Raw genomic sequence first — 57,671 nt, forward strand, 5'->3', positions numbered from 1 at the left:
ATTTTTTATAAGAATATATTATAGAAGGAGTAGTCGGAAATGAATATGATATTTTTTAGATTAATAAATAATTTGGCAAGTAAGAGTATGACATTAGATTGGATTATGATTTTTTTTGCAAAATATGTACCGTATATATTTATGGCAGTTATCGCAATAGTATTTGTTATAGGAATTATAAAGAATAATTCTGATTATAGAAAAGTTGCTATTAATACTTTTATTATTACAGTAATTAATTTAATACTAGCTTTTATCTTTGGAGGTATATACTACGTAGACAGACCATTTGTGCATAATAAGGTGAATTTATTATTACCTCATACGAAAAATGCATCATTTCCAAGTAATCATGTTATAGGAACAATGAGCGTAGCATTAGGAATTGAAAAATATAACAAGTTGGTTAGTATAATATTGATAATATTATCAATTATTATGGGTTTTTCAAGGGTATATGTTGGGCATCACTATCCTATGGATATTATAGGAGCGTATGTAATTGTTTTTGTAACAAGTTATATTTATAATTTAAAATTAAAGAGCAAAGTTGAAAAGTTATATGAAATGGTTGAAAAGAAAATAGCAACAATATTAGGGACTAAGTCATCATATAATGAAATTTGATATTTTTAAAATAGTATCAATTAGATAAATATAAAACACCCCATCAAATGGATCCTACAACTTTTTTTTAATTGTGTCCGTTAAATGGGGTGTGATTTTTATAAAAATAATGAATATGAGTTTAAAACTATTTGACATGTATTAAGTAGAAATTAATATTTTTATCGCCCCAACCTAAATCCCAAGGTACATGATATCTATCAATAGTGTGAGTATTAACAAGAGGATAACCATGAGAATCAAAACCGGTAACCATAGCAAAATGATCTATATCGCTACCTTTGGCATAACATATAAGATCGCCTATATCCAATTTTTGTACTGCACCACATGGATAACCAGGAATGGGAGAAATTAATTCCTTAAATGTCCCTTTTCCTAGTAGTTTTCCTCTGCCACTATAAAGTAAATAATTTTTAAAGGCATCAGCATTAACCCATGCCGAGCTTCCGTCAGCTCCGTCATATTTTTTGTAAGTACAGTTCCAAGTGCCATCAAATTTTAGGCCACCACCCTCTTTATCTCCCATTGATTGAGATACGTAATTTGTACAATTTCCACCGATACCGGTATAGTTTGTGTACCTTTTATTATATTTTGTTGAATTTCCACTTGCCCATGGTATTCCACAATATTTATCTGCGTATTTAACAGCATTTATTTTGTCATAATGACCTTTGGTAATAACTTTTAATTCAGATGATATTTTAGGGCAATTTTCCAGCTTATAAATAGGCTGTTTATTAGCATTAAGTTTGACGTCTTTTATTTCACCTAAATAAGATTTTAATGCATCTTCAAAGCAATCTAAATACCAATCGGAATAAACTACCCATTTCCCTTCTTTTTTGATTAATTCAATAGAGTGTGTTAATCCTACTCCAAAAACATTTGTAGTGGGTGCTATATCATTTTTATAAGAATACTGAAATTTGTAATATTCATCCACTAATAAGCGAATGCCTCTTTTGGTACTAGTTATTTTTCTAACTTTGGGGGTAGATTCAACTTTTATAAAATTCATATCTCTTTGACTTGACCAATCATTAAAATAACTTAATCTTTTTACTTCATGTTCTAAACTCCATTTCCCAAGTTTTTGAGAGGTATCAAAATAATTAGGGAGATTAGTAAGATCTTTAGTAATAAACATGGAGCAACGTTCTTTATAAATATCTTCGAGTGCTTTTGTAACTTCAGTTTTATCAGAATCTACTAAAGATATTGTAGGAATAGCAGTATCTTTATTGATATAAAAAGTATCTGGTTTATAGCAAAATAAACACAACAATAAAATAAAAGGAAAAATGATAATAGAAATACGAATTCGGTTAATGCTTTTTCTCATGAATTGATACACCTCCAATCTATTTAAAGCAATAATAAAATAAGTACTAATTTAGTATTCCACATTATTAAGATTTCTTGCAAAATTTAAAAATAAATTATTGTTAAATGTTGAAGAATTATTCATCAAAACAGAGTTAGCTAATATACTTTATAATGGCAATTAATTTTTGTGAGGTAGATTATGTATGGCATATAGGGATACAACAAATGAAGTCCTTAATATTTCTTTACCTGTAGTTGCGGAGATAACAGTATATACATTAATGTCCATTTTTGATTTGATGATGATTGGCAAATATGGCGGGAATGTAGCAGTAAGTGCTGTGGGATTAAGTAATAATTTAACAAATGCATTCATAGGAATATTTGTTTTAGGAGGTTTTTGTATAAGTATTGTTTCACTAGTTTCTAGACTGGTAGGTGCAAAGCAGTATAAAACCGCTGAAAAATTCGCAGCAATAGGATTAATTTTAGGTGTTATATTTTGTTTAATTATTACAATTTTTATTTTTAATTTTGGAAAAGAGCTTCTTTATATACTTGGAGCTAGAAATAGAATTTTAGAAATAGGATATTCATTTATAAAAATTAACTCTATAGCTATGTTTTTTTGTATGAATATGAGGCTTTTAAATTCTATTTTAATAGGATATGGAAACACTTTTATACCATTCATATGTTCCTTAATTGTAATTTCTTTTAAAATGATTTTTAATTACTTATTAATTTTTGGTATCGCATTTAAAGCAAGGGGGATAGAAGGATTGGCTATAGCTTCTATAATTGCTTATTTAGGTGGTTTTATTTTTTCATTTTACTATACTGTTTTTAAGGCTAAAATTAAGTTTAAACCCTTTTTTATTTTCAGTATTACTTTTAAAGATGTCAAAAAAATATTAGCACTCGCCATTCCTTGTTCATTGGAAGAAACAGTTTTTAGCATTAGCAAATTGATATGTGTTGCCATTATAATTCATTCAGGAAGCGTTTCCTATGCAGCGGATGAAATAGCTAATATGATAGAAGGAATTTCAGTTATGCCTAGTACTGGATTTGGAATCGCAGTTATTACTTTAGTAGGGCTTAATATAGGGAAAAAAGATTATAAAAAAGCAAAAATAACTGCGTATAATTGTGTTTTTTATGCTGTATTTATGATGGGCATATTTGCAATAATATTCTTATTTATGTCCAACATTCTGGTAAAGTTTTTTGTAAATGAAAATGAAAAGAGGGTTGCTTATTTAGCAGGGAAATGTCTTGCCATCGGAGCAGTAGAGCAACCGTTTATAGGTATATCGGTAGTCTTCGCTGGTGCATTAAAGGGGTTAGGAGACGTTAAAAGTCCGTTTTTTATTTGTTGTTTTACAAGTTGGATTATAAGATTACCATTAACATATTATTTTATTTATATTTTAAAATACCCGATTACAGCGGTATGGTGGATTACAGCGGTGCAATGGGGAATTGATGCATTGCTCATGTTTTGCCTCTTTAAATACAAATTTAGTAAATTGTCGAAAAAGTCAATAAGGCTGTAGATAATTACAAGGATAATATAAAACATATATTATGATTGCTATACATATGGAATTTAAATTATAGTAATTAGTATACCTAATTTATTATATATTATGTATACAATAAGCAAAGATAATACAATTATTTTTAGGACAATACAGTAAATTCCACTTATTATATAGATTACTTAGGGTAAAATAAATTTAATGAACAAAATATGTTTTATTAAATTTAAGGAGGAGAAATTGTGAAAAAGAAATATTTAATTAGATTTATAATTATATCCCTTGGGATATTTTATTTATCTGTTAATTCTTGTTTATTAGGTAGCCAAAGAGCATCAGGTTATTCTATAGCAAATAAAAAAGATGAAAAAGTTATATATTTAACCTTTGATGATGGACCTAGTGTTATGACAGATAAAGTTTTGGATATACTTAAAGAGAATAATGTAAAGGCTACTTTTTTTCTTATAGGAAATCAAATTAAAGGTCAAGAAGCTGTAGTAAAGAGAATATATAATGAAGGGCATAATATAGGGCTGCATTCTTATACGCATGAATATAAGAATATATACCCCAGTAGAAAGGGGTTTATTTCTGAAATGTTACAAACTCAGAAAGAAATTAATTCACTTATAGGAACTAATCCAACAATAATAAGATTTCCGTCTGGTAGTAGTAAACATTTAACTAAGGCTTTTTTAGAGCAACTTCATAGCTATAATTTTAAAGTATATGATTGGAATGCTACTATGTCTGATGGAATCAACGCTAAATTTCCCGCTGATAAGTTGTATACAGAAGCTACAAAAAATACCGTTACGAAGCATCCTATAATATTGCTTATGCATTGTGATTATATGCATAAAAACACATGTAAGGCACTACCTAGGGTAATAAAATTCTATAAAGATAATGGATACGAATTTAAAGTTATTAATGATGAAACTCCTGAAAATTATTTTCCTATTAAAAAATAATATGCAAATAAATTAGTTGAATAATATTTTCAAACAACAAAATAACTGTAATATAAGCTTAAATTTCGATTTTTTTTAATTGATATTTAAGCTTTATATTATGGAATACTAGATTGTTTATAAAGTAGTGTATAATATAATATATATTATTTAATACATATTGGGGGAATACATATGATTAGAGGTATAAGTTTAGTCGCAGGTTCTGAATGTACAAAAATAGCTTTGTTAAAGCAACTTGAAGAATACATAGATATCAAATATGTAAAAAGCTATGCCATAGAAAATAACAAAATTCATGACATAATAGAAAATGATTTGGTAATTCTTTCAGGCGAAATTGTTAAGCAGGAGTTAATTGAAAAGAATTTGTTAAATACTAAATGTGATATCATTATTGCAAAGAGAACTATAAATTATGACCATATTGATGAAATATTCTTAATACCGGAAAATACTGAAGTGCTCTTTGTGAATGATTTAAAAGAAAGTACATATGAAATGATAGAAATATTTAAGGAATTGGGTATTGACCACATTAAATGCGCACCATATTATCCAGGAATCTTAGAAATTAATAAAAGAATAAAAATCGCTATAACTCCAGGGGAGACAGATAAAATTCCTCGTTTTATAGAAAAAAATTATGATATAGGACCAAGAATAATGGATCCTACTACAATAATAAAAATTTTAGTTAAGCTAGATCTATTAGAAAAAAAATCATTTGTATTTTCTCAAAATTATCTTTTCAAAATAATTAATATTGCAGAAAAATTAGGTAAATATAATAATAAAATAATCAAGATGAATTCACATCTTAATTATGTTATTGATGGACTTCAGCAAGGGTTAATTGTATATGATAAAAATGGAATAATAAATGTATTAAATGAAGACCTAAAATGCAGTTTAAAAATAAGTAATAATAAATTAGTAGGTAAAAGACTCAAAAATGTGGTGTATAATAAAAAACTTTTAGAATACCTTATGGATAATACAGAGTTTGGTGAAAAAGGGTTTAATTTAGAGGGGATAGATTTATCGGTTAATAAATTTCAAATTGAAGATAATGATTATACAGTAGCAGTATTTAAGAAGTACTATGATACAACAAATGATAACAAGGAAAAAAATCTTATAACAAAAGGATTGGTTGCTAAATATTCCTTTGATGATATTATAAGTGATAATTCAAATATGCAAAAAACAAAAAACATAGCAAGAAAATTAGCAAAAACAGATTTAACTATATTAATTGAAGGAGAGAATGGTACGGGAAAAGAACTTTTTGCTAGTGCTCTACATAAAAGCTCAAGACGTAGCAAAGAACCGTTTCTCGCCGTAAATTGTAGCTCATTACCTGATGAGCTTATTGAAAGTGAATTATTTGGGTATGAAGATGGAGCATTTACAGGTGCAAAAAAGGGTGGAAAACCCGGTTTATTTGAGCAAGCAAATGGAGGGACTATTTTTTTGGATGAGATAGGAGATATTTCATTAAAAGTTCAAATAAGATTACTTAGAGTGCTTCAAGAGAAAGAAGTTATGAGGATAGGCGGTAATGGCATAATACCTGTAGACGTTAATATAATAGTAGCCACCAACAGAAATTTGTTTAAAATGATAGAAGAAGGCCAATTTAGAAAGGATTTATATTACAGATTAAAAATAGGATACCTTAAAATCGCCCCCCTACGTGATCGTAAAGAGGATATAGAGCCGCTAATGAAATGTTTCCTAAATATGGAAAGTAGACAAGAGATTAAAATTGATAGTGATGTAATTGAAATATTAAAAAGATATGATTGGTATGGGAATGTACGCGAACTTAGAAATACAATAAACTATATGCTTGCTATAAGAGATAGTGATACTATAACATTAAATGAACTGCCAGATATAAGTTTCTTTCAAAATTATGATACTAAAATTAATGAAAGTTCATGTTTAACTATTGATTATTTAGATAGGGAACTTAAGTATATACTAATGCAGGTACATAAATTGAGTAATGAAAGAATAATTGTAGGAAGAAAGATTATTTCAGAAGAAAGTAAAAAAAATAACTTTAATATGAGCGAATCAATGGTTAGAACTAGATTAGAAAGGTTAGAAAGAAAGGGCTTAATAGTAAAAGGTAAAGGAAAAAAAGGTACGTGCCTTACAGAGTTAGGTGAAAAAGTAGTATTACAAAAATAAAATAAAATTTAATATGTTAATTTAAAGATACATTATAATGAATGGTGACCATTAAGCATAATTGGATGCTATGTGGTCACCATTCATTTTTAGTATGTAAAAATAATTGAGACTATGACTAACTTATATAGGCAATTAACTCAATTTAACAAAAATATAAATTGGCATATAAATTGCTACTATATAAAACATATGAATTAAAGGGGGAATCATAATGGTGCAAAATAAAAAGAAAAACTGTGATTTTAAAATGCCGGACACTTATGTAATCGTATTCTTTGTTGTTTTATTAGCGGCACTATTAACTTATGTCATGCCTGTAGGCAGATTTGAGATTAATTATAAAGCTTATGATGATAATGGCAAAAAAATTGTTGAAGTTGCAGATGGGCAAAAAGCTTCTTTTCAGGTACATAACCAAAAGTATATTATTGACGCTTCAGGTGAAAAAACTTTATTAATTGAAGAAGGTAAAGATGAACCAGTAGGTGAAATAAATAAGGGCAAGGCTAAGGCTTTAGAAGTAAAAAAAGATGATAAGGTATCTTTTAAGATAGTACAGGAATTTGGTGAATTTTTTTCAACGGGAGAAAGAAAAGGAGTTAAACTATTTGCAAGTGGTGGGGAGGTGGGCTTCCTTAATTATATATTTGAGGGTCTTGTAAAAGGAGACAAGTGGGGAAGTGCGGTAGGTGTTATAGCATTTATTTTAGTAGTCGGTGGTGCATTTGGAATTATATTAAAAACTGGCGCTGTTGAGGAAGGTATTCTTTCAATGATAAGTAAAACCAAAGGGAAAGAGGTTATACTTATACCATTGATCTTCTTGTTGTTTTCATTGGGAGGTGCTGTATTTGGTATGTCGGAGGAAGCAATTCCATTTGCTATGATTATTATTCCATTAGTAATAGCTATGGGATATGATGCAATAGTTGGTATTATGATTACTTATGGTGCAACCCAAATAGGGTTTGGTACATCATGGATGAATCCATTTAATGTGGCCATTGCACAAGGCATCGCAGGTATACCTATTTTGTCTGGTGCAGGATTTAGGATAGTTTTATGGGTATTCTTCACTACATTAGGAATCGCATATACCTGGTTTTATGCTAAAAAGATCAGAAAAAATCCATTATTATCAGTTGCATATGAATCAGACGGCTTTTATAGAAAGGATTTCAAAAAAAAGATCTTAAGGATATTGATTTTACATTTGGACATAAGTTAGTGCTTGTTACCATAGTACTCGGAATGGTATGGGTTGTATATGGGGTTACTAAATACGGATACTATATTCCGGAAATTGCAACAGTATTTTTTACCATAGGACTTGTTTCAGGTATTATTGCTGTAATATTTAAGCTTAACAATATGAGTGTAAACGATATTTCAATTTCATTCAAAGAAGGAGCAAAAGACTTAGTTGGGGCTGCATTAGTAGTAGGTATGGCACAGGGTATTATTTTAGTACTTGGAGATTCGTCTCCTGTAACTAACTCTGTTCTAAATACTATGCTTAATGGTATGGCTATTACACTTGGGGGGCTTTCTTCAGGATTAAATGCATGGTTTATGTATATATTCCAAGCGATATTTAACTTCTTTGTTGTTTCTGGATCAGGTCAAGCGGCTATAACAATGCCACTCATGGCACCACTTGCAGATATGGTAGGTGTAAGCAAACAAGTTGCAGTATTGGCTTTCCAATTAGGGGATGGCTTTTCAAATCTAATTGTTCCAACTTCAGGATGTTTAATGGCGGTATTAGGTGTTGCAAAATTAGACTGGGGTAAATGGGCAAAATTCCAAATGAAATTTCAAGGTGTATTATTTGTTATATCTTCAATTGTAATGTTTACAGCTGTAGCAATAGGATACTAAAATACTTAAAATGAAAGGAGAATTAGCATGTTAACGTTAATTAAGGGAGGAAAAGTATACTCGCCACAGTATATGGGAAAGAAAGATATTTTAATATGTGGTGATAAAATAGAGCTTATAGAGGATAGTATTAATATAGAAAATAGTGGGTTAGAAATTAAAGTCATAGAAGCATATGGGAAAGTGGTATTCCCAGGATTCATTGATTCGCATGTCCATATTTTAGGAGGAGGAGGAGAGGGTGGATTTAAAACCCGAACTCCAGAAATAAATTTATCTGATTTAACAACTGCAGGGATAACTACAGTAATTGGGTGTTTAGGAACTGATGGTATATCAAGAGATGTGAAGTCTTTACTTGCAAAGGCAAGAGCCCTTGAAGAAGAAGGAGTATCAACATTCATATATACAGGATCGTATAAGATACCGATTAAATCTATAACTGGAAATGTGCAAGAAGATATTATTTTAATTGATAAAATTATTGGTGTTGGAGAAGTAGCCCTGTCAGACCATCGATCAAGCAATCCAACATTTGAACAGTTCTCACAATTAGTAGGAGATGCAAGAGTAGCTGGGATGTTATCTGGAAAAGCAGGAATCATAAATGTTCATATGGGTGATGGTAAGGATGAACTTAACTATCTGGATAGGTTAGCTGAAGAAACGGATATACCGCTAACTCAAATTATTCCAACACATATAAATAGGAATCCATCCTTATTTAAAAAAGGTTTAGAATATGCAAAAAATGGTGGGTATGTTGATTTAACGACAAGTACTACAAAAAAATTTCTAGAAGAAGGAGAACTGAAATGCAGCACTGGTCTTAGAATTATGCTTGAGGGATGTGTTAATATTAAGAATATAACATTTACTTCAGATGGACAAGGAAGCCTTCCAGACTTCGATGATAAAGGCGAATGTATTGGTCTTAAGATTGGGGGATGTGATTCGCTATATAAAGAGGTAAGAGATGCTATAATTAATGAAAATGTAAGTATAGAAAATGCAATTAGTGTAATAACATCAAATCCTGCAGAACACTTAAAACTGAAAACAAAAGGATACTTAAAGGTTGGATTTGATGCAGATATTATTGTAGTTAATGAAGATGATTTAAATATCAATACTGTAGTAGCGAAGGGTATAACAATGATTCATAAAAATAAGGTTTTGGTTAAGGGAATATTTGAAAAATAAACAAGCTATTAGTTGTAAAATATATATTTTACAACTAATAGCTTGTTTATTTTTATTTATTTTTATTTATAATATCTATTAAAATATTCATTCTTTCATGAATATTTGGTTCTATGTTATCACGCTTATAATGAAAATCATTTGGATCTAATAAGTAACTATGAGTTACTCCAAACAGTGTTTTATTTTCCTTGATTCCTTTTTCAAATATTTCTGAAAGTTTTTCAATGTTAAAGTATTCGAGTCTTAACTCTTCATTCTCATTTTGTGCGTAGACAGGTAAAGAAGTTAATATATTTTTTGTTACTTTATACTGAGGTCTGTAAATATTGTGAGATTCATATTTTATATTAGTTAACTCTGATAATATTTTTGCTGTATTATCATCTATTGAAAAATATCCTCCACGAAAAGCCTCAATAGGCTCAATTCCTATTTTTGAAATATATTCGTAACAATGCTTTATTATAATCTTTTGCTGATCATAAGGGTAGTAGGATATTAAATCTTCATCGCTTTTTATAAATGGGCAAAGCTTTTCTATATGTTCTGGCAAATTATTTGGATGAATATGAAGGCCAAATATAACTTTATAATTATTTTTTATCTTTTCTATTAGATTTAGCTCATTCATCATTTCGGCAAAAAACGGAGTTATGAATAAAAGTGTATATATATTGTTCTCGGAATTTAATTTTAAAAGCCTCTCTAAATTCATTACATTGCTTTTTAAATTTTTATCGAAATTGTATCCTTCACAATCTATAGTTAAAACAAAATCGAAATTTGGATATTTAATATACTTATCTAAAAAATACTTCATAAATTAACACAACCTCCTAATAAACATTGCAAACTTGCAATTTGCATTGTATAATCAAATTACAGTAAGTAACAACTTAATTATACAATGCAGATTGTTACTTGTCAAAAAGTTAGTAACACTCAGTCTCACACTGCTTCATAATACAATTTTAAAATTAATACTTTGAAATTTTAAAGCCTTTCAAAATATAATTCAATTATTAGTACATCTATTTTTCAAAAACAAAAAAATAAAACTAAGAAGGATAAAGGTGTTATTTTATTTTAAAATAACAACTATTTTGGTTCTGCAATTTTTCAAAAAAATGAATTAAACAAAAGAAGAGAAAGACAAGGAGGATGATAATATTGAAAACTATAGGTTTTCCAAGAATGCATAAAGAAATAAATGAGAAAAGAGATTTTTTGCCAACATTTTTTGATATACTTCAAAATGAAAAAGTGAAAATATTTCTTGAAGAAGGATATGGTTCGGCTTTAGGTTATACAAAGGAAGATTATTTAAATAAGAATAGCACAATACAATTTGTATCTAATAAAGAATCTTATGAAAAAGATATAGTTGTAGTTTTAAGATCTCCAGAGTTTGAGCAAATTGATTATATGAAAGAAGGAAGTATTTTATTAAGTATGCTCCATTATCCAACTAGAGCTACCAGAGTAGAAAAGCTTAAAGAAAAAGGCATATTTGCTGTTTCTATGGATTCTATTAGAAATGATTTTTCAGAAAGAATTGTTGTAGATTATGAGGGAACTTCAGGAAATGGAATTAATGCAGCATTTACTGAACTGGCAAAAAACTATAAAAATACTTGCATTGAAGAAAGAAAACCTATAATTGTGAGTATAATGGGAATGGGACGGGTTGGTTTAACCGCAGCAAGACTGGCAGGTAAATATGGGAATAACAAAGCAAATGAAGATATACTTAAGGAAAAAACTAAAGGTGTACTTGTTAAGATGCTACCTAGAAATATAACTGATGATAAAAAGCATATGATTGAAATTCTAAAAAATACGGATATTTTAGTAGATGCAACTACTAGGGATGATGCAACAGAGTATATTGTCAGTAATGAATTATTAGGATATTTAAAGGAGCATTCTATAATTTTAGATTTAACATCAGATCCTTATTTATCAGATGTTTTTCCTATTCAAGTAAAGGCAATAGAAGGTGTACCACATGGAACACTAGATAAAATTGTTATTTACCCTGCTGATGACGAGTATAGGACTATACCAAAGTGTTTGAAATCACTTAATCGAAGAACAGTAGTAAGCTGTAATGCTTGGCCGGGAGTTAACCCAAAGGGTTGTATGGATTTATATGGTAAACAACTTGTATATATTGTACAAAATCTTATAGGATATTCTGTTGATAATTTTGATTTATATAATAATGACTATTTTAATAGATCAATATACAGAGGAACTATTGAATGTTTTGAAGAAAGTTTGAATGATTTTGGAGATGAAATAGTAGATGTAGTAATATAATCGTAAAAGCTGTGAACTTGACTTTCACAGCTTTTACAAGTATATAGGATAAATATCCATCTGAGTTATTTTAATATCGGTTATAATTATAGTATAATAAGGGCTAATATTAGTAACTATTTTTTTAAAACCAGTAATAATATTATTTTATTGTCTAAAATAATATTTCTATAACTAGTGAATTAATTGCATAGTGTTTATTATTTATGATGAATTCTAGTATTTCAAGTTCACCAGTTCCAGATTCTAATAGTATATTATTATTCATATTTTTCCTCACTTTCAAATAGGTATAAACATAGCATTTTAAAATAAATATTTATATTTATATTTCAAGTAAAATGTCCATAACTTTACTTTTAAATGTTAAAATAAAGCTTTAAGTAACAAGTTAAATTTAAAAATAGTAAAATAGAATATAAAAGTGAAATTTTCCAGTAAAATATGGTAAACTATATAGTATATAGTAAAATGTTAACAGCATTATTTAGAGGGTGAAGTAAAATTGATATTAAATGGCGGATGGATAGAAACTACAGAAGGTATGCATACATTTATATTGTGGGGCGAGAGTGGAGAAACTAAGTGCACAAGACGAGGTAGAAAGCCTAAAAATGCACTTCCACTATATGAAAAAATGGCTTCAGTTGTAGAATTGCGTAGCAAAACAAATAATTCAGCAATAGATATAAAACATGGGAAATATAAATATGATGCAATAAAAAAGGAACTTCTAAAAAGAGAAATTAGGGGTATTACTTTTAGTAATTTAGATTCATTTAATTTGATTTTGAATATAGAAAGAGACTGTACGAAGCAGATAGAGTTATCAGGGGAAATAAAGTTTTGGATTACAGTGGCAAAGTTTACTGCTGAGCTAATTATAAAGCATAAGTATTTACCCTCTTTAACCATCGATAGAGCAAAGAAAAAAGTGAATTCTCAGTGGAGATGGCACACAAGCGATCCTGAGTATATTGATAAAAAGAAGGTTTTATGTAGTAATATGCCTACAGAGTGTAAGGCATATTTTCATTTAGATGATCAGCAATTCATATACACAAATAGTAATAAACTGGTAAGTAATTTTATGGATTCTATGATTGACAGTATGGTAAGAAGTAGTTGTAACGAAATAAACAAAGATAATGATTACTTAGAGTATGATTTTAATAATTTAAGTAGTACTTGGATGCATTCTCTTTTTTCAGAATTGCCTGAGATACCGATAGACACAAGTGATCAGGTTAAAATGCTAAATGAGTATAAGAAATGGATAGAACCTATAAAAATTAAAAATAATAATTTTAAATTCCGTACATGTTTCAAAGTTATTCCACCTACAAGAGAAGAGGAGTGGACAATTGAATATTTGCTTCAAGCAAAGGATGATCTTAGCCTTGTGCTACCAGCAAAAATGATTTTTGAAGAATCTGTGGATACAATAACCTATTTAAATAAAAAATTTAATAATCCCCAAGAAAGGCTTCTAGAGGATTTAGCAGTTGCCTCAAAAGTATTTATTCCTATTGAAAGGAGTCTTTATGATGCAGTACCCATAGAGTGCAAGCTATCTATGGAGGAAGCCTATTCATTTTTAAGAGAATCAGCTTATTTCTTGAAAGAAAAAGGATTTGGTATTATTGCACCAGCCTGGTGGAAAAAACCTTCAAGGATCTCTGTTAAGCTAAAGGATAAAAAGCACATTACAAATACTAATTTAGCAGTAAAGAGTACATTCAATATGGATACTATTCTTGAATATGACTGGAAATTGGCATTAAATGGAGAAGAGATAAGTGAGAAGGAATTTGAAAAAATTTCAAATTTGAAAATACCATTTATTCAATTAAGGGGTCAGTGGGTACAGGTTGATATACATCAAATTAAAACACTTTCCAAGATGAAAATGAATAAAGGGTTAAATGGGAAGATTCCTGTCGGAGAATTATTAAGACTCAACTTAAGTGATGAGGAGATAATTCCAGGAGTTACTGTTGATAATATAGATAATCAAGAAGCTGTGGGGCATTTTTTTAAGAAATTGTTTAATTTGAATAATATAGAAGAAGTTGATATTCCATTAGGATTTAGAGGTACCCTTCGTGAATACCAGAAAAGAGGGTTTTACTGGTTAACTTTTTTGCGAAATCATGGTATAGGGGCATGCCTTGCTGATGATATGGGGCTTGGAAAAACTGTACAAAGTATATGTCTTATGCTTTATGAGAGAGAAAAGGGGTTAACGGATAAACCTACTTTAATAATATGTCCTACGTCTGTTGTGGGAAATTGGGAAAAAGAAATTGAAAAGTTTGCACCTAATCTTAAATCAGCAATTCATCACGGAAATAGTAGGTGGAGTTATGAAACTTTTAGCGAGGAAATACATAAAAATGAGGTTGTTATTACAACTTATGCGCTAATGGTAAGGGATAAGGAGTTATTCCAAAAAGAAGAATGGGCAGGGATTATATTGGATGAAGCTCAAAATATTAAGAATAGCGCGTCCAAACAAACTCAATATATAAAAAAACTTAAAGCGGAATATAAAGTTGCATTAACAGGAACGCCGGTTGAAAATAGACTTTCAGATTTGTGGTCTATTATGGACTTTTTAAATAAAGGATATCTATATAATTGGTCAACATTTAGGAGTGAATTTGCAGTTCCTATAGAGCGGGATGGAGATTCTAAAAAAAGTAATAAACTAAAAAAAATAATTGCTCCATTTGTGCTACGAAGACTTAAAACTGACACAAATATTATCAAAGATTTGCCAGAAAAAATAGAGACTAAGGAATATACAGCTTTAACAAAGGAACAGGCTACTTTATATCAAGCTGTGGTAAATGATTGCATAAATAAAATTGATGAATCAGAAGGTATTCAGCGTAGGGGACTTATTATTTCTTCATTAACAAAGTTCAAGCAAATTTGTAATCACCCTGTGCAATTTTTAAAGGACGATGGCGACATTGAAGGACGCTCTGGAAAACTTGAAAGGCTTCTAGAAATGCTGGAAGTTGTTATAGAAGAAGGGGATAGGTCGCTTGTATTTACGCAGTTTGCGGAAATGGGACATATTTTAAAATCAGAAATTGAGAAAAAACTAGGGGTAAGAACACTATTTTTACATGGAGGAACCAGCAGAAAGAAAAGAGAAGAGCTAATTAATGTTTTTCAAGAAGATGGTAATGAGCCTATGGTATTTATATTATCTTTAAAGGCTGGTGGACTTGGGTTAAACCTAACAAAAGCCAATCAGGTATTTCATTTTGATAGATGGTGGAATCCTGCTGTAGAAAATCAAGCAACGGATAGGGCATTTAGAATAGGGCAACTTAAGAATGTCCATGTTCATAAATTCATATGTATGGGAACCTTAGAGGAAAAAATTGATGTTATGCTAGAAAAGAAGCAGGCACTTGCTGAAAGTGTAGTTTCAACAAATGAAAACTGGATATCAGAGATGAGCAATGAGGAGCTTCACGAACTCTTTACATTAGAGCAGGACAACAAAGATTACAATTGATAGATAACATCGAAGGTGATAATTAATAATTGTTACCTAAACATAGACATTGGCAAGGAGGTGGAAACCTGTGGCTGGAAGAATAAGAAATGAATTTGGTAGCAATTGGTGGTCTAAAAAATGGAATAACGCAATTTCGAGCTTTACTATAAGTTCTAGAGTTGACAGTGGACGAGAATATGCAAGAGGTGGAAATGTACTGAGCATAGAGGTTTCAAAGGGGAGAATTGAGGCAGAAGTTCAGGGAAGCAGATTAACACCTTATAAAGTGAATATGGAGCTTGATAGTTTTTCGGAGCAGCAGTGGGGAAAAATCATGAAGATTATGTCGCAAAAAGCTATATTTTGCGCTAAACTTTTAAATGGAGAAATGCCTGAAAATATAGAGGAAGCTTTTAAAGAAGCCGGAGTTTCTCTTTTTCCCAAAAAACAAATACATTTAGTAACTCAGTGTTCCTGCTCAGACGTTGCAAACCCATGCAAACATATCGCTGCAGTTCATTATATGCTTGGGGTTGAGTTTGATAAGGATCCCTTTGTAATTTTAAAACTGAGAGGCATGGATAAAGATGAATTTTTACAAGCTTTGAGAACTTTAAGAAGTGGAAATGAAGGTGAAAAGGTTAAACGAAAAGCAAAAATACACCGTAGGTCAAGAAAAACTATTGAAGATTTAAAAAGAGAATTTGAAAATTTTAATAAAATAGATGATGATGTATTAAACATGACATTTTCTTATATAACACCCGAAGTTAAGCATGGAGTTATAAAAACATTGGGTATTCCAGACTTTTGCACAAGCACAGATGAGTTTAGGTGCAAAATGGGGACAGCGTATACTAGCGCTGAAGAGGAGACTAGAAAGTATATACATGAAAAGTGATTAATAACCAGTATCAAATAGGCCCAGCTACAAGGAGACAAATTATATGAAAAAACTTTTAAAGTTAACTAAAGGAAATAGATTACTATATATTACAGCAATAATTTCTATAGCAGTAGCTACTTTCATAGCAATGCTGGAGCCTATGGTTATAAAAGTAACAATAGATTCAATAATAGGAAATAAACCAATGGACGTTCCATTACCTATGCAAAAATTGGTTATGCTATTAGGTGGCACAGGTATGCTTTCGAGAAATCTATGGATATGTGCTTTGGGGCTTGTAATATTAACATGTATAAGAGGGGTTTTCTTATTCCTAAGAGGGAATCTTTCTGCTCGCGCTGCTGAAAATATTGCAAGAAATATGAGAGTTAAGCTGTATGATCATATTCAGAATTTGCCATATGGATATCATGTAAAAGCAGAAACAGGTGATCTTATTCAAAGATGTACGTCAGATGTAGATACCGTTAGAAAATTCTTTGCGACGCAAATGGTGGAAATAGGAAGAGCGTTTTTTATAGTAACATTCGCAATTTTAATGATGTTATCACTTAATAAAAAAATGACGATTATTGCCATGGTAATAGTACCAATTATATTTGTATTTTCATATGTGTTCTTTTATAAAATAAAGGATACTTTTGAGCACTCAGATGCACAAGAGGGGGTACTAACCTCAGTGCTTCAAGAAAATCTAAGTGGAGCACGCGTGGTTAAAGCTTTTGGAAGGCAAAAGTTTGAGATTGAAAAATATGAAAAAGAGAATATGAAATATAGAGATTTAAATTTCAAATTAGTAAAGCTACATTCAATTTATTGGTCTACATCAGATATACTTTGTATGACTCAAATTGGTTTGGTTTTAGTATCGGGCATATATTTTGCAGTTAATGGAGAAATAAGTTTGGGCAGTTTGGTGGTATTTAACACATATGAAGGAATGTTATTATGGCCAGTAAGGCAGCTGGGTAGAATTCTTTCAGATATGGGCAAAATGTCAGTTTCGCTTAAGCGAATAACGAATGTTCTTGAAGAGCACGTAGAACAAGAATATGGAAAAGCACTTAAGCCACAAATTAAAGGTGATATAAGCTTTGAAAATGTAAACTTTGAATACGAGAAAGATAATAAAATTTTAAGCGATATAACTTTCACAGTAAAGAAAGGCGAAACAGTGGCTATTGTTGGACCAACAGGTTCAGGTAAGTCATCGCTAGTGCATCTATTATTAAGACTTTATGACTATAACAGTGGGTCTATAAAGGTTGATGGAGTAGAGCTTAAGGATATTGGAAGAAAGCATATGAGAAGTAATGTTGGAATAGTGCTTCAGGAGCCTTTTCTCTATTCAAGAACTATAAAGGAAAATATCAAAATGGCAAAGATAGACTCTGAAGATATAGAAATTCATGATGCGGCTACAGTAGCTGATGTGCATAATGTTATATCTTCTTTTGAAAAGGGGTATGACACTATTGTAGGAGAAAAGGGTGTTACCTTGTCAGGAGGACAAAGGCAAAGGGTCGCCATAGCAAGGACACTTATAAACAATATGCCTATATTGATATTTGATGATTCACTAAGTGCGGTGGATACTGAAACTGATAGAGTTATAAGGCAAAAACTTAAAAAGAAAAGTGAAAGTAATACTACCTTCATAATCTCTCACAGAATTTCTACAGTTATGGCTGCGGACAAAATTATTGTAATAAATCATGGAAAGATTGAGGACATAGGAACCCATGACATACTCATTAAAAAGGATGGTATCTATAAAAGAATATGGGATATACAGACATCGTTAGATTCCATAAAGGATGAAAAGCAGGTGCTTAATGAGTAAAAGGCAGGTGATATTATGGATAGGATAGATGAAAATAAAGCTACTAAAAAAATAGATATAGGTATATGGAGAAAGCTCTTTAAATATCTTACAGAATTCAAAAATGGACTTATATTTTTGGCTTTCCTAATGGTAGGTGTGGCAGGCGTAGATGTAGTAATGCCACTACTTACAAGGTATGCTATTGATAATTTTATAGCAAAGAAAACTATAGACGGGCTTACAATATTTGCATTAGTTTACTTTTGCATAATTGTTTTTCAAGCGTTAAATGTAAGATTATTTATAATGCATGCAGGTAAAATTGAAACGCACTTGGCTTATCATATAAGAAAGCTTGGGTTTAAAAGGCTTCAACAGCTATCTTTTTCATATTATGATAACTCATCAGTGGGATGGCTTATGGCAAGGATGACCTCAGATGTAACAAGGCTTAGTGAAATAATATCCTGGGGATTAATTGATATGGTGTGGGCAATAGTTATGATGACTGGGTTTATAGGAGTAATGCTTTATAATAACGTAAAGCTAACTCTTATAAGCATGAGTGTTGTGCCATTCTTATTTTTAATAGGGATATTTTTTCAAAAAAAAATATTGAAATCATATAGAAAGGTTAGAAAATTAAATTCACATTTAACTGCGGATTTTAGTGAAGAGGTATCTGGAGCTAAAACTACTAAAACTCTTGTTCGTGAAGAAGAAAACTTAAACGAATTTAAACAAGATGCAGGCAATATGAGAAATTCTTCAGTTAAGGCAGCTATGTTCTCTGCTCTCTTTCTTCCAATTGTTATATCTATGGGTAGCGTAGGAGCAGGTTTTGCTTTATGGCTAGGAGGGGATAGGGTTATATCACAATCGCTATCTTATGGTACTTTTGTAATGTTTATTGCTTATACTGTGCAGTTCTTCGACCCTGTAAGTCAGCTAGCTGGAACCATTGCAGAACTTCAGAATGCTCAAGCATCTGCAGAGAGAATTATAGCTTTAATAGAAACTGAGCCAGATATATGGGATAAAAATGATGTAATTGAAAAATACGGAGATTTATTTAATGCAAAACAAGAAAACTGGGAAGAAATACATGGAGATATTGAATTTAAAGATGTGTGCTTTTCCTATAAAAATGGAGAAAAGGTGTTTCAAAACTTTAACCTAAAAGTGAAAAAAGGTGAAACTATAGCGTTAGTTGGAGAAACAGGTTCTGGTAAAAGCACCTTAGTAAACCTACTTTGTAGATTTTATGAACCAAGTAGTGGAGAAATATTAATTGATGGAAAAGATTATAGAGAAAGATCACTATTGTGGCTTCAATCTAATGTAGGCTATGTACTTCAAAGCCCACATTTATTTAGTGGAAATATTAGAGATAACATTATATATGGAAAGCTTAATGCAACCTTCGATGAAATTGAAAATGCATCAAAGCTTGTAAATGCTCATGGGTTTATAAGTAAACTAGAAAAAGGCTATGATACGCAGGTTGGTGAAGGGGGAGGGAATCTATCCACAGGAGAGAAACAACTTATTTCCTTTGCTAGAGCCATTGTAGCAGATCCAGCACTATTTGTTCTTGATGAAGCTACATCATCTATAGATACGGAAACAGAAAGAATGATACAAAATGCCATAGAAAAAGTTTTAAATGGTAGAACTAGTTTTGTGGTTGCCCATAGACTTTCTACCATAGTATCTGCAGATAGAATTCTTGTTATAAGGAATGGAAAGATTACGGAATCAGGAAATCACAGAGAACTACTAAAAAGAAAAGGTTATTACTATAAACTATATACAAATCAGCTCTTAGAAGATAAGGAAATGGAAAGCAAAACGGTGCTTTCTTAAGAGAAAGCACCGCATAGAAAATTCTGATATAATAAATTATAAATACAAGGGACGGTTAATAACTTTACTAGAAGTTATTAACCGTCCCTTGTATAGTTTAGTATATTACGTATGAGCTCTTACAAATAATAGTTTATATATTTGAATAAGAATTAGAGGCATAAGGGAGAGTCCATATATCATAGCACGTTGGGTTATTGTTAAAGTAGCTACTTCGAAAACTCCCATAAATGGCTTAAAGCTTAAAACAAATTCTAAAAGTAAATAACCTAATATAGTGGCAATCCATAAATATTTATTTGAGAAAACTCCTATTCTAAATATTGATTCTTGTGACCTAGAGTTAGATCCATGGAGCAGTCTTGATAAACACAGTGTTGCAAAGGCCATTGTGCTTGCAACCACAGTATCACCGGTGGATAATCCTATATGGAACGCTGTCATTGTACATAGTGCAATTAGTAACCCTTCAAGTAGTACTTCTATTGAAAAGGATTTATTTAATATAGGTGAGTTTTTATTTCTAGGTTTTTCATCCATTATATTTTTATTATGAGGCTCAAGTCCTATTGCAATAGCTGGAAGGCTATCTGTAACCAAATTGATAAACAAAAGGTGCACTGGTGCAAAAGGCATTGGAAGCGCTGCAAGTGAAGTATAAAGCACCGAGATTACAGCGGCAGAATTTCCAGATAATAAAAATTTGATTGAATTTTTTATGTTTGAATATATACTTCTGCCATTGGAAATTGCCTTTACAATGGTTGAAAAGTTATCATCCATAAGTACTATAGAAGCAGCATCTTTAGCAACCTCAGTACCCGTTATTCCCATAGCTATACCAATGTCTGCTTGTTTTAAAGCAGGGGCATCATTTACACCATCACCGGTCATTGCCACTACATTTCCTCTTTCTTGCCATGCTCTTACTATTCTTATCTTATGTTCAGGGGATACTCTTGCATATACAGAAATATTTTCTACCTTAGATTTAAGCTCTTCATCATTTAAGGAATCAATTTCATAGCCTTCTATAGCAACAGATCCATTATTTAATATACCTATTTGTTTAGCTATGGCAGAAGCGGTTATTTTATGATCTCCAGTTATCATTACTGGCTTAATGCCAGCCTTGATACATTCTGCAACTGCGACTTTAGATTCCGCTCTTGGAGGATCCATCATGGAAATTAGACCTACAAATGTCAAGTCATTTTCATCGCATGTATCAATTGTTTTTCCATTTTCTATTTCTTTATAAGCAAAAGCTAAAACTCTGAGTCCACTTTCAGAAAATTCCCTATTTACCCTTTCAATTTCCGTTTTATCATCATCAGTGAGGGTTTTAACTCCACTTGATGTAACAATAGTTATTGTCCTTAATAAAAGTACATCAAGTGCACCCTTGGTTATCATAAAGGTTTTGTCTTTAAGTTTATTTGCTGTACTCATTAGTTTTCTATCGGAATCAAAGGGTACCTCGAAAGCTCTTGGATAGTCTTTTCTGATATCTAGCTCATCCAAATCGTATAATTCACCTAGGTTTACAAGTGCAACTTCAGTGGGATCACCAATCTCTTTGTCTTTAATAGTTACAGCATCATTACATAATAGCGCCATTAGTACAAGATTCTTTTCCAAAAGATTATCATGGTCAAGTTCATCATGAGACAATACTTTTTCATCAACATATACCTTTTGTACAGTCATTTTATTCTGTGTTAGCGTCCCAGTTTTATCTGAGCATATCACTGAAATGCTTCCCAAGCTTTCAACTGCATGAAGCTTTCTTACAACAGCATTTTCATGAGACATTTTTTGGGTTCCAATGGCAAGAACTATTGTTACTATTGAGCTTAAGGCTTCAGGTATTGCAGCAACAGCAAGAGATACAGCAAACATGAAGGAGTCAATAATTGCATAGTCTCTAAATATATTGAGAGCGAAAATAAGAGTTGATATTGCAAGTATAACAAAGGCAAGTTTTTTACCAAAGTTATCCAAATTAACTTGTAATGGAGTCCTCTTTTCCTTTGCAGTTTCTAAAAGGTTAGCTATTTTACCTAGTTCTGTTTTCATTCCAATAGATGTAACTAAAACAACAGCTCTTCCATAGGTTATAAAACTTCCGGAAAACACCATATTTTTTTTATCACCAATTGATACATTATCCTCATTTATTATATTTGTTGTTTTTAAAACGCTTTCTGACTCACCTGTTAAAGAACTTTCATTTACCTGAAGACTGTAGTTTTCAATTATTCTTCCATCAGCACTTACATAGTCTCCTGCATCTAAATATAAGATATCTCCAACCAGCAATTCCTTTGAGGGGATTTCTAGCTTTTGACCATTTCTTAGAACCTTGGCTGTGGGAGAAGAAAGAGCCTGAAGGCTTTTTAAAGATTGTTCTGCTTTAATGTGCTGAAGAGTTCCAAGAATCGCATTTATAACAACAACTACAATTATAACAAGGGTACTCTCAAACTTTGAAAGAAAGGCTGATATTATTGCAGCGCCTATAAGTATTAATACTAAAAAGTCCTTGAACTGATCTAAAAACACCTGTATGTGACTTTTTCTAGCAGTTTCAGTTAATTCATTAAAGCCCTGTTCTTCCCGCCTGTTTTTTATTGCAAGGTCATCTAGTCCTTTGTCATTAACCCCCAGAGTGCTCATCACTTCTTTTGATGTTTGATTATAAAATATTTTCATTATTGTCCCCCTTCTCAAAGTAGGATAGTGTAAGCACTATCTCTGTTTTATTACTATTAAATGAAAAATAGCTAATAAAAATAGATATAAAACTATTGATTATAATAACAGGGCAAAACAAAAAGACTCTACAATTGATAGTTATATCAATTGTAGAGTCTTACTAAACTTTAGAAGTTATCAAAGCCGGGATTTAATCCGTGGTGACGACTTTGAACCTGCTAAAAAAAACAGGAAGTTACTCCCTCTACATATATTATTTTGTAACCCGTACATAATCTTTATACTCATATACTAATATTTTTAAGTGAATTTGTCAACATAAATATATCAAATATTCAATATATTAAGAGATGAAGGTAACTGCAAATGTTAATTATGATAAAAATAAGAGAGTGTAAGTACATAATTTTTAATGACATTTCAGAAGGAAAGTCTCCCACTTCTATAAGCAAGAGTACCTACTATAAGTAGGAGTTACTTACCCTAACAAATAGAAAACTTCAGTCGGAGTATAAATCTCCTTTTGAAGTCGTCAATGCACCTTCTGCGAAGCTGTTGCAGCTCCGTAGAAGATTTAATGGTAATATTTAAAATAAAAAAGTATAAATCATGATATAGTATAAGGGTAACCTTCCGGATACCCTTAAAAAAACAATAAATACATAATGAAATAGGTGGTATAAAGGTTGCAGATTGGGGGTGGAGTATGAATAAGGATATTAATATATTAGTGATAGAAGATGATGATTATATAAATAGTATGTTAGCTAGACTTTTGCAAAAAGATAATTATAACGTAAGACAAGCTTATTCAGGTACAGAGGCTATGATGTATATTGAAAACAATGATTTTCAATTGGTACTACTTGATTTAATGTTGCCTGGAATGAATGGAGACGAAGTATTAAAGGGTATAAGGGAAATTAAGCAAATGCCAGTAATTGTGATTTCAGCGAAAATAGATAAACAAGATAAAATAGATATGCTAAAGCTAGGAGCAGATGATTATATTACAAAGCCTTTTGATATAGGGGAGGTTTCAGCTAGGGTTGAAGCAAATATTAGAAGATATATGGATTTTAATAATAGTGATAATTGTGAGCGGAATTTAACATATAAAGATATAGTTCTAAACAAAGAAACTAAAGAAGTTATTGTAAATAACCAGGAGTTAATATTAACAGCTAGAGAATTTACAATACTTGAGTTGTTTCTGTCTCACACTAAAAAAGTATTTAGTAAAGCTAATTTATTTGAAAGTGTTTGGGAAAGTGAGTATTTAGGAGATGACAATACAATTAATGTTCATATGAGTAATATAAGAAATAAATTACATAAGGCAAATCCTAATGAACAATACATAGAAACAATATGGGGTATGGGATATAAAATATCATAAAAAATAACTAGTAAATATACTAGTTATTTTTTTATTCTTAAGGTTTTCTTAAGGAGTTCTTTAATTTCTCTTATGCATTGAGTATTAAGATAAATATATAAGAAATAAAAAATTTGGGGGAGTTAAAGTGAGTGAAGTTTTAAGGCTAAGTAATATAAGTAAAGTTTATGGAAAGCAAAAGGTGCTAGATAAAGTAGAGTTATCTATAAATGAAGGAGAAATTATTGGACTTGTAGGTCCGAATGGTGCAGGCAAGACTACGTTAATGAAAATTATTACGGGTCTAGTTAAAAAATATGATGGAGATGTTTATATAAAAGGAGAAAATATAAAAAGTATTAAAAGGTGCAAGACAAAACGGATTGGTTGTGTTATAGAAACACCAGGCTTTTATCCGGATTTAACAGGTTATGAAAATTTACTTTTTTTCGCAGCGGTATCTGGATTAGAAGATAAGAAAGAAATAGATGAAATTATTAAAAAATTAGGTATTGACGGTTATATGGATAAGAAAGTCAAAAAATACTCATTGGGAATGAAGCAAAGATTAGGAGTGGCCCAAGCAGTTTTATCATATCCACCTATATTAATATTAGATGAACCTACTAATGGATTAGATCCTGCAATAGTGCCTCAGCTTAGGAAATTTATAAAGTACATAGCTGAGGAAAAACAAACAGCGGTATTGATGTCAAGTCATATTCTTTCAGAGATTGAGCTTATGTGTGATAAAGTTGCATTTATACAACAAGGCATGCTAATAAAGGTTGAAAATTTAAAGAAAATTAAAAAAGATAATGATGTTGTTGCTTTTAAAACTAGTAAATTACATGAACTTAAAACACTTTTTGAAACTAAAAATTTAACTTATAAAATTTTAGGGGAAGACACTATTCATGTAACTATAAAAGCTTTTGAATTAGAAAGCTTAATTTTAGATGTAAGCTCTGCAAAAATACCTTTTACAGGAGTATATGAGGTGAAGGAAAGTTTAGAAGAAAAATATTTGAGGACTATAGGAGATGAGTAAAATGCTTAAGTTATTAAAGTTATCTTACCTGAATGTTAAAAATATAGTACGTTCGACAGAGTCAATATTATTAATTTTAGCTGCTTTTGCTTATTCTATTATGTGGGTTGTTTTAGTTCAGATAAGATCAATGAAATCATTTCAAATTATAGATCATACTTCTGAATTTGGGCGGTTTCTATTTATTGCAATATTATATATGAGTGTGTCAATTCTTCGAAATGATATAAGATCTAATACTACTAGAACCCTCTTTACAGGAGTTTTTACAAGAGTTGAAATAATGTTTTCTAAAATAATGTCACTAATTATGTTATCTGTATTTGTTTCAATATTAGTGGAATTAAATTGTTTATTGGTAGCTATATTACAATATAGCAAAATAGGAATTTCTGGATTTTTAAGCATAAATCATTTACAAATAATTATTACTTATAGTGCGGTAACATTTTCAATGGGATCGCTAATGATTCTTATAATTTCTATTACTTTTAGCGAAAAGAAAAGCATTTTGCTTATTATATTATTTTTAAGTGCTATAAATTTTTATAATGCTGGATTGATAATTAAAGTCTTTAGGGAACCATTATTTATTGAAAAAATTTCAATTTACGCTAAAACACCTTTTTACATTTGGACAGATTGCACAATGAATTTAACATTGGGAGGAGCCAATAGATACGAATTATTAATAGCTGTAGTTTATGGCGTTATTTTTTTAGCATCTTCAATGTTTATTATAAGAGTAGTCACGGAAACTAATATGTAAAACTTAATTATGTATAGAGTCATTATAGTGCTATAAATTTTATGTTCAGAGAGCAGTTAGGAATAAAAATAGGTATAGCAAACAAGCCTACACGATGCAGGAATTTTCAGAAAAAAGTACTTAATTGTCAAACAGCTACTCTAATAAATTTAAAATACTAAAACCTGAAACTTTAAGTCTTGCATCTAGATGAATATTAATTCCAGCAATCATAGTCATAAATGAATAACGTTTTTTACCATGTATTCGTAAAGTATGAATTTTATAATCATTTAGAATACGATTGTTTATACGTTCTGAGCAGGTTCTAGTTTTATAAATAGTTTTCCATTGTTTTGAGCCGCGAGGCACAGGAGTAAACAACCGCAAATCCCATGATGGTTTAGTGTAGATTACTCGCCCATAAGGTGAAGGTGAGCACTGTTCACAGCAAGAGCAACTAGCAACCTTTTTTAAAACTAAAGGGCAACGCCATTTAAGGCGTGAACGACTTTTTTCATAACCGTTATAGACCATTTCATGGCCACCAATACAGATAGGAAATCCTTTTTCATTAATATCTAGAGTAACTGGATATTTTGAATTTCCTTTGTTTTTGGAGTTCAGATCAATAAAGGGATTAATGTTCCATTTAGAACATAATTCATATGTAGGGTAGTTATCATTAGCTGAGTCAAGAACATAATTTGATATAGTGAACTGCGGTAACAGTTCTCTAAATTCAGCTAATGCTACTATTCCAGTGACACTGTCGTGTCTGCTTGCCTCTACAAATCGTAGATAAATAGGTAGATCTATCTTATATTTTTTATTATAGACAGATAAAGCATAGAGAGTGTAGCCATAAAACCAACGATTTTCATGGCTGTCCCAACCCCAATTAGCATTTATGTCAGAAAGTCTACGAGGGCATTTGCAATCGTAAATTCCATTTTCACGGCAGTCACAAACTTTAGAACCATAGTAAGAAGACTTACAGTGAACACAAGTACCATCGCCGCCAACTGTAAGGTTATCTTTTTCTATTAAGTTAAGATTAAAAGAGGGTTCTACAGCAACTAATGAGAATATTTTTTGAAGCAGCCTTTCGGCTCTTAGGGAAAATGAGCGACCAGCTTCAAAAAAATCTGAAATTCTCTTAACAACACCAGTTTTTTTATTAGGAAGCTTTTTATTTTTCCCGGGTGCCTTAATTTTAGAGGGTTTCTTCTTATACGAATATATTTTTTTTAGGTTTACCCTGTCGGTAGACAGATTTGAAAGCCATAATCTAGAGATAAAATCATAATGAGCACCAAGTGATGGGACATTATTTTTAGTGCAGCCTATACAGGTTGCAAGTAACTCACAGGCATGAATCTTTTTAACCCAGTTGGTAATGCTTGTTTCCTTTTGAAAAAGCATTAAAGAAAATGAACGAAATATCTCAGGTTGAAGAGTTGCAGGTCTACCAATATTAGAATAATAAGGTTTTAATATCTCTCTAAGAATATCTAAGTCTAAGCAATACAACTTAGAGATAGAAGGTTCAAGTTCTATAATTTTTTTAGGAAAAGCTTTGTAGAAACATGAGAGATTTAAAATAATAAATTGCTGATAATCAGCATGAGAGCTCCAATTTTTAAGCATAAAATAATCCTCCTATTAAAACATGTCTTTAAGAGGAGGACCGCAAAATTTTACAGGCTTGTCAAGTGTTTTATGCAAAAAAAGTGGGGGAATCAACAAAAATTAATGATACTAAAAATGAGTAATCACAGGATCTAAGGAGTTTCCGTGAAAGCTCTATAAATAAAAGGGGGATTAAATAGAGGGAGTATTGTTTAACGACATTTCAGAAGGAAAGTCTCCCAATTCTATAAGTGGGAGTTACATGCTATAACAAAAATAAAACCTCAGTGGGAGTCTAAATCTCCTTCAGAAGTCGTTAATATTGCAGCACCGAAGGTGATGATTTGATGGCTATTTTCGTCAAATGTTATAATAATGGAGGGATTAGATTTGAAAAGAATATTAAATGTTCTTACCTTGGAAATGAAAAGAAAAAACTTCATTAAAAACATAGTAATTAGTGTGGTTATCCTTATACCTATATTCCTTTTGCTTTTAATAATAGATAAATCAACATATATTTCTTTTGTAGTACTTACGGCTATTCCATATATATGGTTGACTAGTTTCTGTTTTTCATTAGCACAGGAATTTGAAAATAAGACTGATAGAATAATTTTTACTGGTATATTTAGTAGAAGTGAAATAATTATTTCAAAATTGATTAGCTTTTGTATGATGGCTTTAGTTTATCTTATATTTTATGAAATTGTAGCAGTTATATTTAGTATATATGGTGGACAAGGCACTTCAAATTTATTAAATATTAAAATCTTAGGAAATAATTTGTATGTGTTTTTAATTTATGAATTTACAATAGGTTCTTTTATATTGCTGGTTTCAGCCTGCACAGCTAATGGAATATTTACTGGCATAATTACTTATGTCTTGTATTTTGATTTGATTTTGGTACTACTGGCACAGGCACTATCATCAAGCAAAAATGAAACATTAAAAGGTGTTATAAGAAATTCACCATTTTACAATGCTAATATAGGATTTTATCATTTGAAATACAATTTTAATCAGTCAATAGTGATGCTTATTAGTGGGTCTATATTTCTTATAGCAACTTGCATTATAATTAATAAAAAAAATATGTAAAGAAAGGGTGCAGCACATTATGAATAATGTAATAGTAAAAACTACAGCAGTTTCAAAGATATATAAAGGAATAAAGGTGCTAGATACTGTTGATATGACTATTAAGAAGGGGCAGATATATGGGATTATTGGATTAAATGGAGCGGGTAAAACCACATTAATGAGGGTTATAGCTGGCCTTTGCGTAAAGGATAGGGGAAGTTTGGAGTTATTTGGGAAAAGTGATGAAAGTAATATACAAGCTAGTCGAAGGCGCATGGGGTGCTTAATAGAAATACCTGGAATTTATGTTAATAAGACTGCTTATGAAAATTTAGAAATTGAAAGGATTCAAAAGGGTATACCAGGAAAAGAGTGTATAGAAAAAGTTTTAAATGATGTAGGATTAGTAGATTTAAAGAATAAAAAGGTGAGAAATTTTTCTAAAGGCATTAAACAAAAATTAGGAATAGCAATGGCACTTCTTAGTGAACCAGAATTTTTAATGTTAGATGAGCCTATTAATGGATTAGACCCTATTGCAATAATACAGATAAGGGAGTTATTAAAAAAGCTAAACATTGAAAATGGAGTTACAATGTTAATATCTAGTCACATATTAGCAGAACTTCATCAACTGGTAAATTGCTATGGAATAATTCATAATGGTAAACTCATAGAACAAATTACAGATAGTGAATTAGAGGATAAATGTAAAAAACTTATTCACATTAAAGTAGACGATGCTGCTAAAGCATCAGTTGTGTTAAATACAAAGTTACAAACAACGAATTTTCAGGTTTTACCTAATAATATTATTAAATTATATGATTATGTAGATAATGCAGGGAAAGTGTCGAAGGTCCTTTCAGGGGAAGGAATTTCAGTAGAAGAAATTATGCCTATGGGAGATGACTTAGAAGCTTACTTTACTAAAGTAATAGGTGGTGCATTAAATGCTTAATTTATTAAAAGTTGAATTTTACAAATTGAAAACATCAAAAACATTCAAGTTGATATTAGTATTAATGGTAGTTCAATCAATTTTGTGTCCTATAACATTTAGTAAGGAAATGACGGGAAAACAGGTGCTATTACAGGTGTTTGGTGCACAAGAATTTATAGCATTATACATGCTAATAGGCGCGTTTGCGGCATGTTATATAGGCGATGAATTTAGCACTGGATGTATAAAAAATTTAATTGCTTGTGGACATAAAAGACGGGATATTGTTATAGCAAAAAGTATATCTTATTATGTTGGAATCGCAATTATAAGTTTAACGTCTCCAATTTTAATTACTATAATAAACACTATTATGAACGGATATGGTGAGGTATTTACTTTGAATTCACTTGCATTTATACTTGAATTATCGTTTCTTATGGTTCTTATATATATTGGCATAGGAAGTATTGCAGTTTTAATATCATTTATAGCTAGAAATAGCATAATTACAGTGGGAGCGTTTATTTTAGTAGATACAGTTAATAGAGTTTGCAGAGGTTTAATTTTTCGAAAATACCTTATTATTAAAATTTTAAATAAAACTATATTTGGCCAATCATTGTTTTTGGACACGGATTATGTTGAATTTTCACAGGGGTTTAAAATAATAGGAATCTCTATAACAACAATAGTAGTTTCAACATTATTAAGTGTGTATTTTTTTAACAAAGCAGAGATTAAGTGATTTTAGAAAAAAACATATATAGCAAAGGTGGGAGATAAAGTGATATTTATAATTGTAGGACTATTAGTTGCATCAGTGATTTTGTTTGCTCGCTTATTTTATATGAAAAAGCAAGTAATAAGTGTAACAAATCAGCTTATAGATATCAATGAAAACAATATAGATAAAAAAATAACTATAGGTCTTATAAATCCAGAAATTGAAGCATTAACTAAAGTTATTAATGACACTATAAATATGAGAAAACAATGTGAAGCAAGCAAAATTAAATTTCAGAATGATCTAAAACAAAACATTGCAAATATGTCACACGACCTTAGAACGCCATTAACATCAATAAAAGGATATATTCAATTTTTAAAACTAGATAATATAAGTGATGAAGAAAGAGTGGAATATTTAAACATATCGGAGCAGAGGACTAAATCTCTTGAAAGCTTATTAAATGATTTTTATGAACTATCTTTAGTTGAATCCCAAGATTTTGAATTGAATCTTGAAAAAATAAATATCACTAATATATTGCAAGAAATATTACTTGGCAAGTATAGTGATTTTACAAGTAGAAATTTGAAGCCCAATATACAAATACCAAATCAAAACATTTATATAAGAGCAGAAAAAAAATCTTTAGAGCGAATAATTGAAAATCTGTTAAGTAATGCTATTAAATACGCAAGAGATAATGTATCGATTTATTTAGAAACCAACTCAAATGTGGTATTATTAAAAATAACAAACACAGTTATAAATTTATCTGTGGAAGATGTAGAAAAGATTTTTGACAGATTTTACATGGCAGACAAAACCCGCTCAGAAAAAGGAACAGGACTTGGACTTTCTATTGTAAAAACATTAGTAGAGAAAATGAATGCAGTCATAATAGCGGATATTAATAATGACGTGTTATGCATTTGTTGTGAATTTAAAAGACTATAAAAATTGCCACCTACATGTAGGTGGCAATTTTATTTCTTAAATAAAATTTTGACTTAATCTTTCAATAACACGGTTTTCACCCATAACCTGCATTACTTCATGTAAATCTTGAGTTTGTGTTTTATTGGTTATTGCTACCCTTACTATTGTGGCAACATCTGATAGTTGACCTATAAATAAATCTGGGTTCTTTTTATAAGTTTTAGCATTTTTTGCATACCCAAGTTCGAGTGCTAGCGCTTTAAGGGTTGCAAACCAGGTGTCATTATCATGGGAATGATCATATACATCTATATAGCTAGTAAGTACTCTTCTTACCTCATCCATTGGTATATGGGTAGGGAAATTGTAACTACCTTTTATGCTGTTTTTATAAAGATCATCAAAGAAATATTCAATATGTTCTTTTACATCTAACCATTTTACAAAATCTTTTCTTGGCTTTTCATTTTCTCTTTCAATATTAAATATTTTTTTAGAATAATCTTCATTTTCAATTAGTTCATTTGCAATTGTAGTATCATAATGTTTAGCCCAATTAAGATAAAGGTCGTATACGGTGGATGCATCCATAGTGGCTATAACATTTTTACTAATATCATTAAGTTTTAAAATATCAAATAGAGCTCCACTTTTGCTCATGTTTTCAAGGGTGATATTAAAGTTTGTGCAAGGTTCATCTTCATGGGTATCTCTCCACTCTTGAAAATTAGAGTTAATAAGATTTACAAGGTACTCAGTTACAGCTATAAAAGGATAACCTTGAGATTTATAAAAATCTACGGAAATTTCAGGGTCGTTTCTTTTACTGAGCTTACGTTTTGATGTCCCATCCATTTTCATAATTGTAGGTATATGAGCGTATTCTGGAGGAGTACATCCTAACATTTCAAATAGTTGCAAATGTATAGGAAGAGACGAAAGCCACTCTTCACCACGGATTACATGGGTTGTTCCCATTAAATAATCATCTACTGCATGTGCAAAATGATATGTTGGAATCCCATTAGTTTTAAGGATCACAATGTCTTGGTCGTTTTCTGGCATACTTATAGTCCCTTTAATTAAATCATTACAAACTACTCTTCGACCTGATTCTTCAGGAGATCTAAGTCTTATAACATAAGGTGTGCCCTTTGATAACTCAGAATTAATTTCATCAAGACTAGAATTTCTGTGAATAGCCCATTTTCCATGATACCCTGTATTAATTTTAAGTTCTTGTTGAGTTTTCCTTGTGTTATCTAAAGCTTCTTCAGTGCAAAAGCAAGGGTAAGCTAATCCTTTTTTTATTAGTGATTTTACAAAAGCATGATATATACTAATTCTGTCGCTTTGTTTATAAGGTCCATATGTACCCTTTTCATTATCAGAATCTACAACTCCTTCATCAAAAAGAATTCCAAAATCCCTTAGAGTGTTAGTGGTGTCTTCAATGGCGCCAGCAACCTCTCTCTTTTTGTCAGTATCCTCTACTCTAAGATAAAATATTCCTTCGCTTTGATGAGCTAGTCTTTCAGATATAAGAGCCGCAAATACACCTCCAAGATGCTGGAATCCAGTAGGGCTTGGGGCATATCTTGTAACCATAGCATTAGGTTTAAGATTTCTTTTTGGATAAAACTCTCTATAGTGTTCTGGAGTTGTGGTTATGTTAGGTAGCAGTAAATCTGATAGTTTTATATAATCCATTTTAATCATCCTTTCTTATAAAAGTGAAGCAATGTACGTGATAATTTAATTAAAAATAAAAAAACCTATCATCCTATAATAGGATGAAAGGTAAACTTATTGGTTATCTTTAAATTGAAATTACAATTACTTTTCTTTTCCATTATAGTTAACACTAATTATACATATATTATCTAGATTGTCAACATACAACAAATTATATTTTAAGCAAAAATTAACAATATATATATATTGGGAGATAACTTGGCGTCAATTTTATAATAAGGCTAGCATTTAGAATTACATAAGGTGTCAAGATGTAGTTGTATAGAATAGAATAGCATCACGAGTTGAAAAAGTATAAGAAGTCAAAGATTTAGAAGTGCACCTATGGCTAATGAAAAAGCAATAAATCTATACAAATGTCTAGGTTTTGAAAAATAAGGTATAATATATAAAATAAATGAAACATATAATTAGAAGTTATCAAAAGTATAGACTTAAGGGAAAAATATGGAAGTGAGATGATGATATGGGAGCATTGGTTCTGCTAAGCGATTTTACTGAAAAAGATAATGTTTTTTTGAAAAAAAAGATGAAAGAATTATTTTTAGATAAAAAATATACTTTAAGCTATATACCTTCAATGACTGATAGAAATTTAAAGTGTTTTGAAAAAACAAAAAATAAGTTAAGTGAATATGGGAACTTCGAATTTAATTATTTTGATATAGATTATTTTTGTAATATAGAAAAAATAGATAAAATATTTAAATCGGAAGTAATATATCTATCATCAGGGAATACCTATTATTTTTTAAATAGCTTAAAGAAAAGATATTTTATAACTAGACTTAGAAGGTATGTTGAAAATGGAGGTTATGTTATAGGATTAAGCGCAGGGGCAATAATGATGGCAAAAGACATATCAGCTGCACAATTTGGTGATGAAGATATAGTTGGATTATCAGATTTATCATCTTTAGATCTAGTTGATTTTGACTTTATGCCGCATTGGAATCATCACAGTCATTATTTAGAGGATTTAAAGGAGTATTCTAACAATACGGGCAATACAGTTTATACATGTAATGATGGCGATGGAATCATTGTGATTGATAATAAATTGCACTTTTATGGGGATATAAAAATGATAAAAGAAGGTGAAATAAGGAAAGCTTAGTTAAAAGTCGATGTAATAATTTATACATCGACTTTTACTGGAAATATAAAATATTAAATAGTTGCATTAGCAAGTCTAAGTTTAGTCTTATTATTCTTGAAAATTTGATGCATCTCTAGTATTTCTAAAGAAATATAAGTATATTTAATGAATATAGCAGCTGTAATGAAGGATATCATGTCCGATACAGGATAAGCAAGCCATGCTCCAAATACACCCATATCCAAACCACTTACAAAGGCATATACTAGTGGAATAAATACTATTAGTTGTCTAAAAATAGATAATTTTAAAGAGGCTTTAACTCTATTTATAGCTTGGCAATAGGCGATTGATAAATAATATACTCCAATGCAAGGGAATACAGCTATAACTACTTTAAAAGCCTTTGCTGTCTGTTGTATAATGGCAGGATCATTTATAAATAATCCTATAAGTTGTTTTGAAAAGATCATGAATATTGCCCATAATAAAGTTGAACTTACAGATACTGCAATTATAGATGTTTTAACAACTTCTTTTAATCTTGTATAATTTCCAGCACCATAATTATATGCGGCTATAGGTTGCATAGCTGAACTTATACCCATAATCGTCATAAACAAAAACATTGAAACTCTTGTAGTTAAACCAACTGTTACGATGGCCAAATCTCCGCCATAAGAGGCTAGTAAATTGTTTAAGATAGCAGCGACTACGGCATCTGATATCTCTATTATAAAGGTTGAAAACCCAACACATATTATTCCAATTGATACTGCTTTATTAAGGGTTAATTTAAAAGAAAATTTTAATCCCTTTTTTATTTTTATAAATACAATTAAAACATATATAAAAGCGATTATCTGAGATATTACTGTTGCGATAGCAGCTCCCTTTACTCCATATGAAAATATATTTACTAGGAAATAATCTATAATTACATTACAAATTGCTCCAATAGAAGTACTTAATAAAACTATTTTAGTGTTTCCAAAAGCAGTTATAATATAAGATGCAATTAATGTAAAGGATTGAAATAAAACTCCCATTAATATTATACTTACATAATCTTTTGCAAGAGGAAATGTATTTTGCGAAGCACCTAAGCTAAGTAAAATTTTATCTTGAAAAATAAAAATGCTAAAACTAAACACAGATATTATTATAAACATTAGAACTATAGCATTAGGTATAATAATTCTTAAATTTTCAAAATCCTCGTCTCCACAGCTTCTTGCAACGGCGGTAGAAGCACCAATGGCTATAAGCATAGATATAGCTAAAAATAATCTTTGAATTGGAAAGGCTATGGTTAAAGCACCGATTGCATTAGCTCCTATTGATTGTCCCAAAAACATAGAATCTACCATGTTGTACATTTCTGCTACCATTAAAGAAATTATTGCTGGCACGGAAAATTTTAATAACAGTTTCCAGATTTTTTCCTCGCCAAACATTTTATTGCTTTCTGTGACGCTACTCATTGTCATGAAATCCACTTCTCCTTAATCAATTTGTTTCCTTAATATTATTATACGCTGTTATGAATATTTTAACATTCACACAATTGCTACATAAAAAGTACAAAGTTGCTGACATGTGAGAATGGATAATACTTAAATAACAAAAAAACACCTTAAAACAGGTGTTTTTGTACTTCTTGAAGAACTATTAAGGTAGAACCATAGCCTTCAATCTTTATTATGTTATTATAAACTGCAGTTTTTTTTGCAAAAGATAAAGAAATATTGGGAGCAGAAATCTTAGTTAGAATTTTCCATTCATCATAACCCAGTCTTTTCGGCTTACCCATGCGTAACCAAATATCGTAAGCTGATCCAACTTTTTCTCCAATTTCATATTTAATAACTTTATAGTCATGCACTAAATTTTTAATGGATAATGATATTTTTCTTTCAGTAATATTTTTACTACCCTTACCTTTAGATAAATCCTCTAACTTAATCAGGGTATTAAGTTCATCACTGTAACTGTAAAGTAAGACCTGGATATCTTCATCTTGCCTTGTGATAATATATCCATCACCTTGGTCTACAACCTCATTTCCTAGTTTTGATAATAAATAATAAGCGTAGTAGGAAGCTTTCTTTATACCATCTAAAGTAAGTAGGCCTGGTGAACCAAAAAACAATTCGTTGTTTAAAATTGAGTTCTCCTCCACGGTATCAAAAGCTTTTAGGGTGAGCAGACTGCTATTGTTGTTAATAAAATTATGAATAATATATGGAAGCATATAGGAAGAATCATAAATAGTATTTATAGCTTTAGGAACATTAAAAGGATCCTCTATTAAATTTTGCAATTTATATTTTACAAAAATTTCGCGAGTAATATTTATGTACTCTACAGATAAATCCTTTGAGGCTTGGAATTTCCACAGCTTTACTACCTCAATTCCATATATATTAGCAAAATATAGTATAAAGCTTTCTAAAAGTTTTATGAAAGAACTTTTATCTTCAAAAGTCTGATTCAAAATTATTAATGGTACAAGGGATATATCCATTAAGAATTCTAAAAGTTTTTCAACTTCATTCCAGTTTAAAAACCTTACATTCTCATTGAAATATATTTTCATTTCTTTTCCAAATAGGTTTTGAACTATACCATTTTTAAAACCTATAGCATCTTGAATAGCTCTTAAATATCCTTGTTCCCGTGCTTTAATAAGTTCTTTTGCTTGTCCTAAATTTATTTTTTTCTTCCATTTATGTTGTAATTCTGTGCTTGGGTATGCGAAATCTGTTTGGAGTTTTATAATTTTGTTAGTATAGTTAAATCTATCATAGTCCTCTAAATAATAAGATAAATACTGAAGTGAGCTAGATAAATCATAAGTTTCTACTTTTTTAAAGCTATCAAATTCTTCCTCTGGTATATGATATTTTTTTCTGAATTGCAGAGGAGTACACTTGTAGTAATCTTTAAAGCTCTTATTATAATACCTAGCATGAGAAAAGCCAACATCCAAAGAAATATCTGAGATTGTTTTATCAGTATCTAATAGTAGTTTAATAGATTCATCTACTCGAACATTATTTACTAAATCTTTAAAAGTTGTTCCAGAGATGTCTTTTATTTGATGACATAAATAGTAAGAACTTAAGTATTCTTGATTAGCTATATCCTGTAAAGTAATTTTATTCATGTAGTTATTATATATGTACTTGATGATTCTATGATACCTCTGAAATTGCATTACATTTTCTTTTAAAGCGTTCTCATAAGTAAGATAGTGAAAGTTATTTATTAAATGGAATAATAATTTTACTAAAACAGCATCTATATGATCGTCAAAGTTTTCACTTTTTTGTATTACCTCGCAAGCTAGTATAGATAGGTATTGCCTTAAAACATCATATTTTTCTTCATGTTGTGCACCTTCTTTACTAGAGTTCGTATAAAAATAAATATTTTTCATATCATCATAATACTTTTCAAAAAATGTAAAATCCAAGTGAAAAATTAAAACCTTATTTTTCTCATTTGAATAAATTCTATGGGGTTCATCACAATTTATGATTTCAAGCTCATGTGCGTATACTTCATAATTCTCTGATTCTATAAGTACATTAATAGTGCCCTCAAGCACAAAGATTATTTCTATAGAATTATGCCAATGGATTGGATAATCCTTTATATTCTCAAGGGAAATGCTTATAGGTAAATCGTTTATATAACTTATATATTCTTTTCTCATTGTAATAACCTCTTCATTAATTATTATGTATAGGTATATTATACATCATGAATTTAAAAGTTATACCCACATGGTAAGTTGCAGGAAAAAATAAAAATATGGAGGGTTAACAATTTACTGAAAAATTACATAATAAATGAATAATATGGAAACAATATTATTGTAATACTTCAAGAATTGATATGTATTTAGAAGTTGTAAGGAGGAGTTAATGGGGAAATATATTTATATTGTTATTTCAAGAACACCAACTTCTACAGGCAAGATAGTTAGAAAATTTTTAAAAGAAAAATATAATCATGCATCAATTAGCCTGGATAAAAATTTAATTCAAATGTATTCCTTTTGTAGATTTTCAATTAGCAATCCCCTTGTAGGAGGTATAGTGAGAGAAAGTGCATTTACGCTTACCATAGGACTTGAAAAAGATGTTCCTATTAATGTATATCGGATACCAGTAACTGTTAGAAAATATGAATTAATAAGTAAATTCATATATGATATATATAATGATACTGAGATATATTACTATAATTTTCTTCAAGCTATTGGGATTATTTCTAATAAGAAGCATGCTGTTTACAAGACATATATATGTTCTGAATTTGTCATGGAAGCATTAAGGCAAGGAGGGATCAAGCTTACTTCATTAGAACCCTATCAGATAACACCAACAGAAATTTGTGACATTATGGAAAAGTTTATTTGTTATTCTGGAAATCTCAACGACTATCCATTTAAACAGAAGGTAAAAACAAAAGAGGATGAGCTTTTCTTTTGTAAAACAGGTTTTCTTTATGAATGGGTACATACGCTTAGACATTTTTGGAAGGTTATATATAGAGATATGAATAGCAAAAAAAAATAGTAGTAGGATCTAAATTTAAATTGTTGATAAAGTGTCTTATTTAGGGTAGTAACATATAATGCAAGAATTAAAAATAAAAATAAAACATATAAATCGTATGTATCAATAATTTATACATCTGATTTATATGTTTTTTGCATTGAGATACACTAAAATGTAGATTATACTTTAAATATGAATTTTTGAGTAGTCACGGAAACTAATATGTAAAACTTAATTATGTATAGAGTCATTATAGTGCTATAAATTTTATGTTCAGAGAGCAGTTAGGAATAAAAATAGGTATAGCAAACAAGCCTACACGATGCAGGAATTTTCAGAAAAAAGTACTTAATTGTCAAACAGCTACTCTAATAAATTTAAAATACTAAAACCTGAAACTTTAAGTCTTGCATCTAGATGAATATTAATTCCAGCAATCATAGTCATAAATGAATAACGTTTTTTACCATGTATTCGTAAAGTATGAATTTTATAATCATTTAGAATACGATTGTTTATACGTTCTGAGCAGGTTCTAGTTTTATAAATAGTTTTCCATTGTTTTGAGCCGCGAGGCACAGGAGTAAACAACCGCAAATCCCATGATGGTTTAGTGTAGATTACTCGCCCATAAGGTGAAGGTGAGCACTGTTCACAGCAAGAGCAACTAGCAACCTTTTTTAAAACTAAAGGGCAACGCCATTTAAGGCGTGAACGACTTTTTTCATAACCGTTATAGACCATTTCATGGCCACCAATACAGATAGGAAATCCTTTTTCATTAATATCTAGAGTAACTGGATATTTTGAATTTCCTTTGTTTTTGGAGTTCAGATCAATAAAGGGATTAATGTTCCATTTAGAACATAATTCATATGTAGGGTAGTTATCATTAGCTGAGTCAAGAACATAATTTGATATAGTGAACTGCGGTAACAGTTCTCTAAATTCAGCTAATGCTACTATTCCAGTGACACTGTCGTGTCTGCTTGCCTCTACAAATCGTAGATAAATAGGTAGATCTATCTTATATTTTTTATTATAGACAGATAAAGCATAGAGAGTGTAGCCATAAAACCAACGATTTTCATGGCTGTCCCAACCCCAATTAGCATTTATGTCAGAAAGTCTACGAGGGCATTTGCAATCGTAAATTCCATTTTCACGGCAGTCACAAACTTTAGAACCATAGTAAGAAGACTTACAGTGAACACAAGTACCATCGCCGCCAACTGTAAGGTTATCTTTTTCTATTAAGTTAAGATTAAAAGAGGGTTCTACAGCAACTAATGAGAATATTTTTTGAAGCAGCCTTTCGGCTCTTAGGGAAAATGAGCGACCAGCTTCAAAAAAATCTGAAATTCTCTTAACAACACCAGTTTTTTTATTAGGAAGCTTTTTATTTTTCCCGGGTGCCTTAATTTTAGAGGGTTTCTTCTTATACGAATATATTTTTTTTAGGTTTACCCTGTCGGTAGACAGATTTGAAAGCCATAATCTAGAGATAAAATCATAATGAGCACCAAGTGATGGGACATTATTTTTAGTGCAGCCTATACAGGTTGCAAGTAACTCACAGGCATGAATCTTTTTAACCCAGTTGGTAATGCTTGTTTCCTTTTGAAAAAGCATTAAAGAAAATGAACGAAATATCTCAGGTTGAAGAGTTGCAGGTCTACCAATATTAGAATAATAAGGTTTTAATATCTCTCTAAGAATATCTAAGTCTAAGCAATACAACTTAGAGATAGAAGGTTCAAGTTCTATAATTTTTTTAGGAAAAGCTTTGTAGAAACATGAGAGATTTAAAATAATAAATTGCTGATAATCAGCATGAGAGCTCCAATTTTTAAGCATAAAATAATCCTCCTATTAAAACATGTCTTTAAGAGGAGGACCGCAAAATTTTACAGGCTTGTCAAGTGTTTTATGCAAAAAAAGTGGGGGAATCAACAAAAATTAATGATACTAAAAATGAGTAATCACAGGAGCTAAGGAGTTTCCGTGAAAGCTCTTTTTGAGTAGTCACGGAAACTAATATGTAAAACTTAATTATGTATAGAGTCATTATAGTGCTATAATTTTTATGTTCAGAGAGCAGTTAGGAATAAAAATAGGTATAGCAAACAAGCCTACACGATGCAGGAATTTTCAGAAAAAAGTACTTAATTGTCAAACAGCTACTCTAATAAATTTAAAATACTAAAACCTGAAACTTTAAGTCTTGCATCTAGATGAATATTAATTCCAGCAATCATAGTCATAAATGAATAACGTTTTTTACCATGTATTCGTAAAGTATGAATTTTATAATCATTTAGAATACGATTGTTTATACGTTCTGAGCAGGTTCTAGTTTTATAAATAGTTTTCCATTGTTTTGAGCCGCGAGGCACAGGAGTAAACAACCGCAAATCCCATGATGGTTTAGTGTAGATTACTCGCCCATAAGGTGAAGGTGAGCACTGTTCACAGCAAGAGCAACTAGCAACCTTTTTTAAAACTAAAGGGCAACGCCATTTAAGGCGTGAACGACTTTTTTCATAACCGTTATAGACCATTTCATGGCCACCAATACAGATAGGAAATCCTTTTTCATTAATATCTAGAGTAACTGGATATTTTGAATTTCCTTTGTTTTTGGAGTTCAGATCAATAAAGGGATTAATGTTCCATTTAGAACATAATTCATATGTAGGGTAGTTATCATTAGCTGAGTCAAGAACATAATTTGATATAGTGAACTGCGGTAACAGTTCTCTAAATTCAGCTAATGCTACTATTCCAGTGACACTGTCGTGTCTGCTTGCCTCTACAAATCGTAGATAAATAGGTAGATCTATCTTATATTTTTTATTATAGACAGATAAAGCATAGAGAGTGTAGCCATAAAACCAACGATTTTCATGGCTGTCCCAACCCCAATTAGCATTTATGTCAGAAAGTCTACGAGGGCATTTGCAATCGTAAATTCCATTTTCACGGCAGTCACAAACTTTAGAACCATAGTAAGAAGACTTACAGTGAACACAAGTACCATCGCCGCCAACTGTAAGGTTATCTTTTTCTATTAAGTTAAGATTAAAAGAGGGTTCTACAGCAACTAATGAGAATATTTTTTGAAGCAGCCTTTCGGCTCTTAGGGAAAATGAGCGACCAGCTTCAAAAAAATCTGAAATTCTCTTAACAACACCAGTTTTTTTATTAGGAAGCTTTTTATTTTTCCCGGGTGCCTTAATTTTAGAGGGTTTCTTCTTATACGAATATATTTTTTTTAGGTTTACCCTGTCGGTAGACAGATTTGAAAGCCATAATCTAGAGATAAAATCATAATGAGCACCAAGTGATGGGACATTATTTTTAGTGCAGCCTATACAGGTTGCAAGTAACTCACAGGCATGAATCTTTTTAACCCAGTTGGTAATGCTTGTTTCCTTTTGAAAAAGCATTAAAGAAAATGAACGAAATATCTCAGGTTGAAGAGTTGCAGGTCTACCAATATTAGAATAATAAGGTTTTAATATCTCTCTAAGAATATCTAAGTCTAAGCAATACAACTTAGAGATAGAAGGTTCAAGTTCTATAATTTTTTTAGGAAAAGCTTTGTAGAAACATGAGAGATTTAAAATAATAAATTGCTGATAATCAGCATGAGAGCTCCAATTTTTAAGCATAAAATAATCCTCCTATTAAAACATGTCTTTAAGAGGAGGACCGCAAAATTTTACAGGCTTGTCAAGTGTTTTATGCAAAAAAAGTGGGGGAATCAACAAAAATTAATGATACTAAAAATGAGTAATCACAGGAGCTAAGGAGTTTCCGTGAAAGCTCTTTTTAAATTAGGGGGAAAAACGATGGATAATTATCATCATACAATTTCTATAAAGTTGGAATTAAATGAAGAAGAATATGAAGCTATTAAAAGTTTGGAAGCTGCTTGCTATGAAAAACAAAAAATTAATTTGAAATTAGAACTTGGTCTTAAAATGCGCCAAAGAAAAAAAAATGTAAAAAATAAAATTGTTGGAGAGTTCCTATATTATGAAAATGAAATTCTAGTAGGTTATTTAGGCTTATGCAATTTCGGAGGAGCTACAGTAGAAATAAGCGGTATGGTACACCCTAATTTTCGTAGAAAAGGAATCTTTAAAAAACTATATTTAATTGCTAAGGAAGAATGGCAAAGAATATGTCCTCAAGAGGTGTTAATGATATGTGACCATACATCGGTTTCGGGCCTTGCATTTATTAACTCCATTGGAGCAGAATATGGTTGTTCAGAGTATAAAATGTGCTTAAATAAGAAAGTATTAGAGGCTACTCCTAGCAATGTAATTAAACTTAGATTGGCATCAACAAGTGAAGACGCGGTTGAAATTGATAGGCAAAGTTCTATTTATTTTGGAACTCCTAAAAAAGATGCTCATGATAAAGAGGATAAAATGGACATGGAAAAACCGTCAATTAATGTGGATGATAATTTTATTAGTTATATGGCTGAGCTTAATGGGGAAATTATAGGTAAAATTCATATTTGTATAAATGATAATGAGGGGTTTATTTATGGAGTTGGAGTAATTCCAGATTTTCGAAGAAAGGGATATGGACGAGAAATTTTAAATTCTGCCATTAATATATTAAATAATAAAAATGTAGATAATATTTTTATTGAAGTTTCTAGGTCAAATAAAAATGCACTTGGACTTTATGAATCCTGTGGATTTGAAGAAATTTCTGTAATGGATTATTATGTAGTATATTAAAGCACTAGATGTTCATTATATCTACTGAGGAACATCTTTTTTTATATTGATTTCGATTTAAATCTATTAAATGCTTGTTATTTTACTGATTAACTTTGGAGTTTGTTGAGTGTAATCTTTACTGTATTTAATTCAAGTTTTCTAATTTGGTGTTTTGTATACACCCTTATTTCTTTTTTTGGAACACTTATAGGAGATTTAATCATTATATCTAGGAATGAGTTGGTTAACAAAAGAAAAAATCTATAAAATAATATTTATAGATTTTTTTCTTTGAATTCTAAATATCCATTTTTTCTTAGTTTACAAGAGGGGCAGTCTCCACAACCATTACCTTTTATTCCATTATAACAAGTTAAAGTATCCTCTTTAACTATATCAAGTACACCTAAATCATAAGCCATTTTCCAAGTTTCTGCCTTGTTAATCCACATTAAAGGTGTTTCAATTACAAAATCATAACCCATAGCTAAGTTTAAGGTAACATTTAGAGATTTTATAAATACATCTCTACAATCTGGGTATCCACTAAAATCACTTTGAGATACACCAGTTATGATATTGCCTATACCTCTTTGCTTTGCAAACACAGCTACAAAACTTAAGAATAATAAGTTTCTTCCATCTACGAAGGAATTAGGTACACTATCTTTAGGTGCTGACGTGTCCACCTCTATATCTTTTCTTGTTAATGAATTTGGTGCTAGTTGGTTTAATAGGTTTAAGTCTAAAAAATGATGCTCAACGCCGTGCTTTTTACATATATCCTTTGCACATTCGAGTTCTAATATATGTTTTTGACCGTAATCAAAAGATACAGCTATAACTTCTTTATATCTCGCGAGCGCCCAAAATAAACAAGTTGTGCTATCTTGTCCGCCACTGAATACTACTACTGCTTTTTCTCTATTCATAATTAATACGCCTCCCCTTATTTACTATAAACCCTCTATTTATTTACTATAAAGCATCATCAATTTATTATTTAAAATCACATCAGTATTAAATCTTCCCCTAAAAGTAGTTGACAATGTTTTAGTGCCTGGCTTTTTTACTCCACGGGTCGTCATGCAGGCATGCTCACCTTGTATAATAACAGCCACATCGCGTGAGTTAGTAACCATCTGCATAATCTCAGCTATGTCTGTACCTATTCTTTCTTGAAGCTGTAATCTGCGACCTACCATATCAGCTATTCTTGCAATTTTACTTAAACCAATAATTTTTTTGGTAGGAACATATGCAACTGTAACTTTCATATCATACATTAAAGCTAAATGATGTTCGCAATGACTAAAGATTTGGATATCCTTCATTATTACCATATCACGAGACCCTTCTTCAACTATTAAATCATCAACAAATGTTGTATTAAACATTTTTGAAATTTCATCATTGCTATATCGCATGCCAGCGAATACTTCTTCGTACATTTTAGCTACACGGGTTGGGGTATCTTTAAGGCCTTCCCTTGAAGGATCATCACCTATTGCTATTAAAATACCTTTTATATGTTCTTCAATTGCTTTCGTATCAATTGCCATATTTTACACACCTCTCTTATTTGGATCCCAAATGATTTTATGAAGTTGTACTTGAAGATTAACACCATTCATTTTATTATACTTCATAAATTCTACAATATCTTCTAGGTCAATTTGTCCGAATACTGGACTAATATATACATTTGTTTTGCTAGTTAGCTCATATTTATCTATTATAAATTTGGCCTTTTGTAAATCTTCCATGCTGCCAGATACAAATTTAACTGTATCTTTATAACTTAAATATTTAAAGTTATTTAAAGTCATTTTATCTTCCATATTACTTGAAGGTAATTTATAATCCATATTAAAGCTTGGTGGATTTTCTATACTTAAAAATTCATCTAAAATAACACTACCATTAGTTTCTATTTCAACATGAAGCGATCTATCGCTAGAGAGCGTTTGTAATAGTTCTATAATTCCTTCTTGAAGCAGTGGCTCACCACCAGTTAAGGTTATATTTCTAATTTTAGTAGATTTTATATATTTGTATATCTCAACAGGCGTCATGAAGTCATAACGAACATTTTCATTATTGGCCCAGGTGGTATCGCAATAGCTACAATGTAAATTACAGCCTGCAAATCTTATAAATACTACTAGTTGTCCTGACAGAGGACCTTCTCCATTAACACTTATAAATTTTTCAACTACTTTGTATTTCATTTTAACGTGCCCCGCTTTCTTCATATGATGCACTATTAGTAGGCGTTTCATAAACCGTAGTTTTTTTTACAAGATAACCTTTATCTTTCATTAGTTCAAAAAAAAATGATGCAAAGTTTTCAGCTGTTGGTCTAAAATCAACCAGAATTACATTAAAGCCATCTTGCTTTAGACAATTTAAGGTTTCGCTTCTCATGGTATCTTCTTGCACTATTAAGGCATGGTCATAAGAATCTACCATATCTTTAACATCTTTTTTTAGATCACCAAAATCTATTATCATGCCGTCAAGTTGTCCGCCTTGTGCCAAGGTTTCTGATTGAACGTAAACTTCAACTTTCCATCTATGTCCGTGAATATTTGAACACTTTCCTTTATAACCAGAAAGAAAATGTGCACTGTCAAAGCTGTGTTCTGTCTTTAAAATATACATGGGTTCACTCCTCTTAATATTTATGTTAATATCCTTAATATTTCGAAAAAATCATTTTATTTTTCATGTTTATAATTTTTTGCAAATAAAAAAGGGCATAATCTACCCTCATACAAAAAAAGCTACCTAAAACGGTAGTTACGTCCTAGTTTTGTTTATAGACAGGATGGTTTAGAACTGTCTTATTAGGTTTTATTATTACTAATTTTACTATAAGTTATGAGGGATGTCAACTCAATATAAAGTTTACTTTAAACTGAAATTGTGTAATAATATAAAGTTGTAAAAGCATATTCAATTATAGTATCATGGAGAAATATTGGGTATAATATATCTAAAAAATAATGTTGTTAGTGAGGAGTAAAAATGAAAATAGGATTTGATCAGAAAAAATATTTAGAAGAACAATCAAAATATATTTTAGAAAGAGTTAATAATTACGATAAATTATATTTAGAATTTGGGGGGAAACTTTTCAATGACCTTCATGCAAAAAGAGTTTTACCAGGATTTGATGAAAATGCAAAGATTAAGTTACTACATAAATTAAAAGAAAAAGTTGAAGTCATTATTTGTGTATATGCAGGAGATATCGAGCGAAACAAAATTAGAGGGGATTTCGGTATTACATATGATGTTGATGTTTTAAGATTAATTGATGATTTACGTGAATATGATCTTGATGTAAATAGCGTTGTAATAACCAGATATGATGGGCAACCAGCAACTACGATTTTTATAAATAAGCTAGAGCGTAGAGGAATAAAAGTATACAAACATAGGGCAACCAAAGGATATCCTACAGATGTAGATGCAATTGTAAGTGATGAGGGATATGGCAAAAATCCATATATTGAAACAACAAAATCTATTGTAGTTGTAACAGCACCAGGGCCAGGAAGTGGCAAGCTAGCTACTTGCCTTAGTCAGCTTTATCATGAACATAAGCAAGGCAGAGCAGCCGGTTATTCAAAGTTTGAAACCTTTCCAGTATGGAATATTCCTTTAAAGCATCCTTTAAATATAGCCTATGAAGCTGCAACAGCGGATCTTAACGATGTAAATATGCTGGATTCATTCCATTTTGATGCTTATGATAAAATATCCGTAAACTATAATCGCGATATTGAAACTTTCCCTGTACTTAGGCGAATTATAGAAAGGATAACAAATGAAGAAGCTGTTTATAAATCTCCAACAGATATGGGAGTTAACAGAGTAGGCTTTGGGATTATTGACGATACGGTTATTAAAGAAGCATCTAGACAAGAGATAATAAGAAGGTATTTCAAAACAGGATGTGAGTATAAAAAAGGTTACATAGATAAAGAAACCTTCGAGCGGGTAAAGCTTCTTATGGAAGAGCTTAATTTAAAACAGCAAGATAGGAAAGTTGTTATTCCTGCAAGAGAACGCTCGTATGCTTTAAAACAATGTTCGAGTAAAAATGAAACTTGCCCAGCAATGGCAATGGAGCTTAATGATGGAACAATAGTAACTAGTAAAAGTTCATCTGTAATGGATGCAACAGCTGCCATAATTTTAAATGCTGTTAAATATTTTGCAAATATAAATGACGAGATTCACCTTATTTCTCCAGTTATACTTGAGCCAATTATAAATCTAAAATCAAAAACATTAGGTAGTAAGAAACCAGCTTTAGATTGTGAAAATGTGTTAATTGCCCTTAGTATATGTGCTGCTACAAATCCAACAGCAAAGGTAGCCATGGATAAATTAGTAATGCTAAAAGGATGTCAAGCTCACTCAACTACAATTATAAGTACAAATGATGAGCAAACTTTTAGAAAACTTGGCATAGATATAACCTGTGATGCAGAATATGCAACTGAGAGTCTTTACTATAACAATTAGTTATTTTAAATACCTTGTTTCTAATAACATAGAAGTAAAAGCTCACTCTATTAAAGTAGGGTGGGCTTTTATGATAAAAAAAGAGTAAGTTTATAAAAACTTATCTCCATAATAGCAACATCCAATGGCCCCATTAAATTGTGGATGCTCAATTGATACTATCTCTTCATAATCTTCTTTTAAATATTTTTTTAGTGCGGTATTATTAGCAACACCACCAGTTAAAATTAATTTTTTACCTTTAAATCTACTTAAAAGAGGTTGAAGTCTCTTGTATAGAGAATAGTTAACACTGGAACATAAGTTTTCTATACTTACACCTTCAGCTATTTTTCCAATTAACTCTGACTCAGAAAACACAGCACATGTTGAATTAAGTTCTATAGGATTTTCATAATTCACACTCATGTCATCAAGAGATATTTCAAGTACATTTGCCATATTCTCTAAATATCTACCACAGGAAGCAGCACATTTTTCATTAAGCTCTAGGTCAGTGGTGATGCCTTTTTCTACTTTTACAACCTTAACATCTTGGCCACCTACATCTAAAAGTATAAAATCTTTTAAGCCAGTTTGATACAGCCCCCCATACACGTGGGCTTTTATCTCATTTATTGGTGTGAATAACAATAAGTCAATATTATTTCTTCCGTAGCCTGTAGATACTGCCTTATCAATTTGCCTAATATCAAGCTTATCTAAATTAACAATAATCTTACCATCAAAGTCGCAGTAATTTCTGTAAAAGCTCATGGTACTTACTTTAGCCTTCTGTATTATCTTATTATCTTCCATTAAAACAATTTTAACCTCGCGGCTTCCAAGGTCAATTCCTAACACTCGCATTTTTCAGCCTCCTTCAAATCTAGTAGCATATCAAGAAAGGCTTCTAACCTAAGTTTTGTTCTTGCATCTAAGATATTTAACTTGTCACCTTCGATATTTAATATGGGTATATCTAGTTTTTCTTTTAAAATAATATTTTCGACTGCTCTATAGCAAAAGGCTTGAGTGTAGTGAATTATTCCATCTAGTTTACGTTCGTCAATTTGCGTTTGTAACTCTTTGATCCTAAAGTCAGTATCATAAGGATAAGTGTAGTCATAATATTGCTGAAATATATTTAGTGATTTATCTGCTCTTGGAAAAGCAAATTCTCTTTGAACTTCATTGTATACAAAATTAGCATTAAACTTCTCAACAAATTCATAGATATCGCAAGTCATGGGAGGAACCCCTATATATCCAAGTCGTAGTTTTCTAATTACTGGTTTTTTATTTTTCATATAACAAATAGATTTTTTAAGTTCGACTTCAAAGGCATCTATATCTCCATTAAAATCACTTAAGCTTACTTGATATAGATGATTTTCAAAACCGGTTACCTTATTATGGATATGTGTTAGTTCATCAATTGTTTTAGCTAAGGCTCTAATTTCATTTAGCCTTTTTCTAACTACTTCAACTTCTTCAATCGTTACATTAAAGATACTCATAAATTTATTTATTTCGTGTTCTACATCATCTAATTTGTGACTGTGTGGAAAGGAAAAGGGATAAACTTTTATTCCTTTTAACGTAAGCACTTCAATAAGGGCTTTGGTATTAGAACAGTCGCCCTCCACAACTCCGATTATCTCTTTAATGCCGTTTGCTAAGCACGCTCCATAAATTCCCTTTATCCAAGTGCACAAGCTTTTAGGAAAGCCATCTTTTTCTGCAATGTCTATATATTTCAAATAGTCCTTAGAGGTTATAAAAACATTATTTAAATCTACAGGGGTATAACCCGCCGCAATTAGAACCTCTACAGGTACGGTAGTTGTTAAGCCTATTTTCTTCATTTTAAATCCTCCTAAAAAATAAAAAAGGGCGTAAAACGCCCTTAACGTCCTAGTTTTGTTTATAGACAGGATGGTTTAGAACTGTCTTATTTAAGTTTTATATTAATAAATTTTACTTCATATAATTAAGTATGTCAATTAGACATTATTTCTACGTACATAAATGTAGATTGCAATATAAAATGTCCGAAATTTTGAAGAAAAATATAATGTTAAGTTGTAATGGTTTTCTGTTCCATCATATTGGCAGATAAACCGTTGAAAATCCTTCTTGGATAATTGTTGATCCAGTGCTGTATTTGCATAATTTGTTTTTTAGAGAATGCTGAAATATCCACACCTTTTGGGATAAATCGTCGTATCATTTTATTGATATTTTCGTTTGTGCCTCGCTCCCATGAACTATATGGGTGAGCATAATACACTTTAGTTCTCTTTCGTTTATTTCTTACTGAGTTCTCAATACCCTCGAAATCAAGGTTCTCACAGCCGTTATCACAGGTGATTGTTTTAAATGTTTTTGAGAATAACATTCCCATTTTACGCTCCAATTTGTCCAATTCTTTCACGACAGCCGCCTGTGATTTAGATGGTATTTTAAAGACTAACTCCTTACGAGTTACTCTTTCACTTAACACCATTAAGACAGTTTTTGTACCCTGTTTGCCAACTACAGTGTCCATTTCCCAATGGCCTATCTCATCACGTGCAGCTACCGCTGCAGGTCTCTCCGATATGCTAGTTCCTTTGGTATTGTTATACGCTGATCTTATTTTTTTATAGTTTCTCTTTTTAGCATTCTTTTTAACAGGCAGATCTTTGTTACTTATATTTAAAAACAAATTATTATCCAAATAGTTATACACAGTTTTGAAGCAAATAGTTGTTTCAAATTGTAGATCTTTATTTGTGATATTTTGAATAGCTGCATACGGAGATTCGCCATCTATACCAATAGCTTTTTCTAAGTACCTCACCAATTTGTGATCTTTTCCTATTTTTAATGCAGGACCTTTAGCGGCACCTTGTTTGTCATGCTCTGACTGCCCAATTTCTGCGCTATATTCCATTCGAGTGGTTAAGTCACTATTCAATAGTTCTACAATTCCTTTAGCAATTTCACGCCTTATTGTACGTTCTGAACGCCCACCTATTTGCTCCGCAATACGAGTTGAATTAAGTCCCATTTTGTGTAAAGCTTCTAACTTTATGCGTTCCTCGTATGTTATGTGTTTACCTTTTCTGCTCTGTGTGATAAAATCTAATTGACTCATTTGAAATCCTCCCGTATATGTTGGTTTAGTCACTTAACATTATACAAGAGTATTTCTCTTGAGTCTTTATTTTTTGTTACTCTTCGGTCATTTCATTATACAACTTACCTTCTACGTACATAAATAAAATTTAAAATATTATTGAAAAATATATTGACGCTAACGTTACGTTATAGATTATTATAGATTTGTAGGGAAGAAAATAGAGAAGGGATTTCTAGGGTAACGACACTTTAGTTTATGAAGATGCAAAGCTGATTCGGTATTGATGATGATTAATAAAGAACGAAGGAGATGATTTTATGTCCTACAAAATAAAAGAAGTAGCTGACATGGTTGGAGTAAGCGTACGTACACTTCATCATTATGATCAAGTAGGTATTCTAAAGCCAGATTCTGTAACAACAGCAGGATACAGACTTTACACTGAGATGGACATTGAAAGATTACAGCAAGTTTTATTTTTTAAAGAACTGGATTTTACTTTGCAAGAAATAAAAGAAATTTTAGATAATCCAGGTTTTGATAGAAAACATGCGTTAATGACACATAAAGAGCTACTGATAGAAAAAAAGAAGAGACTTGATAAGATAATAAAATCTGTAAATAAAACTATAGATTCCATTGAAGGGGGAACAGATATGAATAAGAAGGAAATGTTTGAGGGATTTGATATGACTGGAATAGAGGCACATAAAGAAAAATATGCAGAGGAAACAAAGCAAAAATATGGTAACTCTGATGAATACAAGGAAAGCGTGAAAAAAACCTCAAAGTACACAAAAGATGATTGGGCCAGAATCAATACAACAAGTGGACAAATTTACAAGAAAATCGTAGATAATATGGATAAAGGTGTAGAACATTCAGAAGTTCAAAAGGCAGTAGGCGAGTTAAGACAGCAAATTACAGATAACTTCTACAATTGTACTATAGAAATATTTAGAGGACTTGGAGATTTATATGTTTGTGATGAACGATTTACAGCTAATATTGATAAGTATAAAGAAGGTCTAGCTAAGTTCTTAAGTGAGGCAATGTATTACTGTTGTGATAAGGCAAAAAAAGGTGTCACCCACTTGGAAAGTAGCAAGTAAAGAAAAGGGACAGTTAATAATTTGTATAAATTATTAACTGTCCCTTTGAAAATTTCATTCAGGTTTTGTTTTATAATTTGATTGTAACATGTATATTGGAATGTTATTATTAGATTGTAAAACTTTGAATTTCGTTGCAAGGATAAATATTACAAATATAAGAACTAACAAATTAAACAAGTATAATAAATGATAGTATTTCAAAATGAAAAGGGGGATAAATTTGTTTGTATTAATTAAAGGTATAGGATTATTACTTTTTACATTGTTCTTGTTTTCACTTTTTAGTTTAAAAATGCCTAAAGGTCAAAAAGCTATGTCAGGCCTGGCAAATGCTGCTGTAGCAACATTTTTAGTAGAAGCGATACATAAATATATAAGCGGAAATTTATTAAACATTAAATTCTTGGGTGAAGTAGGCGCTTCCTCAGGAAGTATGGGTGGCGTAGTTGCTGTAATATTAGTTAGTATAAATATGGGGTTGAATCCTATATATGCTGCAACAGCTGGTGCTGCAGTATTTGGGTATGGTATTCTTCCAGGCTTTGTAGCTGGATATATAATTGCATTTATCGGCCCAATTTTAGAGAAAAAGCTACCCAAAGGACTAGATATAATAGTTGGTGCAATTTTGATTGCACCACTTGCTAGGGGTATCGCTTTAGTGGTAGATCCAATAGTAAATTCAACTTTACTTAGTATTGGAAGTATGATAACAGTCGCTGCTAATCAATCCCCTTTTATTATGGGGTTCTTATTAGGTGGAATTATGAAGATGATATGTACATCTCCTTTAAGTGCTATGGCACTAACCGCAATGCTTGGGTTACAAGGTCTTGCAATGGGGATAGCATCTATTGCCTGTGTTGGTGGAGCTTTTTCAGATGGTATAGTATTCAAAAGACTTAAACTTGGTGATAAAAGTAACATAATAGGTGTGATGCTTGAACCGCTAACACAGGCTGATATAGTAACTTCAAATGCACCTCCTATATTTTTTTCAAACTTTATAGGAGGTGCACTAGCTGGTTTAAGTGCTGCTTATTTTAAAATAATAAATAATGCTCCAGGTACGGCTGCACCTATTCCTGGATTATTAGCACCATTTGGCTTCAATGAACCTAAATCAGTTATTTTCGCTATATTATTTGCCATATGTGGTGGAATTATTGGTGGGCTCTTTGGTTCTACTGTAGTTCTTAATATTAGAAAGAAAAGAAATAAAAAAGTAGAAAAGAAGATGCTGTAGCGTAAAGTAGAAAAATCAGGGACAGTTAATAATTTTATAAATTATTAACTGTCCCTGATTTTGGTTTATTATTCATTAATCGCATATGAGGCATTTACAAAATAATTAATCTAGTATTTGTACGTTTAAGTATTTAACGCCCCAGTTATTAACTTCTTCAGGGGTGTTGAAAAATACATCTATAAAGTTACCTTTTATTGCAGAACCAGTGTCCGCAGCAATTGCATTGCCATAACCTTCAACATATAATTTTGTTCCTAAAGGAATGACATTAGGGTCTACAGCTATTGTACTATAGCCATTTGGATTTCGCTCAGTCTTTCTTCCAGAGGCAGTATAAGTATTACCTGGAGAATCTGTCGAATAGGCAGTGGCCTTTACACTAAAAGACCTACCAGAAGATGCAGTAGCTTTTAAATTAGCAGCCCTTGAAGGAGCTGAACCATTTTGAGGATTCACAGAACTTTTTAAAGATTCTCCTCTTGAAGGGGTTATGGGAGACAAAGTGCCTTGAGCTATAATCTTACTCTGAGGTTCTTTAACTACAGCTTCTTTAACAACTTTTCTAGTTACTTCTTTCCCATTCTCATAAGTTACATTTAAAGTAATACTTTTTTCGCCTTTTGTTCCGTTTTGTACAACCTTACTTTGAGATTTTAATGTATCGCTATCCTTTTTAATAACAGTTTTAAAATCAATGGGTTTTGTCTGTTTTAGTGTTTCTATTTTAACTCTAGTTATGGTAACATCCATACCTTTAGATAACTTCGTTTTTACTGATGGTGAAATCTTATCAGTAGGGCTTAAAACGATTTTTTCTGTAGTTAACATTCGGGCGATATCTTTTTCAGCAGACTTTACGTTAAGCTCTTTATTGTCTACTAAGACTTTAATATTTACAGCGCGATCTATAGTTATAACATCATTGGTAGTTATTTTTGAATTTAAAGATTTGTCAATCCTATCTTTTACTGCTATATTTATACCAGCTTTTTCTAAGGCGCTGTCAAAAGTTTTTTGGTAAGTTACTAATTTAGTAGGTTTGCCATCTACAACCACTGTAATTTTTTTTCTGATAAAGCTCATGAAAACAGTTAAAGTCGCAAGTATGGTGATAAGAATAGATCCAATTACAATTTTTGTTCGCTTATCTTTCATAAATTTAAGCAGAATATCATCTCCTATTATAAAATTCAGTACAAAGCATCTACAAAAAATAATACTAATCATTCTAGTCTATTTTTTTTGATGATTAAGTACTGGTGTCAGATGCCCAAAATACAGTAATCTTAAACATATTATAGTTAAAATCACTCTCAAAAGATGCATGAGAAGTAGGGGAATCATGTATCTGTACCAATATATGGAACGATAGAATATTTCAACAATATTGTAGCACGTTTATTTGTGGGAGGCAACTATTTTTTGTTGCAAGTAGGTTGTAGAGTGCAAGCAACTCATTTGTAGCGTGAGCGGCACCATGCTATAATATGACTATAAATATTTGAACAAAATTATACAAGGCTTCAGAACGATATCTAAAAAATTACAGTATCCGTAAGACAACTGTGCAAGCACTTGTGAATATGGTAAGGGTATCAAAAGGTGCTTTTTATATATTTATGAATCAAAAGAAATATTATTCTTCGAGGTACCTCAAAATTTTCTCGAAAAATATGACAAGAAGTGATATAAACAATTAGTGAGGAGCATTTATGAAATTAAAAGAGCTTGAGAATATAGTATTTAAATCATCTTCAGAGCTTATGAGAAGTGAGGGAGAAAATGCGTTTAATAGTGGATTAGTTATTAAGATTAAAGGCAAAAAAATAGAAAATATATATCATATTTATGGTTGCGTCAAGAGTGATACTCAATGGAGTGAGTTAAACACGCATATTAAAATAGATTTATTAAAGAAAAAATTGGATGGTATAAAATGTACTTGTGAGGATTTCAAAACAGCATCTAATGTGGGATATTTATTTATGTGTAGCCATTTAACGGCTACAGCATATAGTTTTTTTAGCATAACTGCAAAAAAAAAATGTGAGAAAAATGAAAAAACGGAAAAGTTAAAAGAAGATAATTCAAATAATCAGGGAAGCGAAAGTATTATAAAGTTAGTTCGTAAGGTTTCAAAAGGCCCAACTTATTATGAAGCGCAATATGCAATAGGTAAGGAAAAAATAAAGATAGAGCCTAAGGACTTGAGAACTTTTTTAACTGGGACTAACCATAAGAAAATTAAGCTAAACTATGATAGTTTTGAGTTTGAAGCTCCAATAGTGCTAAAAGATTTACCACTAAACTTTACATTAAAGATTAGAAACGAATATTTTGTTTTAACAACTCATAGGCAGTTCCCAGTAGCATTAAATGATAAAAATGATGTGTATTTATTTAATTGGAAACTTTATATACCATCAAAAAATCAAGTTCTAAAATATGTTGCGTTATGTAAAAAGTTAAAAAAAAATGGTGAAATTCTATACCCCGGCGGAATAGAAAACTATAACAAAATTATCTCATTTTTAAGTAGTATTTCAAATAATATTAATATTAGTGAAGAGATAAAAGATTTTGCAGCAAATTTCATAAAACCTGAGTTTCACATATATGAGATAGGCAGTGATATTTATTGTGATATAGAAGTGATTTACGGTAATGATAAAATAAATATATTAAAGAAAGATAAAAGTAAAAATATAATTACACGTAATTATAAAAAAGAAGACAAAATACTTATGGAACTAGAAAAGTATAGGTTTATAAAAAGAAATGAGAAGCTACTTTTTATAGGCTCAGATGAGCAATTATTTGACATATTAAGTAAGAACGAGAAGAATCTACATTCTCTTGGCAATGTTACATTTGGAAAAGGGATTAAAGACAGGAAAATATATGATTTCACGGCTATTGAAGCAGAAATTAAAGAAAAGGATGGCTACTATGATTTTTCCTACGGTATACATGATATCGAAAATAAAGAACTAAATAGTGTACTCTCTTCATTTAAGCAAAAAAGAAGGTTTTATAAAACTAATAATAATAACTTTTTAGGTTTTAAAGATGCGGGAGTTAAAAATTTCTTTGATTTAATAGAAGTATTTAATATTAATAAAAAAATAGAAAATGGATTAATACATATGGATAAAGGTAAGGCATTATATTTAAATGAAAAGATTAAAAACAAGGGTATTCAGTTTGTAAAAGGTACTGAAGTGTTAAATGATATAGAAAACGCTTTATTGGATATAAATAATATGGATATAAGGGTGCCAATGAACTTAAAAGCCACACTTCGTGAATATCAAATAGATGGTTTTAAATGGCTTAAAAGTCTAAGTCGGTTAGGATTTGGAGGGATATTAGCCGATGAAATGGGACTTGGTAAAACAATTCAAACAATAGCCTTTATATTATCAGAAGAGAATAAAAAATCTATTATTATTAGTCCAACTTCCCTTATTTATAATTGGAAGGCTGAACTAGAAAAATTTTCACCTAGCCTAAATGTAGCTATTGTACATGGCGAAAAAAGCCGGCGACTTAAATTGATTCATAGTTTAAAGGAGTATGATATAATACTAACAACCTATGGAACTTTAAGAACGGATATAGAGTTATATGAGGATACTACTTTTGATTATTGTATTATAGATGAAGCCCAAAACATAAAAAATCATTTAGCACAAAATACAAAGGTTATTAAAAAAGTTAAAGCTAAAGTAAGATTCGCATTAACAGGCACTCCTATTGAAAATAATTTAACAGAACTTTGGTCTATTTTCGATTTTATAATGCCAGGTTATTTATACTCTAAAGAAATTTTCGAATCAAAATTTATTATTAATAAAGAAAGTGATTTAGAAGAACTTAAATTGCTAATTAAACCTTTTCTCTTAAGAAGAACAAAAAAAGAAGTATTGAAAGAGCTACCAGATAAAATAGAAAAGAAATTTATAGTTGAGATGACATCAGTTCAAAAGGCTGTTTATAAATCTTATACTAAAGTTGTCAGGGATAAAATGGAAAATAACAGTGATGGTAAAATGGAT

At 30.7% G+C, this 57,671-nt stretch carries 43 protein-coding genes and 1 pseudogene (1 of these 44 running past the window's edge); 26 read left to right on the forward strand and 18 right to left on the reverse strand.

Translation table 11 applies throughout. The features are described from left to right. Nucleotides 1–39 precede the first annotated feature (39 nt). Nucleotides 40–627 (forward strand): phosphatase PAP2 family protein, encoded by a 588-nt coding sequence (locus ACWJKS_RS03195; RefSeq protein ID WP_462953187.1) that lies wholly within the window; start codon nt 40–42, stop codon nt 625–627. Between the two features lie 127 nt (nt 628–754). On the opposite strand, the gene ACWJKS_RS03200 is transcribed toward ACWJKS_RS03195, so the two are convergent. Continuing rightward, on the reverse strand, nt 755–1,975 hold the full coding sequence (locus ACWJKS_RS03200; protein WP_165413009.1) for an amidase domain-containing protein: 1,221 nt from the start codon (nt 1,973–1,975) through the stop codon (nt 755–757). A 187-nt stretch (nt 1,976–2,162) separates the two neighbouring features. On the opposite strand from ACWJKS_RS03200, the gene ACWJKS_RS03205 reads away from it, so the two are divergent. The 6 genes from ACWJKS_RS03205 to iadA all read left to right on the forward strand — a co-directional run bounded on the left by ACWJKS_RS03205 (nt 2,163) and on the right by iadA (nt 9,769). Next, on the forward strand, nt 2,163–3,518 hold the full coding sequence (locus ACWJKS_RS03205) for an MATE family efflux transporter (RefSeq protein WP_462960425.1): 1,356 nt from the start codon (nt 2,163–2,165) through the stop codon (nt 3,516–3,518). Between the two features lie 227 nt (nt 3,519–3,745). Next, entirely contained in the window at nt 3,746–4,480 is a 735-nt protein-coding gene (locus tag ACWJKS_RS03210; protein WP_462960426.1) for a polysaccharide deacetylase family protein, read from the forward strand. A 174-nt stretch (nt 4,481–4,654) separates the two neighbouring features. Next, nucleotides 4,655–6,682, forward strand: coding sequence for a sigma 54-interacting transcriptional regulator (locus ACWJKS_RS03215; protein WP_462960427.1), 2,028 nt, complete (start codon nt 4,655–4,657; stop codon nt 6,680–6,682). 214 nt (nt 6,683–6,896) lie between these two features. Then, on the forward strand, nt 6,897–7,913 hold the full coding sequence (locus ACWJKS_RS03220) for a transporter permease (protein WP_462960428.1): 1,017 nt from the start codon (nt 6,897–6,899) through the stop codon (nt 7,911–7,913). Then, nucleotides 7,913–8,566 carry a transporter permease gene (locus ACWJKS_RS03225; protein WP_462960429.1) on the forward strand — a complete coding sequence of 218 codons (654 nt, stop codon included), beginning with the start codon at nt 7,913–7,915 and terminating at the stop codon, nt 8,564–8,566. Before ACWJKS_RS03220 ends, ACWJKS_RS03225 begins: the two co-directional genes overlap by 1 nt. A 27-nt stretch (nt 8,567–8,593) precedes the next feature. Next, the gene (iadA, locus tag ACWJKS_RS03230) at nt 8,594–9,769 is read left to right on the forward strand and encodes a beta-aspartyl-peptidase (protein WP_462960430.1); all 1,176 of its coding nucleotides are present in this window, start codon (nt 8,594–8,596) and stop codon (nt 9,767–9,769) included. A gap of 52 nt (nt 9,770–9,821) precedes the next feature. On the opposite strand, the gene ACWJKS_RS03235 is transcribed toward iadA, so the two are convergent. Then, nucleotides 9,822–10,592 (reverse strand): hypothetical protein, encoded by a 771-nt coding sequence (locus tag ACWJKS_RS03235; RefSeq protein ID WP_462960431.1) that lies wholly within the window; start codon nt 10,590–10,592, stop codon nt 9,822–9,824. Between the two features lie 350 nt (nt 10,593–10,942). Between ACWJKS_RS03235 and ACWJKS_RS03240 the strand changes: the two genes are divergently transcribed. Further along, nucleotides 10,943–12,094: a Rossmann-fold NAD(P)-binding domain-containing protein gene (locus tag ACWJKS_RS03240; protein ID WP_462960432.1), complete on the forward strand. Its 1,152-nt coding sequence runs from the start codon at nt 10,943–10,945 to the stop codon at nt 12,092–12,094. Between the two features lie 166 nt (nt 12,095–12,260). On the opposite strand, the pseudogene ACWJKS_RS03245 reads toward ACWJKS_RS03240, so the two are convergent. Next, a pseudogene (locus tag ACWJKS_RS03245) lies at nt 12,261–12,362 on the reverse strand (chemotaxis protein CheV); the annotation flags it as partial. A 237-nt stretch (nt 12,363–12,599) separates the two neighbouring features. Between ACWJKS_RS03245 and ACWJKS_RS03250 the strand changes: the two are divergent. The 4 genes from ACWJKS_RS03250 to ACWJKS_RS03265 all read left to right on the forward strand — a co-directional run bounded on the left by ACWJKS_RS03250 (nt 12,600) and on the right by ACWJKS_RS03265 (nt 20,209). Beyond that, entirely contained in the window at nt 12,600–15,629 is a 3,030-nt protein-coding gene (locus ACWJKS_RS03250) for a DEAD/DEAH box helicase (protein ID WP_462960433.1), read from the forward strand. Between the two features lie 70 nt (nt 15,630–15,699). Beyond that, nucleotides 15,700–16,512 carry an SWIM zinc finger family protein gene (locus tag ACWJKS_RS03255; RefSeq protein WP_216302713.1) on the forward strand — a complete coding sequence of 271 codons (813 nt, stop codon included), beginning with the start codon at nt 15,700–15,702 and terminating at the stop codon, nt 16,510–16,512. A gap of 46 nt (nt 16,513–16,558) precedes the next feature. Next, a complete protein-coding gene (locus tag ACWJKS_RS03260) occupies nt 16,559–18,361 on the forward strand; it encodes an ABC transporter ATP-binding protein (RefSeq protein WP_216302714.1) in 1,803 nt (600 codons plus the stop codon). 15 nt (nt 18,362–18,376) lie between these two features. Then, the gene (locus ACWJKS_RS03265; RefSeq protein ID WP_462960434.1) at nt 18,377–20,209 is read left to right on the forward strand and encodes an ABC transporter ATP-binding protein; all 1,833 of its coding nucleotides are present in this window, start codon (nt 18,377–18,379) and stop codon (nt 20,207–20,209) included. Between the two features lie 105 nt (nt 20,210–20,314). Here the strand turns inward: ACWJKS_RS03265 and ACWJKS_RS03270 are convergent, their stop codons facing one another. Next, nucleotides 20,315–22,924, reverse strand: a complete 2,610-nt coding sequence (locus ACWJKS_RS03270) for a cation-translocating P-type ATPase (protein ID WP_462960435.1) — start codon at nt 22,922–22,924, stop codon at nt 20,315–20,317. Between the two features lie 709 nt (nt 22,925–23,633). Between ACWJKS_RS03270 and ACWJKS_RS03275 the strand changes: the two genes are divergently transcribed. The 3 genes from ACWJKS_RS03275 (at nt 23,634) to ACWJKS_RS03285 (ending at nt 26,125) form a co-directional block, all read left to right on the forward strand. Beyond that, nucleotides 23,634–24,326: a response regulator transcription factor gene (locus ACWJKS_RS03275; RefSeq protein ID WP_462958751.1), complete on the forward strand. Its 693-nt coding sequence runs from the start codon at nt 23,634–23,636 to the stop codon at nt 24,324–24,326. Between the two features lie 127 nt (nt 24,327–24,453). Beyond that, on the forward strand, nt 24,454–25,356 hold the full coding sequence (locus ACWJKS_RS03280) for an ABC transporter ATP-binding protein (RefSeq protein ID WP_462960436.1): 903 nt from the start codon (nt 24,454–24,456) through the stop codon (nt 25,354–25,356). Nucleotide 25,357: 1 nt separating this feature from the next. After that, nucleotides 25,358–26,125 (forward strand): hypothetical protein, encoded by a 768-nt coding sequence (locus ACWJKS_RS03285; protein ID WP_462960437.1) that lies wholly within the window; start codon nt 25,358–25,360, stop codon nt 26,123–26,125. Nucleotides 26,126–26,260: 135 nt separating this feature from the next. On the opposite strand, the gene ACWJKS_RS03290 is transcribed toward ACWJKS_RS03285, so the two are convergent. Next, entirely contained in the window at nt 26,261–27,754 is a 1,494-nt protein-coding gene (locus ACWJKS_RS03290) for a hypothetical protein (protein WP_462959674.1), read from the reverse strand. A gap of 372 nt (nt 27,755–28,126) precedes the next feature. On the opposite strand from ACWJKS_RS03290, the gene ACWJKS_RS03295 reads away from it, so the two are divergent. Genes ACWJKS_RS03295 through ACWJKS_RS03310 form a run of 4 tightly spaced genes read left to right on the forward strand, consistent with a single transcriptional unit; the run spans nt 28,127 to nt 31,452 of the window. After that, nucleotides 28,127–28,840 carry a hypothetical protein gene (locus tag ACWJKS_RS03295; protein WP_216302720.1) on the forward strand — a complete coding sequence of 238 codons (714 nt, stop codon included), beginning with the start codon at nt 28,127–28,129 and terminating at the stop codon, nt 28,838–28,840. A gap of 19 nt (nt 28,841–28,859) precedes the next feature. Then, the gene (locus tag ACWJKS_RS03300; RefSeq protein WP_216302721.1) at nt 28,860–29,783 is read left to right on the forward strand and encodes an ATP-binding cassette domain-containing protein; all 924 of its coding nucleotides are present in this window, start codon (nt 28,860–28,862) and stop codon (nt 29,781–29,783) included. Continuing rightward, nucleotides 29,776–30,513: an ABC transporter permease gene (locus tag ACWJKS_RS03305; RefSeq protein WP_220319920.1), complete on the forward strand. Its 738-nt coding sequence runs from the start codon at nt 29,776–29,778 to the stop codon at nt 30,511–30,513. Before ACWJKS_RS03300 ends, ACWJKS_RS03305 begins: the two co-directional genes overlap by 8 nt. A 39-nt stretch (nt 30,514–30,552) precedes the next feature. Continuing rightward, nucleotides 30,553–31,452 (forward strand): sensor histidine kinase, encoded by a 900-nt coding sequence (locus tag ACWJKS_RS03310; protein ID WP_462960438.1) that lies wholly within the window; start codon nt 30,553–30,555, stop codon nt 31,450–31,452. A 36-nt stretch (nt 31,453–31,488) separates the two neighbouring features. Here the strand turns inward: ACWJKS_RS03310 and gltX are convergent, their stop codons facing one another. Next, nucleotides 31,489–33,144, reverse strand: a complete 1,656-nt coding sequence (gltX, locus tag ACWJKS_RS03315; protein WP_216302724.1) for a glutamate--tRNA ligase — start codon at nt 33,142–33,144, stop codon at nt 31,489–31,491. Between the two features lie 511 nt (nt 33,145–33,655). Between gltX and ACWJKS_RS03320 the strand changes: the two genes are divergently transcribed. Then, a complete protein-coding gene (locus ACWJKS_RS03320; protein WP_216302725.1) occupies nt 33,656–34,306 on the forward strand; it encodes a Type 1 glutamine amidotransferase-like domain-containing protein in 651 nt (216 codons plus the stop codon). 53 nt (nt 34,307–34,359) lie between these two features. Here the strand turns inward: ACWJKS_RS03320 and ACWJKS_RS03325 are convergent, their stop codons facing one another. Beyond that, entirely contained in the window at nt 34,360–35,778 is a 1,419-nt protein-coding gene (locus ACWJKS_RS03325; RefSeq protein ID WP_216302726.1) for an MATE family efflux transporter, read from the reverse strand. 146 nt (nt 35,779–35,924) lie between these two features. Next, on the reverse strand, nt 35,925–38,009 hold the full coding sequence (locus ACWJKS_RS03330; protein WP_462960439.1) for a helix-turn-helix domain-containing protein: 2,085 nt from the start codon (nt 38,007–38,009) through the stop codon (nt 35,925–35,927). A gap of 211 nt (nt 38,010–38,220) precedes the next feature. Between ACWJKS_RS03330 and ACWJKS_RS03335 the strand changes: the two genes are divergently transcribed. Next, nucleotides 38,221–38,877 (forward strand): hypothetical protein, encoded by a 657-nt coding sequence (locus ACWJKS_RS03335; protein ID WP_462960440.1) that lies wholly within the window; start codon nt 38,221–38,223, stop codon nt 38,875–38,877. A gap of 345 nt (nt 38,878–39,222) precedes the next feature. On the opposite strand, the gene ACWJKS_RS03340 is transcribed toward ACWJKS_RS03335, so the two are convergent. Beyond that, nucleotides 39,223–40,716 carry a hypothetical protein gene (locus ACWJKS_RS03340; protein WP_462959674.1) on the reverse strand — a complete coding sequence of 498 codons (1,494 nt, stop codon included), beginning with the start codon at nt 40,714–40,716 and terminating at the stop codon, nt 39,223–39,225. Between the two features lie 323 nt (nt 40,717–41,039). After that, a complete protein-coding gene (locus tag ACWJKS_RS03345; RefSeq protein ID WP_462959674.1) occupies nt 41,040–42,533 on the reverse strand; it encodes a hypothetical protein in 1,494 nt (497 codons plus the stop codon). A 180-nt stretch (nt 42,534–42,713) separates the two neighbouring features. On the opposite strand from ACWJKS_RS03345, the gene ACWJKS_RS03350 reads away from it, so the two are divergent. Continuing rightward, nucleotides 42,714–43,622, forward strand: a complete 909-nt coding sequence (locus ACWJKS_RS03350) for a GNAT family N-acetyltransferase (RefSeq protein WP_462960441.1) — start codon at nt 42,714–42,716, stop codon at nt 43,620–43,622. A gap of 257 nt (nt 43,623–43,879) precedes the next feature. Here the strand turns inward: ACWJKS_RS03350 and queC are convergent, their stop codons facing one another. Genes queC through queD form a run of 4 tightly spaced genes read right to left on the reverse strand, consistent with a single transcriptional unit; the run spans nt 43,880 to nt 46,268 of the window. Next, a complete protein-coding gene (queC, locus tag ACWJKS_RS03355) occupies nt 43,880–44,536 on the reverse strand; it encodes a 7-cyano-7-deazaguanine synthase QueC (protein WP_462960442.1) in 657 nt (218 codons plus the stop codon). A gap of 39 nt (nt 44,537–44,575) precedes the next feature. Beyond that, on the reverse strand, nt 44,576–45,166 hold the full coding sequence (folE, locus tag ACWJKS_RS03360) for a GTP cyclohydrolase I FolE (protein WP_462960443.1): 591 nt from the start codon (nt 45,164–45,166) through the stop codon (nt 44,576–44,578). Between the two features lie 3 nt (nt 45,167–45,169). After that, complete coding sequence (gene queE, locus ACWJKS_RS03365) at nt 45,170–45,835, reverse strand: putative 7-carboxy-7-deazaguanine synthase QueE (protein ID WP_462960444.1); 666 nt, start codon at nt 45,833–45,835, stop codon at nt 45,170–45,172. 1 nt (nt 45,836) lies between these two features. Beyond that, on the reverse strand, nt 45,837–46,268 hold the full coding sequence (gene queD, locus ACWJKS_RS03370) for a 6-carboxytetrahydropterin synthase QueD (protein WP_216302734.1): 432 nt from the start codon (nt 46,266–46,268) through the stop codon (nt 45,837–45,839). A 366-nt stretch (nt 46,269–46,634) separates the two neighbouring features. Here queD and ACWJKS_RS03375 point away from each other — a divergent pair, with 366 nt between their 5' ends. Continuing rightward, a complete protein-coding gene (locus ACWJKS_RS03375) occupies nt 46,635–48,143 on the forward strand; it encodes a DUF1846 domain-containing protein (protein WP_462960445.1) in 1,509 nt (502 codons plus the stop codon). A 90-nt stretch (nt 48,144–48,233) separates the two neighbouring features. Here ACWJKS_RS03375 and ACWJKS_RS03380 read toward each other — a convergent pair whose 3' ends face one another. From ACWJKS_RS03380 to ACWJKS_RS03390, 3 genes are all read right to left on the reverse strand, one after another. Continuing rightward, nucleotides 48,234–48,992 carry an acyl-CoA dehydratase activase gene (locus ACWJKS_RS03380; RefSeq protein ID WP_165413912.1) on the reverse strand — a complete coding sequence of 253 codons (759 nt, stop codon included), beginning with the start codon at nt 48,990–48,992 and terminating at the stop codon, nt 48,234–48,236. Beyond that, nucleotides 48,980–49,990 carry a 2-hydroxyacyl-CoA dehydratase family protein gene (locus tag ACWJKS_RS03385; RefSeq protein ID WP_216302735.1) on the reverse strand — a complete coding sequence of 337 codons (1,011 nt, stop codon included), beginning with the start codon at nt 49,988–49,990 and terminating at the stop codon, nt 48,980–48,982. Before ACWJKS_RS03385 ends, ACWJKS_RS03380 begins: the two co-directional genes overlap by 13 nt. A 212-nt stretch (nt 49,991–50,202) precedes the next feature. After that, complete coding sequence (locus ACWJKS_RS03390) at nt 50,203–51,264, reverse strand: IS30 family transposase (RefSeq protein ID WP_462959495.1); 1,062 nt, start codon at nt 51,262–51,264, stop codon at nt 50,203–50,205. A 302-nt stretch (nt 51,265–51,566) separates the two neighbouring features. Here ACWJKS_RS03390 and ACWJKS_RS03395 point away from each other — a divergent pair, with 302 nt between their 5' ends. Together ACWJKS_RS03395 and ACWJKS_RS03400 are read left to right on the forward strand one after the other, a co-directional pair. Then, entirely contained in the window at nt 51,567–52,361 is a 795-nt protein-coding gene (locus tag ACWJKS_RS03395) for a MerR family transcriptional regulator (RefSeq protein ID WP_462960446.1), read from the forward strand. 223 nt (nt 52,362–52,584) lie between these two features. Next, complete coding sequence (locus ACWJKS_RS03400; protein ID WP_290441241.1) at nt 52,585–53,610, forward strand: PTS sugar transporter subunit IIC; 1,026 nt, start codon at nt 52,585–52,587, stop codon at nt 53,608–53,610. A 105-nt stretch (nt 53,611–53,715) separates the two neighbouring features. Here ACWJKS_RS03400 and ACWJKS_RS03405 read toward each other — a convergent pair whose 3' ends face one another. Then, a complete protein-coding gene (locus tag ACWJKS_RS03405; RefSeq protein ID WP_462960447.1) occupies nt 53,716–54,840 on the reverse strand; it encodes a 3D domain-containing protein in 1,125 nt (374 codons plus the stop codon). A 485-nt stretch (nt 54,841–55,325) separates the two neighbouring features. Here ACWJKS_RS03405 and ACWJKS_RS03410 point away from each other — a divergent pair, with 485 nt between their 5' ends. Further along, nucleotides 55,326–57,671 carry the 5' portion of a DEAD/DEAH box helicase gene (locus ACWJKS_RS03410; protein ID WP_462960448.1) on the forward strand. 600 nt of this gene lie beyond the right edge of the window, so 2,346 of the gene's 2,946 nt are visible here — the first part of the coding sequence; it begins with the start codon at nt 55,326–55,328; the stop codon falls past the right edge of the window.

The organism is Clostridium sp. CM038, from assembly GCF_055081105.1.

Coding starts and splice junctions, on each gene's coding strand:
- iadA (WP_462960430.1), top strand. CDS start 8,594: ATGTTAACGTTAATTAAGGGAGGAAAAGTATACTCGCCACAGTATATG.
- ACWJKS_RS03335 (WP_462960440.1), top strand. CDS start 38,221: ATGGGGAAATATATTTATATTGTTATTTCAAGAACACCAACTTCTACA.
- ACWJKS_RS03235 (WP_462960431.1), bottom strand. CDS start 10,592: ATGAAGTATTTTTTAGATAAGTATATTAAATATCCAAATTTCGATTTT.
- queE (WP_462960444.1), bottom strand. CDS start 45,835: ATGAAATACAAAGTAGTTGAAAAATTTATAAGTGTTAATGGAGAAGGT.
- queD (WP_216302734.1), bottom strand. CDS start 46,268: ATGTATATTTTAAAGACAGAACACAGCTTTGACAGTGCACATTTTCTT.
- ACWJKS_RS03325 (WP_216302726.1), bottom strand. CDS start 35,778: ATGACAATGAGTAGCGTCACAGAAAGCAATAAAATGTTTGGCGAGGAA.
- ACWJKS_RS03275 (WP_462958751.1), top strand. CDS start 23,634: ATGAATAAGGATATTAATATATTAGTGATAGAAGATGATGATTATATA.
- ACWJKS_RS03195 (WP_462953187.1), top strand. CDS start 40: ATGAATATGATATTTTTTAGATTAATAAATAATTTGGCAAGTAAGAGT.
- ACWJKS_RS03305 (WP_220319920.1), top strand. CDS start 29,776: ATGCTTAATTTATTAAAAGTTGAATTTTACAAATTGAAAACATCAAAA.
- ACWJKS_RS03290 (WP_462959674.1), bottom strand. CDS start 27,754: ATGCTTAAAAATTGGAGCTCTCATGCTGATTATCAGCAATTTATTATT.
- folE (WP_462960443.1), bottom strand. CDS start 45,166: ATGGCAATTGATACGAAAGCAATTGAAGAACATATAAAAGGTATTTTA.
- ACWJKS_RS03205 (WP_462960425.1), top strand. CDS start 2,163: ATGGCATATAGGGATACAACAAATGAAGTCCTTAATATTTCTTTACCT.
- ACWJKS_RS03200 (WP_165413009.1), bottom strand. CDS start 1,975: ATGAGAAAAAGCATTAACCGAATTCGTATTTCTATTATCATTTTTCCT.
- ACWJKS_RS03300 (WP_216302721.1), top strand. CDS start 28,860: ATGAATAATGTAATAGTAAAAACTACAGCAGTTTCAAAGATATATAAA.
- gltX (WP_216302724.1), bottom strand. CDS start 33,144: ATGGATTATATAAAACTATCAGATTTACTGCTACCTAACATAACCACA.
- ACWJKS_RS03385 (WP_216302735.1), bottom strand. CDS start 49,990: ATGAAGAAAATAGGCTTAACAACTACCGTACCTGTAGAGGTTCTAATT.
- ACWJKS_RS03220 (WP_462960428.1), top strand. CDS start 6,897: ATGGTGCAAAATAAAAAGAAAAACTGTGATTTTAAAATGCCGGACACT.
- ACWJKS_RS03260 (WP_216302714.1), top strand. CDS start 16,559: ATGAAAAAACTTTTAAAGTTAACTAAAGGAAATAGATTACTATATATT.
- ACWJKS_RS03285 (WP_462960437.1), top strand. CDS start 25,358: ATGCTTAAGTTATTAAAGTTATCTTACCTGAATGTTAAAAATATAGTA.
- ACWJKS_RS03375 (WP_462960445.1), top strand. CDS start 46,635: ATGAAAATAGGATTTGATCAGAAAAAATATTTAGAAGAACAATCAAAA.
- ACWJKS_RS03340 (WP_462959674.1), bottom strand. CDS start 40,716: ATGCTTAAAAATTGGAGCTCTCATGCTGATTATCAGCAATTTATTATT.
- ACWJKS_RS03405 (WP_462960447.1), bottom strand. CDS start 54,840: ATGATTAGTATTATTTTTTGTAGATGCTTTGTACTGAATTTTATAATA.
- ACWJKS_RS03395 (WP_462960446.1), top strand. CDS start 51,567: ATGTCCTACAAAATAAAAGAAGTAGCTGACATGGTTGGAGTAAGCGTA.
- ACWJKS_RS03215 (WP_462960427.1), top strand. CDS start 4,655: ATGATTAGAGGTATAAGTTTAGTCGCAGGTTCTGAATGTACAAAAATA.
- ACWJKS_RS03390 (WP_462959495.1), bottom strand. CDS start 51,264: ATGAGTCAATTAGATTTTATCACACAGAGCAGAAAAGGTAAACACATA.
- ACWJKS_RS03270 (WP_462960435.1), bottom strand. CDS start 22,924: ATGAAAATATTTTATAATCAAACATCAAAAGAAGTGATGAGCACTCTG.
- ACWJKS_RS03330 (WP_462960439.1), bottom strand. CDS start 38,009: ATGAGAAAAGAATATATAAGTTATATAAACGATTTACCTATAAGCATT.
- ACWJKS_RS03320 (WP_216302725.1), top strand. CDS start 33,656: ATGGGAGCATTGGTTCTGCTAAGCGATTTTACTGAAAAAGATAATGTT.
- queC (WP_462960442.1), bottom strand. CDS start 44,536: ATGAATAGAGAAAAAGCAGTAGTAGTATTCAGTGGCGGACAAGATAGC.
- ACWJKS_RS03350 (WP_462960441.1), top strand. CDS start 42,714: ATGGATAATTATCATCATACAATTTCTATAAAGTTGGAATTAAATGAA.
- ACWJKS_RS03345 (WP_462959674.1), bottom strand. CDS start 42,533: ATGCTTAAAAATTGGAGCTCTCATGCTGATTATCAGCAATTTATTATT.
- ACWJKS_RS03380 (WP_165413912.1), bottom strand. CDS start 48,992: ATGCGAGTGTTAGGAATTGACCTTGGAAGCCGCGAGGTTAAAATTGTT.
- ACWJKS_RS03265 (WP_462960434.1), top strand. CDS start 18,377: ATGGATAGGATAGATGAAAATAAAGCTACTAAAAAAATAGATATAGGT.